Raw genomic sequence first — 57671 nt, forward strand, 5'->3', positions numbered from 1 at the left:
GGGCGTGTCCTTCAATCCCGCGCAGGAAGACGTCTCCCCAGCCCTTCGGCATTCCTTCCAGCGTGCCGTCCCAGTAAAAAGGAATCGAGTTGCCCACGGCCATTACCTTGTCGTTTTCATCGGTCAACAAATATTGAAAAGAAGCAAACCACTCTTCCAGCCGATCGTAGTGCTGGTCGGCCACTTCGTCATGCAGCATGAAGGTAGACCAGCTGGCAGCGAGCACTTCGGCCATCTGATCGTTCAAATCAGGACGTTCTGCTTGTGTATACACCTTGTATGCCATTCTTTCCATCCTCCCAAAAACATCGCTGTCTCTCTGTTCGCCAAAAGGCTCCTCGCTAGAAAGTCAGGAAATCCTTTCCACGACTCTTTCATTCTATCAAAACTTGTTTGAAGCACAAACTTTTTCGCCGAATCGCCCTTTTCCGAAAAAAACTTCTGATTGCTGCGTCACAAAAATTGCCCCCGCCTCGTTATATGGTCAAATCGCAGCGAGGAGCTGATCTCCATGAAAGAAATGACTGTAGTCGTAGTCGGTGGCGGCTATGCCGGAATCAATGCCGTTAAAGCAATCCAGGACACATGCAAAGGACGCCCTGCACGCATCGTCCTGATCGACAAGGAGCCTTACCATCTGCGCAAAGTTTTGCTGTTCAAGCCAGCTGTCTCCCAAACCGATATCGCCATCCCGTTGAAAACCATCTTCCCCGCAGGCGTTGAATTTTTGCAAGGTACGGTCGTTTCTGTCCAGGGAAGCGCCAAGATGATCCATTATGTAGATAAAGGCGGAAAAGAACTGTCGCTTGCGTATGACGTGCTCGTCCTCGCGGTAGGCAGCGTCGCCCGCCGAGCAGAGCCGGAGCAGGGCGGAATCGCCTTGTCTGATGTGGCAGCCGCCGAGACGATTCGCAACACATGGCAGCAAAATATGCGGCTGGCCGTTTTGGAAAAGCGCCCCGAAGAAAGACAGCGGCTTTTGACAATCGCTGTCGCAGGAGCGGGCATCAGCGGCATCGAGACAGCTTCGGAGCTTGCTTTTTCCATGCGGCAGGAAGCGCAACACCTCGGCATCGCTCCCCATGAAGTCACTGTCTACTTGCTCAATGCGCAAAATCGCCTCTTCACGGAAGGACCTGTGAAAATGGCGCGCAAGCTGGAACAAGCTTTGCTGGACGGCGGAGTCACGGTTTTGCACGGGACAAAAGCCATTCGCGAGCAGGACGGCAAGCTGAGTCTGTCCACGGGCCGCACGCTTGCTGTCGGTCTGTGCATCTGGGCGCTCGGTCTGCTGCCGAACCCGGCGCTGCGCCAGATGGGGTTGCCGCTCACTACACACGGCCAGCTTGTCGTGGATGAATCGTATCGGGTCGCTGGCGCTCCTTTCGTCTACAGCATTGGCGATTGCGCCCGCATCGTCGACCCGGCAAGCGGCCAGGCGGACCGGATGACGTGCAAGGAAGCGAGCAGGCAAGCCTCCCGGTTGAGCAAAATTATCCTCGCTGATCTGGATGGAACGCAGTCTCCCGTTCATAAAAGTTGCATGGACTTCTACTGCGTCGGATTGGGGCCGGAGCGGGCGATCGTCTGGACGCGCCAATGGGGCGTGGACATCATTTTGACAGGGAAATTGGGCTGGAAGCTGCGTCAGTTCACGTGGAATATTGCCAGCATGATAAAATAAGGAAAAAACGATGCTGACACTAGACGCCAGAGGAAGTGAACATGCGATGGAGGCCCTTTATCAGCAATACAAAGGATTGCTGTTTCGTCTCGCCTACCAGCTCACAGGCTCGGCCACAGATGCGGAAGATATCGTGCAGGATGTCTTTTTGAAAGCGTACGATGTCGAGCTGGAACAAATCGCAGAGCCAAAAGCCTACCTGTGCAAAATGACGACAAACCGCTGCCTCGATCTGTTGAAATCGGCACGCCACAGGCGGGAGCTGTACACGGGGCCATGGCTGCCCGAACCGATCCCTACTCCCGGAGCGGACAGCTACGAATCGGTCATCACCAAAGATTTGTTGTCGTACGCCATGCTCGTGCTGCTCGAACGCTTGTCTCCGGTCGAGCGTGCGGTCTTCGTCCTGCGCGAAGCTTTTGCCTTCGACTACGACGAGATTGCCCAGCTTGTCGGAAAAAGCCAGGCCAATTGCCGGAAAATCATCAGCCGCTGCAAAGCCAAGCTCGGTTTGGATGCAGACGAACAGCTTCACGCGCACGAAAAAGAAATCGGCGAAGAATGGATCGGCCGTTTTCTGCATGCGCTGGAACACGGCAATGTCAACGCTTTGCTCACGCTCTTGTCCGCAGACGCTGAACTGCTCTCGGATGGCGGTGGAAAAGTATTCGCTGCCATACGTCCGGTCGTGTCTGGCAAACGTGTCGCGGAGTTCTTGCTTGGCTTGATGCGCTTCGCCGCACAAGGCTCTCCGTACGAAGTAGGGCTTGCTTCGCTGAACGGCCAAACGGCACTCGTCATCCGGCAAAATGACGCAGTAGATACAGTCGTTTTCCTGCACAGCAAGGCAGAAAAAATTCACCGCCTGTACTTCGTTCGCAACCCGGATAAACTGAAAGCTGTCCTGTAAAGGCAAAGCAATGCCCCCTTCGCTCTCGGTACGAAGGGGGCATGTTCACGCTCATGACTTTGTTCACTTACAGGCGAAAGCGCTGGACGATCTCTTCCATCGAATGCGTCAATTCCGCATTGCGTTCGGAGATGGTCGCGATTTTCTGGTTGTTGTGCGCGATAATTTGCGCCTGCTCGGTGATCGCTTCGACGCTGTATGCGCTTTGTCCCATGGAGCTTGTCACTTGCTCCACGATCGCCACTACACTGGCAATCGACGAGTTCAATTCTTCGAACGAAGCGCTGAAATCCGTCAGCAATGTGTTGAAATGATGTGCGTCGCTGTTGTATTGCTCTGACATGTGAATCAGCTTGCCGTAATCCGGGCGGACTTTGCTGTCGATAAACTCCAGCACGCTGGAAGAGTTTTCTGCGAGATTGTTCACGGATTCGCGCACGATGGCGATAATTCGCTGAATATCGATGACGACCGCAGACGACTGTGTCGCCAGCTTGCGTATTTCATCAGCCACGACGGAGAAGCCTCTTCCGCTTTCCCCGGCACGCGCCGCTTCAATCGCGGCGTTCAAGGCGAGCAAATTCGTCTGCTCGGAAATATGCAAAATCGCTTCTGCCAACAAATTGATTTGTCCCATCGATTCGGTCGACTGCACAATCGCCTGCTCCGTTTGCTGCTTCACGCTTTGATACAACTCGGCTGCCGATACTTGCGCCGCAACGGCATTTTCCTTCAACACATCGGCTCGCTGGCTTACGTCCTGAGAGGTAGCCGCTGCTTCGGTCGTGCGCAAAGTGACTGCGTGAACGACATGCTGAATATCAGTAAGAGTAGCGTTCATTTCTTCCGTCGAAGCCATTGTCTCTTGCATATGCGACAGCAAGACAGCAGTCGCCTCCGCCGTTCCGCTCGATTGCTCGCTGACGGCCACTGTGGATTGCTGCACGCTTTGCGCATTTTCCGCTACCACATGAGAGACGGTCGCAAGCTTGCTCGCCACTTCCCGCAATTGCTCGCGCATGACCAAAATCGACTTCGCCATCAGGCTGATCTCATCCTCCGTCACCTGCTCCTTCGCCACGATCTGCTCGCGCAAGTCGAACTCGGCTGTTTGCGCAATCATCTTGCGCATGTGATCGAGCGGTCCGGTAATCAAGCGGCTGAGCACAAACGACAAGATCAGCGCTCCTGCCACCGCTGCCGCCATTTTCAATAGCGCAGACCGGAGACTGTTGGCGAGCACTTCGTTGCGCTCCGTATTGTTGTAGACGATTTCCACTACACGGGAACGGCTCAGGTCGTTGGCGCTCTCATCCAGCTTGTATGGGATATAGCGGTATGTTTGGTCGTCCTCTCCCGTACTCTCGTGAAATTCCTTGATCGTCTGCGTGGAGAACGCCGCTTCAAAAGTTGGCGCAAACCGCTGCGCGATGCGCAAAGCTTTGCCGTCTTCCCCTTTTTTGCCGAGCGCGTAGCCATCGTGCGAGTAAACGGTGATTTCTTTCACAATGCTGTATTTGCCTGCGATCTCCTTCGAGACATCGAGAAAGTTGAACGTCTGGAACAAGTCGCTGTCCTGCAAATTCATGCTCGCTTCCAGCAAATATTTGTGATCGCCGGTTGGGAGATAGGCGAACTTTTTGATCTGCCCACTGTTGACGGACACTTCCATTCCGTCGGCGGAAAACTTGCTTCCGTCGATTCGTTTTTTCAACACCTCCGCGAAAGCTCCCGATTGGCTAAAATCGAGCCCCACGTCAGAGGCGACACTGGACTGCACTACTTTGATGTTTCGATCAATGACGAAAAAGTCCATTCCGTACTGCTCGCGCAAAGCCGCATAGTCCCACGCCGAAAGCGCCGAGTTGGCCTGATAGTTTTTCGCCAGCTTTTCCAGTGCGCCCTTCATCCGCTCCTCCATGTCTTGCTCGAACACGCCGTACACGAGATCGACGTTTTTGACGGCATGAATGATCCGATCCTCGACTAGCTGATACTGCACCGCTTTTTCCGAAAGGATCGTAGCCTTGAGCTGCGAATAGTCGATCAGCGACAGCACAATCGCGACCAACATCGTAAACAGCGAGATCATAACGCTGAGTTTCATTTGAAAAGACACAAAATTTCGTTTCATAAGTATGCTCCAATAGTCTCCGTATTTTTTAACAAAACTCAACATAATTTACCATATCTTAACTTGTCAATATTTCTTCCTGATGACTTTATTTTGCAAAAACTATGTCTTCTTACCTTTTTGCGCTTTTTATGTCCATCCGAACATATGACAATCGAACTAAGGTTAACATCGTGCCAATAGTGTCAATGAACACCGTATGAACTTATGCCCTAAACCACTGCATCAAATCGTTCCTTGTGTTAAAATCACCTGGAATCAATATCCATCACAGGATATCCATTCTATTTTTATAAGGAGGGCACGTACACATGCGTCCACCAAGCAACAACGAAATCATCATTCCTGAAAATCCCGTGTCACAATTTTTGTTCACCAGCACCCGCTCGGCATGGATCTGGCTGATCATCCGCGTGTATGTCGGCTACACTTGGCTGACAGCAGGCTGGAAAAAAATCCATACCGACTCCTGGACGGGAGACAAAGCTGGAGCTGCCATCGAGGGCTTCGTCAAAGGCTCGCTCGCGAAAGCAGCGGAAGGAAAAGACGTCACCTCCTGGTACGGCTGGTTTTTGGAAAGCGCCGTGTTGCCAAATGCCAAGCTGTTCGCTTTTATGGTCGCTTACGGCGAGGTACTGGTCGGTCTCGGACTCATTCTCGGCCTGCTTACCGGAATTGCCGCTTTCTTCGGCGGATTGATGAACGTCAGCTTCCTGTTCGCAGGGACAGTCAGCACCAACCCGATGCTGTTTGTTTTTGCCACATGGCTCGTTCTCGCTTGGAAAGTCGCTGGTTGGTACGGTCTGGACCGTTGGGCTTTGTCGTACCTGGGCACGCCTTGGACACGATCGAAGTCGCGTAACGTGGGCATGCACTAGCCTCCCGTTCCATTCATCATCCTGCATACGGCAGGCAAAAGACGCTGGCTGCACCGGAATCTTCTGGTGTCGGCCAGCGTTTTTTTATTCAGGATCAAATCGCTTGCAACAGCAGCCGCTTTCCGCCTTGCTGCTGATTCAAGGACAAATTGTATGAATTATTCCCGGTTTTAAAAACAGAATATTCATGAATATTTATACAGAATGTTTAATGACAGATACAGGAAACTGAATTATCCTTCTACATATGAATTTTTAAAAATATTCAAACAACTAGGAGGTACTGATGAAAAAATGGTTGCGAGTTGCCTGTAGCACCGCGTTACTAGCAAGCCTCATGATCGGCTGTACGACGAAGCCCGCTGAAAATGCCCAGCCTGCCGCAAGCCAGCAGCCCGCTGGCGAGACCGGAAAACCTGCCTCGGGAGAACCGATGGTCTTGCACTGGAGCATCACGGGCGAACCTCCGACGATGGACCCCGGCATTGCTACTGACGCCTCCAGCATGGACATGATCAATCTCGCTTTTGAAGGACTGACTATCGTCGATCGGCAAGGTCAGATGATCAACGGAACAGCAGAGAGCTTCACCAACTCCCCTGACTTTACCCACTTCACTTTTACCTTGCGCAAGGATGCCAAATGGAGCAACGGCGATCCGGTTACCGCCCACGATTTTGAATACGCTATCAAGCGCAATCTCGATCCGAAAACCGCCTCCGGCTACGCTTACCAACTGTTCTACATCAAAGGCGGCGAAGAGTTTTTCAACGGCACAGGCAAAGCAGAAGACGTCGGCGTCAAAGCCAAGGACGATTACACACTCGACTTCACCCTGCGCTCCCCTACGCCATTTTTCCGTGAATTGACCTCATTCACTACTTATTATCCTTTGCATAAAAAGACGCTGGAGAGCAATCCGAAATGGGCAAGCGACGCCTCTACCATCGTCGGAAACGGCCCGTTCGTCATCGACCAGTGGGAGCATAAAGCGAAGCTGGCCTTTTCCAAAAGCCCTACTTACTGGGATCAGGCCAACGTCAAGCTGGATCGGATTGAAATCGTCGTAATCGAAGACAACAACACCGCTCTCTCGATGTTTGAAAACGGCGATCTCGATTGGGGCGGCTATCCTTCCTTCGGCCTTTCCCCTGATGCAATCGGGCAAATCAAGGAACAGGGCAAGCTGGTCGTCGCCGATAATCCGGGGACAAAGGCAGTCATTTTCAATACGCAAAAACCGCCTTTTACCAACAAAAAAATTCGCCAGGCTTTCTCTTACTCCATCGAACGCCAACAGTTAATCGACAATATTTTGCAAACCGGGGTACCTCCTGCATACGGTTGGGTGCCGACCTCGATGGGCTTGAACCCGGACGGCTACTTCAAGGAAGACATAGACAAAGCCAGGCAGCTGCTCGCGGAAGGCATGAAGGAGCTGGGGTTGAGCGAGTTCCCGAAAGTGACGTACTACTACGACACGGGAGAAACCGACAAGAAGATCGCCCAGGCGTTGCAGGACGAGTGGAAGAAAACGCTCGGCGTGAACATCGAAATTCGCACAGCCGAGTGGAAAGTGTTCAACGACGACGTCCAGAACGGGAAATACGACTTCGGCATCTGGCTATGGGGCGCCGATTTCAACGACCCGATCAACTTCCTGGAAATGTACAAGGACAAAGAAGGCGGCAACAACGTCGTGCGCTTCGACAACAAAGAGTACCGCGACTTGTTGAACAAAAGCTACTATGAAACCGATGCCGCGAAGCGCAAACAGCTGATGTTTGACGCGGAAAAAATTCTCATGGAGGAAATGCCGCTCGCACCTCTGCACTTCCGCGGCAACGCCTACGTGAAAAACGACAAAGTCAAAGATTTCGTGATCTTCCCGCTCGGAGGCTCGTACTTCAAGTACGCGTATGTAGAAAAGTAGCTCGCTTCGCTTGTCCGAAGTGGCCGAATCGCTCGAATCGCCCCAAAAGAAAGAGGAGCTTTGCCTGTTTGATCGGCAAGGCTCCTTTACTTTTTGCTGAAAGCGTTCCTAGCCCCAGCCCCGTCTCGTCGGGAAGTCGGACAGCCAGGAAGTCAGGCTATCTCCTATCCCCTCAGTGACCGCAGCAAGCTGGCTGTCTCGTGCGGATGGCTGAGCGGAAAATGGTGGGCCAAATCATGGCGGTGTACCGCGATCTGCCTCTCCCCAAGCGCTATCTCCTGCTCGCTTGTCAAGCGATAGGCGCTGTCTTGATTCCCCCATACAAGGTGAACGGGAAAAGCGGCAGCCTGACCCCACTCCATTTGCTGAAAATCGTGCATGAAATAACGCAAAACCTCTGCGTGCGTCTTGCTGATGCGCGGTGATTGCAGAAGGCTTTTTGTCTTGTCCAGATAGCCAGCCGGCACCTCGGCCACAGAGCGAAACATCCCTTGTTCAATCATCGTGCTCTCCAGACGGGGGCGAGTCAGCTGCTTTTGCAAAAAGCGCTGGAGCAAGCTCTCGCTCTTCCCGATTTGCACAAGCAGCGGGTTCTGCTTCGGGGCGTGCAGCGGCGGTTGCAGCAAATACACTCCGGCGATCTTGTCCGGCACTCGCTTGGCCGCTTCCCATGCCAGGAAAGCACCAAACGAATGCCCTGCCAAATGGACGGGAGCAGGCAGCTCTCGGAGCGCGCTGGCGACAGCCTCGATGAAGCCGCCCAGCTTTTGCTCCCGGTGATGATAGGGCGATCTGCCAAAGCCCGGCAAGTCCCACAGCCATACCTTCTCCTCGCCAAGCTGCTCAGCCAGCGGGAACAAATCGCCAAGCTCGCTGAACAAGCCGTGCAACAGTACCCATGGCGCTCCCTCCACGCCTGGCTTCTGATAGGCAGCCAAGCCTGCGACTTTCGCCCGCTGAAAAGCATCGGGAGCGGCATCGCCCCGGGCAGACAAGCGATAATCGAGATCAGCCACAACGCTTGGCAGATGGCTGTCCGCTTGATATTCGCCCACGCCCCTCGTTTGCTTCATTTGCTGAAAAGGCGCGAGCGGAAACTGTTTTTTCACGATAAAGTCCATCGAGTTGGCCGGAACGCCGAGCAAGCGGCTGCCTCCGTTGCGCACGATCGTTTTCAAAACGGACAGCGGGAACGGGACGGACGGCGGCTTCATTCGCAGTTCTTTTGCCATGAGTTGCACCAGTTCCGGGAAAGACGGCGTCGCCCCGCGCTCGTTCAAGGCGTAGTACGTCTGGTGCGCGATGCCTTTTGCCTCGACAATTCCGACGATCACTTCGGCCAGATCGTCCACGGCAAGCAGCGGAAGCCACCATTCTTTTCCGCCGGGCAATACGGGAAATTTCCCCTGCCGCATGGAGTTGACCACAAGTCCCAGGCCATCCGTCTGCTCGGTGCTTCCCGTATGCCGCGGCCCGATGATTGTGCTCGGATTGACGACAACCAGCGGCATTCCTGCTTGATGAGCCTGCTGCCGCACGTACAGGTCAGCCAAAAACTTGTATTTTTCATAGCCTCCCGCGTGATCGAACAGCTTGTTCTCGGCGAACACATCCGTGGCAAGCGTCGCGCTCGCATCGTCAAAAGGGCTCATGTAGCCGACAAGGTGAATGAGCTTTTGCAGCCTTTTGCGCTGGTGCAGCTCGCCCGCCAGCTTCAACAGATGATCGGCTCCTTGCAAAATGACTTTTCTGGCCGCTTCCTCGCCGAGTGCGATATCCATCGGCACCCCGGCATGAATGATCGTGTCTGCGGCAAGCACCCGCTGGTAGTCAAGCTCTGACAGCCCCAGCCTCTCCTCGCGCAAATCCCCCCGTACTGCGCTGCTGTTCGCCTGCTCTTCGGCTGTCATTGCAGCCAGTTGCCTCTCCCACTTTTCCAGGGAGCGCACGAGCGCCAACACCGTATGTCCTGCGCGTGCCAAGCGCCTTGTTACCTCCCGGCCGATAAACCCTGTCGCTCCTGTTAGCAATACAACTGCCATAAAATGAACCTCCCTTTAATAGGACTAATTGGTACTAATCAGTTGCAAAAAAAGCCTACACTTGAATCAAGTGTAGAAAAGTAGCGCCTGCGTTTATAAAAGCTTCTGTATTGCCGTAAGACTCGGCAAGCTGCATGGCTCCTTCCAAAATCGTGATGAGAAGCGCCGCTGTCTCGGGAACCGGAATCTCTGCCTTGAACTCTTTTCGCTCAACTCCTTCTCTTAGCACATTTTCCGCTACTCCTTGCAGCTCGCGCATAAACGCGTGGATGCGAACCCGAACCTGCGGGATTTGCGCGGACAGAAGGGACAGGATCGGACAGCCTCCCACACAGTCTCGCCCGTTCAGCTCGTCAGCCAGTGCGGCAAAAATTTGCTCGATCCGCCTCGCAGCGGTCAAGTCCCTGGCCTGGGCAATCTCATCAAGCACCGTCCGCAACAATTGGACGCGGTAGTCCAACACAGCGACAACAAGCTCCTCCTTGCTCTTGAAATGGTAGTAAATATTTGACTTGGAGACTTTGCTCTGCGCCACGACGTCATCCATGCTCGTATTCATCAGCCCTTTTTGCAAAAACAGAGCGGATGCGCTGGCAATCACATGGTCGCGATTCGAGATTTTTTTCATGATTAGAACTATATAGTCCTAATCAAATAATGTCAAGCGACAAGCTGCTCGGCACATGCAGTTGGCAACAAAAAAAACGTGCCCGCGGGAGCCACTTAAAAACATGGCGTCGCCTGGACACGCTTCGCTGGTTGCAATCCGCTTACTTGCCTGGAGCCGGAGCTGGAGCAGGGCCAGCCCCTTCTGTAACAGGAGCATTTTTCAGCTTTTCTCTCGCTTGCTCGATTTCCGTTTGTGTCAGCGGCGCTCCTGTCGAGAAGCCGTCAATGATTTTGCCCAATACGTTAGGCGCAAAATCATCTTGCGCATACAACTCGATCGTATACCCGTCCTTCTCCCAAATGACAATCCCGTTCGCCATGTACACTTTCGTTCCGTTCAGCACTTGCGTTTTGACTTCCTCTGTCGTTCCGATCCCGTTTTCCCCGCCTTTCGAGATCAGGAAGTTCACTGTTTTATCGCCATGCGCATATTGGACTTCCGCCATGCTGTCACCGTGAACGACCGTGTTGACGTACTCGTAATCGGCTACCCAGGATGGCGCGGGAAAGTTCGAACCGAGTACAGCGCGGGCTTCCTGCACCGTCAGATTGGGACGCGGCTGCAAAGTCACGGCACGGGCGCCGTCTGCTCCGGCTTGGACGGCTGCATTTTCGCTTGCAGGTGCAGCAGGCTCTTTGTCATATTGCACAATTTGCAAATTCCCCACTTGAAACCGCGCCAAAATAGAGGACAGCATTTCTTGGGCAAACGAGGTAGTCGAGAAAGCTCCCGTCAGGCAGACAATGGCAGCGACACTGGCCGCAACCGTTTTCCAACTGCTCTTTTTCATCACGATCTCATCCTTTTCCACAGGCTTTGCCTGGATTTTTCCGGCTTTCAGCTTGTTTGCAAGCCGGTTGTAGATTCTGTCCTTCGCTGCCTGGTCATCCAGCTCCACATGAGCGAGATAGTCGGCCAGCTCGCGAAATTCGTCTGTATCCGGCTTATTCCTCATGCCGAAAACCTCCTTTTTCCAGCTCTTTTTGCAGCTTCTTCAAGCATCTGTACAGCACAACCCCGATATTCGAACCGCTGACGCCAAGCAGCTCTGCGATTTCTGCGTTTTTCAAGCCTGCCGCATACTTCATGCCGATGATGTTGCGTTCTTTGTCGCTCAGCTTTGCCAGCGCCCGGAACAAAGCGGCATGGCGGTCATCGCGGATCACGATGTCTTCCGGAGACGACTTGGGCAAGGCCAAATTCAAAATCGAACTGAGCGAGAAGGCGGCCCTTTTTTTCTGTGAGCGGAAGTAATCCGTCACCGCATTTCTGGCAATGGCGAACAGCCATACTTCAAAACTCGCTTTTTCCGGCGAAAAGCGGTTGTATTTGGCAATCACCGCTTCGAATACGTGGCTGCATACTTCCTCTGCCGCATAGTGATTGTCGATCCGGTAGCAAATGTACTTGTAGACGCGTTTGTAGTACGCATCGTAAATCGCGGCGAACTTTTCCGCTGCCATGCACTCATCGTGGCTCTCGTTCAGCTGATTTTGGTGGATGCCCGTTTTGGTGCTCATTTGAACAATCTCCAACTACTTCCCCTCCCTTCCCTCCCGACTCAGACATGGTACAGGAACAAATTGCGCAATTTGTTGTGGTTGTCCGTGAGTCTCACGCTAGTTAATACGGAAAAAAACAGATTGTATTAACAAATCGGTCGAGAAAAGTACCCAACTCTTTTTCGAGCACAACGAAAAAAGCCGACATCGTTCGTGAACGATATCAGCCTGTTGCTGCTTTTTAGCGAACCCTATGTGTCCATCTGCACATGATCCCACTCGTCTTCCATGTGACGCACGAGCCAGTTTAGTGCCCTGTGTCTTTCCATGACGACTCCCGGCTCCAAACCTCCCGCCACGGTCCGGTTGTTGATGCGCGCATCGACGCACGCCCAATCGTAGCGATAGATCAAATCCGCCTGATCCAAAATCTCCGCCTTGCTTCGCACGACGGCGTTGTCGTAGAAAGTTTGATAGTTTCCCGCGCTGCGCAATACATCGATGGCATAGCTGACATCGCAAATCTCGCTCGGAAACTCCAATTCTTTTTTATAGCCGAGCGCCCACAACAGCACCCAGTAGCATTCGTACATCCACGCCATCTGCACCATGTCGTTCTGGCTTGGATTCGGGTCGTCGAGGAGCTTTCTTTCGTTTTCCGTAAAGAAGTCTGCCGCGCCGTACTGCTCGATAATTCCTTCGATGAACTCGCGCTCTTCGGCAATCTCCCCGTTCTCCGCGATTCCGGCGGCGTAGACGGCAATCAGGCACAAAGCAATGGCCCGCTGCACGATCTCTTCCTTGGTCCTGATGACAGCATCCTCATCCCCGACGATGACAGGCAAATGGTTAATATACGGGACGCCTTGCTCCTGCAAAAGCTGGATGTTGCGCGCTTTGCGCTCTTCCCCGGACTGGGATGGACGCACGTGCCGATCGATAAACTCGGTGCTCACCGTCACCAAATAGTCGTCCACCTCTGATTCGCCCTCGGTGTTCAAAAGCAGGCGGCCCTCTTTATCGAGCATGTGGCCTGTCGGGAGGAAAACGATGCCGGATACTTCCTTGGCAATCGCCAGGACAGCAGCGAACGTTTCCTGGTCGATTTCCTTGCTGGCTACGATGCCTACGGCCACGTTGAGCGCGGTAATCTGGATCAGCAGCTTTTCCTTGACCTTTTCATGCGCCGTCTCAATCTGGGCAAAAAATCCGTACATCCCTTTTTTCATCTGCAAAAAGCGCTCCGGATCGGCTTCCTCGCGCATGAAGTTGAAGGCCAGTGTGCTTTTGCCAAACCATTTCTTGTCTGTGACAGTCACGCTTTGTCCGTCCGCAGCAGCTTGTACTTCTTTGTCTGGAAAAGTCTCCTTGATCGCATCGACTATTTTTTGATAGTCAGCTATGGAGACGTATAGTGTACATTGATTCATCGTTGCTCCCCGCTTTCGTTTCTATCTTTTGTCTAGACGAAATTTTGCCACCAATAGTCAATTATGGTATTCTACCCCTGTTCCGTGCAAGTTTACATCTACCTATTTTGATGAAGAATCTACCATATTCCGTTTGGAAGGTGATCCGATGAAAAACATTTTGTTGGAGGAATTTTCTCCACTTTGCGACATTCAAGCCTTTGTCGAAGAAGATGAATCTGGCGTTTATTTTTATTTGTGGGACTACCCCGGCCAGGAACACGCGAGTATTCGCTCCTGCTGGGTGCGCAATTACGGGCCAGCTCCCGAGACACTCGATTTTTCCGCCATGGAAGACGGAAACGCTCCCATGCTGCCGCGCGACTGCTGCGCCCATCCGCAAGGCGCGGAAAAGCTCGACCCAGATGAGCTGTCAATCGTCTGGCTGACAGAAGGAGACGCCGCAGCTTTGCTTTATCAAGACGAGGTGCTGTGCGTCATTCCCGGCTGGGCGGGGCAGCAGGCAGACGGCTCCAGCTATCCGGCTTATGCGCGAGACTGTATCGCAGAATCTCCTTTCTGCTTTCCGCTGGGCACACCAGACACAAACGCTTTGTTTGCGCGAATCGAAGCTGCCCGGCAATTTTGGGCGAGCTGGGACGAAAATCCTTGGCCAGACTTGCAGCATCAGTATCTCGACGCGATCACGGCAACGCTTGGCCCGGTCAAAAACTATTACGGCATCGACGGCGGTCACTGGCCGCCGAAAGCATTGGTCACGGTGGAAAAGGGCGAAATCACCTATGCCGTCACCTTGGGCGTCTCCATCGTGCCGCAGCCAAAGGTCGAGCTATATACCGAATCACCGGAACAACTGCGCCGCTTCGAGCTGGCTTTTGCCTGCGAAACCAAATGGCTGGCTGAAAATGAAAAGCAACTTTTGGCCTACATCAGCGGACAAACAACGCTGCCCTGGTCGTACATGACTTTTCTCGCCCAAGGGCACACCATCCCTTGTCAGGAGATCAGCGAGGTAGACGCCCGCTTCACATCCATGCTGCTCGCCAAGCCCCAAAGCGCCCCGGCGCTGGCCTTCCCGACGGTTTACGGCGATCCGGTCAACCTGCTCTGGATGATTCCCATCACGAGTGCCGAACAACGCTTCGCGGAGGAAAACGGGTCGGAAGCATTGATCCGTCTGGCTGCTGGGACGGAAGCGGAATGGATTTTCAATGGGATGGAAAAGTGGATGCGTTGAGTGAATGCGTAGAAAAAGTTCGGATTCGCCATGCCGAAAAGAGTTGCCTAGCATGATAAAAAGCTTCGCTGCATTTTGTGCGCGAAGCTTTTTCGTGCTTGTTTTGCTTATGTGTTTCTCCTGTTTCCTCCCTCCGCTACAGCTACGATCAACACCATCTTTACAAACTAATCCTTCTCTCCGGCTTCCAATACAACAACGCCGCTTTAAACTGATGCACATACGCAGGCTTGCCATCTACCCAGACCAAATATTGGCGCAAAATCGCCTCCGCTTTCTCCCGATCATAGGACGGCTCCATAATCGCGCTCAAATTTTGGCTGACAAACTGCTCCTCCGACTCGTACACGTACGTTTTTTGCAAAGGAAGAATGTTGCAGTTCACGTCAATGCCCAGCTCATACAGCAAATTGGTCAGATGAATATAGTCTCTGCGCGAAAACTTGATTTTGTACCCGAGCTGCTGATGAATATCCCAGTAGTGCGGCTTTTCCGGCCCGCTAGTCATCCCGATCACCGCCAACCGCCTGGCTGAATTGTTCATATTAACCATCGCCTGATCAATCGCCTGCATCCGATAATAGCAGTTCACACCAAACACGACATCATGGACGGGCGGCTCGTACTCTTCCCACTTGGCATGGACAAAGCTCATGTTGGATAGCCCTTTCGCACGCGCCCCCTGCTCCAGATAGCCCAGCACACTCGCCGAACTGTCTACGCAAGTGAGCGACCGCGCTTTGCTCGCCGCCGCAAACGTGTAATTTCCCCATCCCGGCCCAATCTCCAGCACTTCATCGTCTTCCTGAATAAAGGAAAGCAGCTCCCTGCCAATCTCCCGCACATAGTCATCCGGCTCCGCTTCCGCCGTTTTGCGCTGCAAAAATTGATCCCAAAAGCTTTCTTCCAGTTGGTCGTCAGTCATGCGCTCGGGCAGCTTGCCTTCCCAGTTTTTCATCCCTTCCATCCAGGCTTCCCTGGACTTCATCCCTAGCCTTACTCCGTAGTACATGTTCTCCCCCTTGCTTATCGCGACTCTGGCAGCGTGGCCGTCAACTTCAGACCGCTGCTGCCCTGCCCGATCTCGACTTTTACTCCGTACACCTGCTCCATATTCGCAGAGGTAAACACTTCCTCCGGCCGCCCGGAAGCATAAATTTGCCCTTGCTGCAGCAAAAACACGCGATCTGAATATCTGGCCGCCAGCTCCAGATCGTGCATGATCAACACGACCAGCACTTGCTGCTGGAGGGCAAGCTGCCGAACCAGCTCCAGCACCTCCAGTTGATGGCGAATATCGAGAGCGGACGTCGGCTCATCCAGCAGCAGTATTTCCGGCTCTTGGGCAAGCGCTCGCGCAATCAGTACCTTTTGCCGCTCGCCTCCGCTCAGCTCGTCCATATAACGCTGCGCCATTTCCGCAAGTTGCAGCCGCTCCATGATTGCTCCCGCTACTTCCAGATCGTGAGCCGTCACGTTCCACTGCATGTACGGTTTCCTGCCCAGAAGCACCGTCTCCAACACCGTTAACGGATAGCCGAAAGCCGTGTGCTGCGGCACGTACCCCAGCGTTTTCGCCAACTCGTTAGCCGAATAGGAGCGAATGTCTCTGTCTTTGATCCAGATCCGCGCTCGTTCCACCGTGATAATCGACGCCATGCTTTTGAGCAAGGTTGTTTTCCCGGCACCGTTTGGCCCGATGATGCTTGCGACCTCGCCTTTTTGCAAGTTCATCTGAATTTGCTTCAGGATCATCTTCGTTCCGTACTTGATCGATAAATCCTTGACCTGCATGTACACCCGACCGTCCTCCTTATGCCCAGTAGTCCTTGCGCTTTTTCAACAGCAAATAGACGAAAAACGGGGCGCCAAACAACGCGGTGATGATGCCTACCGGAATCTCGATCGGAGATAATACCATGCGGGCTGCCGTATCTGACAAGAGCAGCAGCAAAGCGCCCATCAGGCAAGAGCACGGCAGTAAAAATCGATAATCCGTCCCGATGATGATTCTGCTGATATGCGGTGCCACCAGCCCGATGAACCCGATAATCCCGGTGAAGGCAATCGTGACGGAGGCCATCAAGGTAACGAGCAAAAGGCACACCCAGCGGACTTGTTTGACATTGACGCCGAGCGTTCGCGCCACATCTTCGCCAGCGCATAGCGAGTTCAGGTCCCAGGCGTATTTCAGCAAAAGGACAAGCGAGATGATCACGAGCGGCAGCAAAATGTGCAGCACTTGCCATTTCGCTCCCCAAAATCCTCCCATGAGCCAGACAACCAAGTCTTTCAACGCTTCGTTGTTGGAAAAAAACTTCAAACCGGAAACGCCCGCCGAAAACAGTTGCCCAATGGCCACCCCCGCCAAAAGCAGTACGGTCGTCGAGCTGTTTTTGAGCTTGGCGATGCCGTAGACCGCGCCCACAGCGAGACAGCCAAACACAAACGCATTAAGAGCGATCATCCACTGTCCGCTCGAAACGAGGTTGATGCCAAACACACTCGTCCCGGCCACGATCGCCAATGCTGCTCCAAAAGCCGCTCCGCTCGATACGCCGAGCGTAAAAGGGTCTGCCAGCGGATTGCGCAAAATCGCCTGCATAATCGCACCGGCACATGCCAGCGAAACTCCTGTAATGATCGACATGACCATGCGCGGCAGCCGAATCTCGTATACGATGTAGGCGGTCATCTCATCGGAAGCGCGTCCGGACAAAATAGCCAAAAGCTCAGGCAACGCAACTTCTACAGCCCCTGACTGACTGCGTAAAGCGTCAGCAACACCAGTAGGAGGAAAAGGCTTGTCAAAACGAGCAGCTTGCTTTTCACGCTCCCGTGATAGATGGCCTGGATCGGTCGCTGCACTGGCTTGCTCAGCGGTTGTCCTTGGCTGTCATTGAACATCTTTGAACGAATAGTGCCAAATGCCTTGGTATGGCACGCCTAACCATTTTTCAAAATACTCTTTGGCATACTGCTCGGGATCGATATCCTGGAATTTATCCGGGTACAAATATTTGGCTAGTTGGAGATTGCCGATATACCGCTTGTCCGATCCGACAAAGTTGGTGTAGAAAAAGTAAATGTCTTTGCTTTGCCCCGCCTTGAGCCGCGAAACAGATGTCGTGCTCATAATATGGCGCAGCGCTTCCTCAAACGGCTTCGTATCCTTCACATTGTAGCCACCCAGCCAGGTGCCGTGCAGGGTAATGACCTCCGGGTTGCGCTTGAGCACATATTCCTCGTCGACCATGATCGTAGTCGACGCCTCCGCCGGATTCCATTGCAAGTCGGCAGCGTCTTTCCCGCCAGCCAGAATCGTCGCGTAGCCTTCCCCTACTCCTGGCTTCCCGTCCAACGACTGGCTGGGGAAAATCCGGTAGCCCCCGTTCGTATTGAGAAATCCGGCTGACAAGGCAAGCACCTGTTTTTTGTCTTCCTCCTTGATGCCTGCCACCCGGTCCGCTAACAGCTTTTCAATCGAATGCTTCCAGGCGAGAAATTCGTCTGCCTTGTCCGATTTATCAAAAATTTTACCGAGCAGCTTCAGCTCCTCATCCATCTGTTCCGGCAAATAGTTGTTCATTCGCACGACTTTGATTCCGGCTGGCTCCAGCTTTTCCTCCAGCGTCTTGTCGGGGCGATTCGTATAGGCAAAGACGATTTGCGGCTTCAAGCTGATGATTTGCTCCAGATTGATCTGCTTCGTTTCCCCCACATCCGGCTTGCTGTCAAATCCGAGGTACGGGTTATTTTTGACCGTCGTGTCGCCTGTAGCCAGCACGTACTGCTCGGCTCCCAGCAGCTTGATCGCTTCTGCCGTGTTGCGATTGAGCACGACCACCCGCTCTACTGGCAGCTTTACCGTGATCGCAGTCCCTGCGGAATCTTGAAAAGCAAGCTCCTGCTTTTCCTGCGGCACCGCCTGTTCAGTTTTCTGTTCCGCAGGCGTTGACGATGACGGTGAAGCAGCAGAGCAGCCAGTCACGACCAAAAAAATCGTGAGCAGGCCAAACAGCCATGCTTTGCCGATCCAGCTTTTCCGGTTCTTTTGCAGCATCGTTTCCACTCCCTATCTTTTTGTGATCAATAGAAAAGCCCCGTCCCGCCGGACGAGGCAAACGTGTAGAAGTAATCAGTCGACATCATGAATAAATAGACACAAGCTGTCGCAGCTTCTTCCTACACCTCACCTTTTCCGCGAAGGATTACGGGTGTGACAAACTAGGTAGGTCTCCTGGCTTTTGGCTCATCGCGCTCTTTCGTCTTCCCCGATGGTTATGCTCCATACCGAGTGACATGTTGGAAAGAGAACTCACCAATTACAGTGGCGGGACCGCTCGGGATTTTCACCCGATTCCCTGTTACCCCTTGCTCTCGCAAAGGCACCTAGCTGCATGCTATTCTTGGCTGATTATACCATTATTTTCATAGGGAGGGGGGACCGTAAAAACAAATCGGCCGCTTCCTTCCCTTTTTGCCTTCGCCCGAAAAAAATCCGCCGTTCTCAGGTGGTCGTATGGTTGTCGTATGCGATTATGGCCCGGTGCTTTCAGCAGTTTTAGGCAGTCGGCTCCACTTCATCCGCCACAGGCGTGCCAAACTGCTCTCCCCATTTGATCAAGTATTCAATCACGGGACGCAGTGCTTCTCCCCGCTCTGTCAGCTCGTACTCCACCTTTGGCGGAACGACCGGGTACACATGCCGCAGCACAATCCCCGACTCTTCCAGCTCCCGCAGCTGTTCCGCGAGCATTTTGTGATTCACGCCCATGATGTTTTTTTTCAGTTCACCGTACCGCTTTTTCCCGTTCAGCAGCTGGCAAATAATCGTCGTTTTCCATCTTCCTGCAAGAATGGAAACAGACAGCTCGATCGGACACTGAAACTGTTTGCCGTTTATTTGATAAATCACCTGTTGGTTTCCCATGGTTCTCACTTCCCTTTTGGTAAGTATTCAACGAAAAAGTGCGTACTTACTTTTTTACAGTGTATTCGGTAAGATCACTTTTGTAAAACACGATTTCAAGGAGGCCCTCATGGAAAAATTCGTTCAGGTTGGTCCCATAAACGTCGCATATGCAGTAGAAGGAAGCGGGCCAGCCGTGCTGTTGATCCACGGTACAGGAGGCAGTTACGAAGGCACGTGGGGCAATCTCGGCAAGGCGCTGGCACCTGACTTTACCGTCATCACCCCCAATTACAGCGGCTCGGGCAAAACGCAAGATGCCCACGAGCGGCTGGAGCTGGACGATCTGGTCGAGCAAAATGCGCAGGCAGTTATGCAGGAAGGCTTTACGCACTTTCATGTCGTAGGCTACTCGCTCGGCGCTGTCGTAGCAACGGCCATCGCCGCCAAATACCCGGAGCGAGTCCAATCGGTGACAGCGATCGCAGGCTGGGTAGAAAGCGATCTCGCTGTCGCCTATCAGTTCGATCTGTGGCAAAAGCTGTTCCGTCAGGATCGGGAGCTGTTCGCCCAATTCGCCATCCACACTGGCTTCAGCCCGGCGTTTTACAGCTCGTTTCAAACGTTGGAGCAGTTGCATGAGTTTACCGCCAATTTGGCTGCGACACTTGCCGAAGGTACTGGCAAACAGGCTGAACTTGACACTCGCATCAACCTGCGGCCTTTGCTTGGCAAAGTCACTGCCCCAGCACTGGCCATCGGCTTGACTTACGATCGCATGGTGCCTGTGGAGCAGACAAGGGAAATGGCCGCCCTCCTGCCTGACGCGCGCTACCACGAGATCGCTTCGGGACACCTGGTACTGTGGGAGCAGGAGGCAGAGCTGATCGAAACCGTCCTGTCCTTTGTCCGTTCTACCCGATGACTTCCCCAAAATAACTTACCTTATCTGGAGGATAACATGATCCAAAAAGAACAGATTTTGCAAGCATACGAAACCAGACACGCCACTAAAGAATTTGCCGCAGACAAAACGATTGCACAAGAAGACTTCGCTTTCATTATGGAAACGGCTCGCCTTTCTCCCAGCTCATTCGGTTTTGAGCCTTGGAACTTTCTCGTCGTGCAAAACCGCGCTCTGCGCGACAAGCTGTCTGTCGTTTCCTGGGGGGCGCAAAAGCAACTGGCTACAGCGAGTCATTTTGTCATCATCCTGGCGCGTACCAAGCAAGAGATGGCGGCTGATTCCGACTACGTAGTGAACCAGATGAAAAACGTGCAGCTTTTGCCGGAAAACGTCATCACCGCGAAAAGCGCCATGTACGACAAATTTTTGAAGCAAGATTTTGAGCTGTTTGCAGACGAGCGCGTCATGTTCGAATGGGCAGCCAGACAAACGTACATCGCCCTTGGCAACATGATGACCTCAGCCGCCATGATCGGCATCGATTCCTGCCCGATCGAAGGCTTCGACAAAAAACAGGCAGAGGAACTCCTGCAAGCTGAAGGACTGCTGGACAAGGAACGCTTCGGCGTAGCCTGCATGGTTGCCTTTGGCTACCGCAAAAACGAGCCGCGCCCGAAAACAAGACAGCCGCGCGAACACCTCATTCGCTACGTCGAGTAACGACATCGCTACTGCCACTATTGCCGCCCCGAACAAGAATGGATGTTCGGGGCGGCCCTTTTTCCATTATAGTTGTTTCTAGACGGAAATGACGCCGTCCGCGCCGTTTTCCGTCATGCGAAATGCTTTTCTGGCGATGCACACCGCATCAATATACACCTTCAACATCGGCGGCACGCCGTAATTCCACATCGGAGCAACAATAATATAGCCGTCAGCGGAAATAAACTGCTCGGTGATTGATCGCCGAATACCACATTTTTCTCAAAAGCAAACCATCCAATTGCTCAGCCATTCACCCATCCATGTTCAATAGATTGGTATTCTTTCGGCCGAAGCTGCTTCCATTCGCGTGGTATGATAAGTTTGTTTCTTGTCAATATCATTGTTAACGAATATGTCCAAGGTTGTGATTATCATGTGGAAACCTGATCGGTCCAGCACGCAAACACTCTATCACCAAATCGCCGATGAGATCGAGCGCAGGATTTCTTATGGAGAATATCCTCCCGGAAGCTTGCTCCCCTCTGAAAGAAAGCTGGCAGAGCAGTTGGGGGTCAATCGAAGTACCGTCATTTTGGCTTACGAAGAGCTGCGTGCACTCGGCATCATCGAAAGCAGGACAGGCAGCGGCACGCGCGTCTGCAAAAACAAATGGGAAGCGACCCCCAAACACACTCCAAACTGGCATCGGTACGTGGAGGGCGGTCAGTTTCTCCCGAATTTGTTTTACTTGCGCCGCATTCGCGAGGCCCTGCAAAAAGACGGCATGATCGACTTTGCCAGCGGTGAGCTGTCCGCGCAATTGTCTCCGGGTCAGGAAATCAGCACCTTGATGAAAGAAAACCCCTTTACGGAATATTTAGGGTACGACAATCCCCAAGGCTTCACGCCACTGCGCGAAGAACTCGTTTCCTATTTGTCGCGGTATCGGCAGATCAACACGACAGACTCGTCCATTCTCATCACATCGGGTTCCCAGCAGTCGCTTTATTTGATCACTCAATGTTTGCTCGCTCCCGGGGATGCCGTCGCCATAGAAGATCCATCGTATTGCTACTCTTTGCCGATGTTTCAGTCGGCCGGCCTGCGCCTGTTCCGGCTCCCGGTCAGTCCGGAGGGCATCGATCCCGAAGATATTCGCTCCTTGTATAAAAAAAACCGGATCAAAATGATTTTTCTCAATCCGACTTTTCAAAACCCGACAGGCATTTGCCTCAATCCGGCCCGCCGTACCCAACTGCTGAACGTGGCCAGCGAGCTGGGGCTTCCGATCGTGGAGGACGATCCATTCAGTCTCACGTCCTACGATGGCGATCCGCCTGCCCCGCTCAAATCGCACGACCAGCTCGGCTCCGTCCTGTACATCGGTTCCTTTTCCAAAATCGCGGCCTCCGGCTTGCGCGTCGGCTGGATGGTGGCCCCCCACTCCGTCGTGGAACGACTGGCAGACGCGCGACAGCAGATGGACTTCGGCCTGAGCGTCGTTCCGCAAAAAATTGCCGCCCAATTTTTGCACTCCGACTTCTTCCTGCCCCACCTGGAGCAACTGCGGATGCGCCTGCTCTATCGCCGCGATTTGCTGGTGGAAGCCTTGCAAAAGGAACTGCCCGATCTGGTGACGTTCACGCTTCCGCAGGGCGGACTGCATTTGTGGTGCAAAATTGTGCCCGAGATCAACGACAACCAGCTGTTTGAAGAAGCTCTGCGGCGCGGCGTGGTTGTCGCCCCCGGAAGTGTGTACGGATCTGACTCCGGTTATATTCGCTTCACCTTTGCCCGCCCGAAAGAAGCAGAAATCACGCGTGGCGTAGCCAAATTCGCCTCGGCTCTGCGTGCGGTTTTAAGCTGATTCGCGCCACAATGTCCAGAAAAAGAAAACCTCCTGTCGCGAGTTTCTCAGGCTGTCGACTTTCTCGACGGCCTTTCTTTATGGCCTCAGCAATTCAGGGGAAAAACTTTAAAAGAAACCATTGCTATGTACAGCATTGTGCTACTTTCAATTCGTCACTTTTTCTTATCCATAAAGACCCATCTTCTTTGATCATATAATCTATTTTATTACTCTTTAGAGCTTCTATCTGTTCTGAAGATGCTCCATCAGAAAATTTATAGTAATCGGTTCCAGTCCACACATATAAAAATCCAAATACTAGCACCACAACTATTGCTGTTGCAACCAAAGGCACCATTAATTTATTCTTCATAAATATCACCTTCTTTCAAAAAGGAGAATCAGGAATGATTATTCCTGGTTCTCTTTTTTCTTACTAAATAGGGGGAAGATCTTGATCTGCATAATCCTCTTCTTTACCTGTAAATTTATCTAGTGTCCAGGTACTCTCTTTTTTAGGGTTCGGTTTATTAATTTTTTTAAGCTTTCCGCTTTTGTATAACTCATCAATCGCAATTTTAATGTCTGAACGACTGCTATCACTGTCTATCCCCTCTTGTGCTGCTTTGTATCGTCCTTCTGCATTATTGTGCATATCCATTTTATATGTTAGAGATTTTTTGTTTTGATAGGAAGCACCATCTTCGTGCGCATTCGTCCACTTTTCTGCCCAACTATCATTCACTGCCCATACTATCCACATATTCCATAACGCATGTCGAAAAGCATCTGATTCTTCATCAGTACCATTTCTACCGAAAGCTAATTCTGTATAATTCCATGCCCCTTTCCCAGCCATAAGAGTCACCATCAGAGCTTGAAGCCAGATTCATCCGGCATTTATCTCGTTCCGATTGACCAAAATGAAAAAGTGGAAGCCGATTTCTTCCGTAGCAACAGGCAAGTAGCTTTTGACAATGCCCCAGAGGAATTTCAAGCTGTTCTCCTAGCGCTGCTGCTGATAAGATAACAAAACGAGGCAGGGCTTTATCGACAAAAAGAGAAACTCGCCAAAGGAGTTTCTCTTTTTGTCTTGCCCTATTTTTGCAGCAGCTTGATGTCCTCCACGATCTCGTCGTAAGGCGGATCGGTCATGCCGTCATAGCGTGCCACCACTTTGCCGTTCTGATCGACCAGGTAGAGCAGCGTGTCGTGAATGACTTGTTCAGATGCAGCGTCTTTGGCAATCGTAGCCCGGAACGAGCGCAGCAAAAACGTTTTGATTTCATCAAACTCGTAGCCGGTCAATGCATGCCAGTTGGAAAAATCAGCAGCGAATTTGCCCAAATAAGCCTTCAGTGCCTCCGGGCTGTCTTGCTCTGGATCGACCGAAAAGGAGACCAGTTCGACGTCCACTCCCGCCTCCTTCGCTTTCTTTTGCAACTGCGCCATGTTGGCTGTCATCGTCGGGCAAACCGTCGCGCAGTACGTAAAAATAAAGTTGGCGACCCACACCTTGTTTTCTACATCGGCTGAGGAAAAAGGTTTTCCGTCCTGGTCAGTAAACGCGAAAGGTTGCACGGGTATGTTCAGCTTGCTTGCCTTTTCACTGCCGCAGGCGGTCGCCAATACGATTGTGATGACTAAAGTGATGAACCAGACTGCTCTTTTCATCGCATATTCCTCCCGCTCTATTCCTTCTTCGCAGCCAACCATTTTGCCAGTTGGGAGATTTCTTCGGTCTTCAGGCTCTTTTCATAGCCTGGCATCCCTCTTGCACCCGCTTTGATGATGTCTCCAATCTGTTCCTCGGTCAGCCTGGAACCTGCTTGCTGCAAGCTCGGGCCGACCCTGCCGGACAAATCGTTGCCATGGCAGCTCATGCAGTTCTTTTTATATAGCTGCATCGCGCTTGTATCTTCAGCGGAAGCCGTCACTTCCGCCTGTTCTTCGGCCGCTGGGCTGCCGCACCCGGAAACTGCGGCGAGCAGAAAAAATACGATCAGATAGGAAGCTACTCTCATAAGAATCCCTGCCCTTCATCTGGTCTACCAAAATGGACGGCCTGGCGTATCGACGACCATGCACACGAAGACAACCAGCAAATAGTTTACGGACAAGATAAAATTCGTTTTCGACCATTTCTCATTATTTGCTGTCACAACGCCACTGATGGTATGTCCCATCCAGATCATGCCGAACAGCAAAGAAACCGCGAAAAACACAACCCCTGCATACCCTAGCAGGTACATCGCCGTGACCGTCGGGAGCAGAAACAGTACGTACGGAATCATTTGCAGCTTGGTTCGGGCGATTCCTTTGACGACAGGAAGCAGCGGAAAGCCAGCCGCTTTATACTCGTCCAACCGTCGAATCGACAGCGACCAGAAATGCGCGGGCTGCCAAAAATACAGCAAGGCAAACAACAACCATGCCCCGGCATCAAGCTCGTTCGAAGCGGCACAATACCCCATCACCGGGGGCATTGCGCCGGACACCCCGCCAATCGACGTGCTCCATGTCGACTTTCTTTTCAGCCACATCGTATAGACGCACCCGTACATGAACATCCCGAACAGTCCGAGCCAACCGACCAGCTCGTTTCCTTTCCAGAACAAAACCAGCTCGCCGCAAACACCGAGCACCAGGGCGTACAGCAGCACGCCCCCGGTTTTCAGTCGACCAGCCGCGAGCGGGCGGTCTTTTGTCCGCTGCATTTTGCGATCCAGCTCGTAATCCCAAACATTGTTCCATACGCAGGACGCCGCCATCGTCAGCGCCGTCCCGATCAACAGCCACAAAAGAAGCAGCCAATCCGCCTCCCACTTGCTAGCCACCCAGTAACCGCCAAATGCTGCGATCAAATTCAACTGTAGGATGCGGGGTTTGGTCAGCTGTATCCAGTCTGCGAGCATCCGGGCCCCTCCTTTGTTTCTTGCTCATATCGCTACCATGTTGTACATCATGATCCAGATGGAGCCGACCACGATCAACAGGACGATAAAAATCCCGAGCAAAAGCGACATCAGATTGTACCTCGGTTTTTCCTCGTCCTTCAAGTGCATGAAGAACACCAGCTGGACGATAAACTGCAACAGCGCCGCCGCCAAAAAGACGATTGTGCTGCCCAGCCCTTCCAGCCAATTGTTTACGAGGACGACAATCGGGATAATCGTCAACACGATCGAGCAAATAAACCCGGTGACGTAAGATTTCAAGGAACCGTGTGCCGTTTGGTTGCTCACTTTACTTCACCCCCAGCAAATACACGATGGTGAAGACGAAAATCCAGACGATATCGAGAAAATGCCAGAACAGGCTGACGATGTTGACTTTGCGCTTGGTCACGGGCGTGATGCCGTGCTTGGCGATTTGGATGATCAAAATAATCATCCAGCCCAGGCCGAGAGCAACGTGCAAGCCGTGCGTCCCGACCAATGTGTAAAAGGCCGTCAGAAAAGCGCTCGTGCTGATCGTTGCGCCTTCGTGCACCATGTGCATAAACTCGTTGACCTCCAGGAACAAAAACGACGCTCCCAGAAAAATCGTCACCCACAGCCAGTTCATCAGAGCAAGTCGATTGCCCTTGTGCATCGCCAAAAGGGCAAGGCCGCTCGTAAAGCTGCTCGTCAACAAAATAAACGTACTGGCGTAAATGCCGTTCATCTGAAAAATGTCTTTCGGCCCTGGCCCGCCGTCCGTGTTGCCTTGCAGGACGATGTAAGTCGCAAACAAGGTCGCAAACAAAATGACGTCCGTCATGAGGTAAATCCAAAAAGCAAAGGTGCGCATTTCCTCCTGATCAGGATGTTCATGGCCGTGGCCGTGATGCTCGGCGTTGCTATGCGTCTGAGCCATTACTTGCTCCCCCTCCTTGCCGCAGCCTCAACCCGCTGCACTTCCTCCACCGGGACGTAATAGTCCGGCTTGTAGTTGAACGAATGGACGATCATGCACGCGAGCACTCCCACAAATCCCGGTACCGCCAGCCAAAGCCAGTCAAATACCAGCCCGAATCCGCTGAAAAACCAAAACATCGACATGATGATCGGAATACCGGAATTTTTCGGCATGTGAATCGGTTCCAGCTCGACTGCCGGAGCACTCCAGCCTCTCTGCTTCTTCTCCCACCAGTCGTCCTGATGAGTCACCTGCGGCAAAGTAGCGAAGTTGTAGAACGGAGCGGGAGACGGAATCGACCATTCCAGCGTCCGCGCATTCCACGGATCTTGGGTTCCTTCCCGATCCATTTTTTTCAGGCTGTGCGCAATATCCCAAACTTGCACGATGAAGGCTACGCCCATCAGGACGGCCCCGATCGTGGAAACGAGATTCATTTCAAACCAGCCTTTGTCCCAACCGTACGTATATACCCGGCGAGTCATCCCCATCAGACCGAGCGCGTATTGCGGCATGAAGCACAGGTAAAAACCGATATTCCACAGCCAGAAAGCCAGTCGGCCAAGACGTTCGTTCAGCTTGAAGCCAAACAGCTTCGGCCACCAGTAGTACAATCCGGCGAAAAATCCAAATACGACTCCGGCGATAATGACCTGATGGAAGTGGGCTATCAGGAAATAGCTGTTGTGATACTGGAAATCGGCAGGCGCGACAGACAAGAGCACCCCGGTCATCCCGCCGATGACGAAGTTCGGAATAATCCCGATCATCCACAGCATCGGTGTTTCAAAAGTGACTTTTCCGCGGAACATCGTAAACAGCCAGTTGAACACCTTCACACCTGTCGGAATGGCAATCACCATCGTGGACAGGGCAAAGAACGCGTTGACATCTGCCCCGGAGCCCATCGTAAAAAAGTGATGCGCCCAGGTGAGGAACGACACGACGCTAATAATCATCATGGCGAACACCATGGATTTATACCCGAACAGCTTTTTCTTCGAGAACGTGGCGGCGATCTCGGAGAAGATGCCGAATGCAGGCAGCACGAGAATGTATACTTCCGGGTGGCCCCACATCCAGATCAGGTTGATGTACATCATCGGGTTGCCGCCGCCATCCAGCGTGAAAATATGTCCGCCCAAATAGCGGTCGATGAACAGAAGCGCCAAAGTCACGGTCAAGATCGGAAAAGCAAACACGATGGCGATACAGCTCGACAGCACCGACCACGAGAACATCGGCATTTTCATCAACGTCATGCCGGGCGTGCGCATTTTCAAGATCGTGACGATGAAGTTGATCCCTGTCATCAAGCTGCCGATCCCGGAAATCTGGATGCCCCAAATGTAGAAGTCTTGCCCGTAGCCAGGGTTGAATGTTTTATCCGAGTACGGCGGATAGGCCAGCCACCCGGCATCCGGCGAGCCGCCGATGACAAACGACAAGTTGAACAGCATCGCTCCCGAGAAAAACAGCCAGAAGCTGAGCGAGTTCAGAAACGGGAAGGCTACGTCACGCGCCCCCAGTTGCAGCGGTACGATCACATTGAACAGCCCGAACATAAGCGGCATCGCCATAAACAAAATCATGATGACGCCATGCGTGGTAAAAATCTGGTTGTAGTGCTCGGCGGGCAAAAATTGCAGCTCTGGCATGGCGAGCTGCGCGCGCATCAGCAGCGCGTCGACCCCGCCGCGAAACAGCATGAGCACGGAAGCCAAAATGTACATGATGCCAATCCGTTTGTGGTCGACAGTCGTCAGCCATTCGCGCCAGAGCCAGCCCCATTTTTTATAGTAAGTCAGCACAGAAACGATCGCGATCAGCGTCAAAGCGATACTGACATCCGCACCGTAGATGAGCGGATCGCCTGTCACAAAAAACTCCGAAGCAAATTCTTTCACTTTATCCCACACGTCTTCCTCTCTCCTTCCTTCTGGCTATTCCTCGATGCGCACTTCCTTGCGTGCCTTCACGGACAAACCGTGGTTGTGCGAAGCAGCGTATTTCGTCACTGTCATCTCAAACAATCCTTCAGGGAAAGAGGAGAAATAGCGGACATCCGAGGTGCCTTGATCTGCCAGCTTTTTATAGCCATCCAGAGTCAATGCTGCCGATGTTCCTTTCACTTCGCTCACCCATTGATCAAAAGCTTCCTGCGATGTCGCCTTGGCCGTGAAGTACATGTCCGCGAAGCCCTTCCCCGTGTAGTTGGCGCCGGACCCCATGTACTCGCCCTGCTCGTCTGCTTGCAGGTGCAAAACCATCGCCATTCCCGACATCGCATAAATCTGGCCGCCAAGCTGGGGAATCCAGAAGGAGTTCATCGGAGCATCCGAGGTAATCTCGAAGCGGATCGGCACATCTTCCGGGAACTGCACGTAGTTCACTGTCGCAATCCCCTGCTCGGGATATTGGAACAACCACTTCCAATCCAGATTCGTCACCTGAATCGTGATCGGTTCGACTTTTGACTCCAGCGGTTTGGACGGTTCGAGCGAATACGTATAGCGAACCGTAATAATAGCGATCAACGTAATGATGACAACAGGAATCCCCCACCAGGTCGTCTCCAGCGCCGTGCTGTGCTCCCACTCCGGGGTGTACTTCGCCTTTCTTCCTTTCCTGTCACGGTATCGCCACACAATGACAAAAGTCAGAATCAAAACCGGAACAATCACGATCAAGCATAAAAGCGTAGACAAAATCATCAGGTCCTTTTGCTGTTCACCGATCGGCCCCTTCGGATTGAGCACGAGATATTTATCTGCGCACCCGGTCGTCATGAACAGCAGCAGGAACATGTACAAAACGGACAGACAGCGTGCTGTCTTGGACGTTTTCATGTCCTCATCTCCTATCACCATGCTCGGTACTGGTTGAAACAAGTCCTACTGTAAGGGCGATCCAATCGAGTGTCACCAGCCAATGAGCAAGTCCTTGAACCAGCCATGTTCAAGATTTGGTTGCATTTACGACAAGGTTTGGTCACAGAAAAAGACAGCCCGTAGCAAAGGCTGCCTTTTTTTGCAGATCACATTTACTTGAGTACACGTACAGTCAAAAACGCTGGGTCTTCCGAGCCTTGGACAGGCAGACCTGCCTCCCGGTTTCTTTGCGCGTAAGCCACATTTTCCTTGGAAATGACTTCACCCGGAATAAAAATCGGGATTCCTGGCGGGTACACCATGACAAACTCGGCGATAACTCTCCCCTCCGCTTCTGCGACGGGCACGATTTCGGTCGGCGCGTAAAAAGCGTCACGCGGCGTGACAGCAAGCTGCGGAATTTGTGGCAGGGACATGTGCTCCTCTGCCAGCGCCTTCGCCTGCTCTCGAAAATGCAGCGACAATTCTTCCAGCGCATACACGAGAATTTGCAAATCCGCTTTGCTGTCGCTCGGTGTGACAATACAAAGAATGTTGTGCAAATCGGACAGCTCCACTTCAATATGGAAGCGCTCCCTCAGCCATTTTTCCACCTCATGCCCGGTCAGCCCCAGCCCTTTTACGGAAATGACCAGCTTCGTCGGATCGTAGGCGACCACCCCGTTTTGTCCAATGATCTCGCTACCCATGCAAGTCAAATACTCGATCCGATTGATTTCCTGACGCGCCTGATTGGCAAGCCGGATTGCCTGATCCAACAGCGTTTTGCCTGCGGTCACCAGCCGTTTGCGCGCTACATCGAGCGAGGCGAGCAGCAAATAAGACGTGGACGTCGTCGAAAGCATGCTGGAAATCGCCTGTACGCGCGATAGCGAAATCCGGTTTCCCTGGATATTCAGCACCGAGCTTTGCGTCATGGAGCCGCCAAGCTTGTGCATGCTGCTCGCCGCCATATCTGCGCCTGCCTGCATCGCGGACAGCGGCAATTTCGGGTGAAAATGCACATGCGAGCCATGGGCTTCATCGACCAGTACAGGCACTCCTCGCGCGTGCGCTACCTTCACAATTTTTTTCAGGTCGCCTGCCGTACCAAAATAGGTCGGGTGAATAACCAAAACAGCCTTGGCGTCCGGGTGCTGCTCCAAAGCTTCTTCGACGGATTTTGGAGTGATGCCATGCGCGATCCCGTAGACCAGGTCCATTTCCGGATGCAGAAAAATCGGATGCGCCCCCGAGAAAATAATTCCGCTCATGATCGACTTGTGCACATTGCGCGGCACAATGATTTTTTCGCCCGGATGGCAAACCGACATGATCATCGTCATGATCGCTGTACTGGTTCCTTGCACGGAGAAGATCGTGTGCTCGGCGCCAAAAGCCTCGGCAGCCAAGTCCTGGGCCTCTTGAATAATCCCGGCAGGCTGGTGCAGATCATCCAGCGGCCGGATGTTGATCAAGTCGATAGACAAGGCATTTTTGCCGATGAACCAGCGAAATTCCGGGTCCATTCCTTTGCCTTTTTTATGGCCGGGTATATGAAATTGAATCGGATTTTTTCGGGCGTGCTTGACCAGTCCAGTAAACAACGGTGTTTGGTCTTGATTTGACATGGCTCCTCCTTCGCTTGTCCAGCCTTTTCTCAAGTGTCAGCCTGTAGTGTGGCAAGCTGATTATAGGACAAGCCGCTGTCTTTCTTCTGATCCAATCGCGCTGTTTCTTACCCATCCAATTTGTCTCCATGCCAAAAAGCCGTCCAACGCAAAAAGCCACCTGTATTCTGGTGGCTTTTTGCCGCTTTTATGCCAAAATCGGTTCACGGGGCGGATCGGTTTTGGTTGCCCGCGCGAGATTGGTCATCATGCAGCCCTACTTTTTCAACAACCCGCCATGATAGAGCAATTCATAGACAATCTCATCCTGGCGGTAAATAAATTCCTTCCCCTGAAAAAGAGTCACATTCCCCTCATTCGTATCGACGTAGCGCAAATCGTCCTGCGTATGCTCGAACGCCCCCAAAAAGCGGCCCTCCGCGTACATCTTCGACAAGCTCGCCTTAATGACCAGTCCCGCAGCATGCGCGTCGATTCGCTCCGGCTTGGTAATGTAGCCAAAATAATTCATCGCCCACACCGGACTTTTTTGGAAGTACACGACCTCTTGCCCGATAAAATCGCTCTCGCCCAAATAGCTGTCGTGATAGGCCCAATCCCCGCTTGCATATTGAATGTCCTTGGACCCCAGCCGATACGGCAACAGGCGCTTGGCTCCTCCAACGTATGTGTGCTGCTTGGCTTGCACGACAAACGCTTCCAGGTCGGCAACAGAAAAAAGCTCACGCATTCCCCAACACCTCTTTTTCGGTTCGTTTCCTCTTACATTTCAAGAAACGCGAGCAATTTCCTGTAAAAATTTTCTTTCAATTCCAAAAAAACAAGCCACCGCATCGGATGGCTTGCTGCTCTTCCTGCCCCTGAAAATTTTGCCCGGTTGGAGATTGCCCGGTTCGCAGGGAGGGGAAAAGCGCTTCGGCGTTCTGCTAACGCAGCAGTCCCACTTTAATCCCTTTGTTCAGGATGTTCTCATAATCGATAAACGCGTACAGATCGTCTCCGATGTACGGGCTGATCTGCTGCAATTCTTCCAGCGTCAGCTCCTCGATTGCCTTCTGGTTGTCTTCGCAGTAAATCACGATCGAGCCGACGATGCTGTGGGCGTCGCGGAAGGCAACCCCTTTGCTGACCAAGTAGTCGGCAACCTCCGTCGCGTTGAGAAAGCCCGCTTTTACTGCCTTTTTCATCTGCTCGTGATTGACCTTCATCGTCGCAATCATGTTGGACATAATCGCCAGGCACGAGAGAACGGTATCCAAAGCGTTGAAAAACGCCTCCTTGTCTTCCTGCATGTCCTTGTTGTAGGCAAGCGGCAGCCCTTTCATCGTCGTCAATAGCGAGGTCAACGAGCCATACACGCGTCCTGTCTTCCCTCTGATCAGCTCGGCGGCGTCCGGGTTTTTCTTTTGCGGCATGATGCTGCTTCCCGTCGAGTACGCGTCGTCGATTTGCACGAAGCGGAACTCCTGGCTGCTCCACAAAATCAGCTCCTCGCTCAGACGGCTGAGGTGCATCATCAGGATGGAAAAGCCCGACATCAACTCCAGCAAATAGTCGCGATCGCTCACCCCGTCGAGGAAATTGTCGACTGGCTTTGCGAAGCCGAGCGCTTTTGCCGTCATCTCCCTGTCGATCCGATGCGTCGTGCCTGCGAGAGCGCCGCAGCCGAGCGGGCTTTCGTTCATGATTTCGATTGCGTTGGCGATTCGCAGTTTGTCGCGGCGCAGCATCTGGTAGTACGCCATCAGATGGTGCTGGAACGTCACGACCTGGGCGCGCTGCAAGTGGGTATAGCCCGGCATGATCACGTTGTTTTCGCGCGCCTTCGCTTCCAGGCTGGCTTGCAGCTCCTCGATGCTTTGCATGACCTCGTGCGCCTTGTTTTTCGCATAAAGCCGAATGTCTACCGCCACCTGGTCATTTCTGCTTCGCGCCGTGTGCAGCTTTTTCGCTGTGGCGCCAATCCGCTCGGTCAGCTTCGCTTCGACAAAGCTGTGAATATCCTCGTAATTGCCGCCGATCTCCAATGTGCCCGCTTCGATCTCTTCCAAAATGGCGAGCAGCCCTTTGACGATCTCCTCGCCTTCTTGCCGGGTGAGCAGCCCGCTATGCGCCAGCATGTTGACGTGGGCCACGCTTCCTTTGATGTCCTCTGCATACAGTCGCTGATCGACATGCAGCGAGCTGTTGAAGTCTTCCATCAGCTTGTTTTCTTCTTTTCTAAAACGGCCACCCCAAAGCTTCATAGCTACGTTCTCCTTTACGATCGATAAAAATGTTTGCCGCTCGCTTGCGCCTACTCCTCGGCAAGCTCTGCGACGTTTCCTTTTTTGCGCATGTACCAGACACCGTTGTACACCGCAAAGTAGTAGAAGATGAAGCCTGTCACTGCGGCGACGATCGACATGAACGGCTCAGGCAGGATGCCGATTCCGCCAAAGTTGCCGAGGTAGGACAGCCCGATGAGCACGAGGATGTAGGCGATCAAATACAGTCCGCCGATGATTTCCTCCGCTTTGTACTTGCGGATGAAATGAACGATCAAGTAGCAAGCCAATCCAATCAGCAAGCCCGTAATCCCCAGCTGCACCTTGCTCCATTTCGTCCAGTAAATGAGCAGAGTGGCAAATACGAACGCCAAAGGCGCAATGACACTCATGCCCGGAAGACCTTTGTCTTTGGTCAAGCCCACCTTGCGAAACACCATGACGGTTACGCACGCAGAGGCGTACTTGTAAATGCCGATCGCGCCGACGATCGCGACAATCGCCGTCCAGCTTTTCAGCGGGAACAAAAACAACAAGCCGATGACAAAGTTAAAAGCGAGCGCGCGAGTCGGTACGCCAAAGCGCTTGTTGATCACCCCGAAATAACCGGGCAAAAAGCCGCTTTTCGCCATCCCGAATACATGTCTGGAAGTTCCCGCTGTGTAAGCGAGCGCAGAGCCTGTCGGAGACACCATCGCGTCTGCTGTAATGATCCAGGAGAGCCAGACCATGTTGGCAATCATCGCGAGATTGGCAAAAGGAGAATCAAACTTGATGCCGCTCCAGCCGTTCGCAATCATCTCCGGCGGCACAGCCCCGATGAAGACGACTTGCAGCAGCACGTACATGATCGCCGCCAAGACGAGCGACGCAATCAAAGCCAGCGGAATGTTTTTGCGCGGATTGACCACTTCGCCGCTCATCATGATGACGTTTCCAAATCCGGTGTAAGCAAAGAAAATTCCGCTTGTGAGCACCGCGCTCAGACCCGCACTGTAGCCATTCGGCGCAAAGCCCTGGCTCGTGAAGTTTTCCGGGTGAAAGCCTGTCATGAAAAAGGCGATAATCGTCAGCACCGGCACAACAAATTTGATGACCGTAATAATCGTGTTCGTCACAGCAAACAGCTTCACGCCGAAATAATTGAATACAACGAAAAAGACCATGAGTACCGTAGCAGCCAACATCCCTGTCGTCGTCAACTGTTCGTTGCCCACGTCGTAAAGTCCGGGCCAAAACTGATTCGCGTACTGAATCACGCCAGCCGATTCTACTGGAGCGGTAGCGCAATAGCCAAGCCAGATCGAGTAGCTGGTCACAGTCGCCAGCATGCTTCCGTGCGAGTACAGCGGATAGCGTCCAAGTCCCCCGGACTCGGGTCTGACCCGCCCAAGCTCTGCGTATACGAGAGCGATAAACGTAATAACAATGGCACCGATTAACCAAGAAATAATAGCGGCAGGACCTGCCAGCTTCGCTGTTGCCCAAGGGCCGAACAGCCAGCTGGAACCGATGATTCCCCCGAGAGAAAGTGCCGTAAGAGACCAAAAGCCCATTTTCTTTTTCAGGTATTGTTCTTGATCCATGAATTTCCCTCTCTCTTCACGTCGTCGTTGTGCTCATAGCTTGCCCGCAAAAAATGGATACTCCTTTCTCTTCGGCCTGTTGATCCGCAAAGCTGTCTTCCCTCGCCAGACTGGATATGTTCAAATGAGTGCGATTGTCCAGCGACTTTTATTTAAGGGTAATAAAAGGGTAATTACCTAAAATGCATTATATTTGAATCATTCTCATTTTTCAACGCATTTTCGCCAAAAAAAATAACCATTCAACCTGCGAATGGTTATTTCAAACGATATCTTTTGCTTGGCCTGCCCCGGGCGGAAGAAGCTTCTTCCCCGACGCATTCCGCCAAATCTGCCTCGCACAGACTGACCATGAAGCGGCGCGCATTGCGCTCGTCCCAATAAAGATGCGTCGCCAAGTCCTTGATCGTAAAGTCGTTCCAGTTCATTCTTTTCATCAACGCCGTGACTTTGTAGTAGTTTTTCGCACTGAGCTTGACTTCCTTCAGCTTCTCGATCAGTTGCTTGTCGTCGCTTCGAAAGGAAAAGCTCAGCTCTTCTTCGTCGCCCGCCGACTGGACAATCGTGCCGTCCTCGCGGATGATCACAATCCCGTGCTCGGCCCGGTCTTTGGATAACTGGAGGGCGCGCTCGGCGTTTATTTCCGCTGTATGCACGGTGACACCGTAGCCGATCCCGACACTTGCGGCATGCTCAACCTCTTTCGCCAGTTGCTGGAGCGTCTCCTGAAGCTCCCTGATTTCCCGCTCGATTGCCCCGCGCGAGCTGATAATCACGTAGCGGCCGTTGCCTTTTTCCAGCAAAGAGCCGTCCAGCTTTTCACAGTACCGCAGCAGCGTCTCTTTTACCTTCATCTCGAAGTATTGCAGATGATAGGAACTTTTCGCCTTCTCGCTGATTTTGGCGAATTGCTCGATTTCCACCAGTTGCACGCCAATCTGCGTGTCCTTGTAGTAAAACGTTCGGATTTTTTCCGCGAGGATGCGCAGAGCCTGACGAATTTCCATGTCTGTACTTTCGATCCGATAAGCGGGCACTCCGGCTTCGGTCAACGCAAAATAGACGGCTTCAAAGCACGTCAAAGCCCCTTTCGTTTTCCCAGCCCGGTACAAGTCCAGATGAAAGTCGATCAGCTCTTGCGTACTCGAATGAACGTCAAAGGTCTTCACATACATGTCCTGCGGCGCAATCTCGATCTGTTCCAGCGCCTGCTCCAGGTGGGATGTCGTAATCTCGTCGATGCTCACCTTGCTCAAAAATTCGTGCTGATAGTACCCCATATGCAAAAGACTTTTGTAAATGCCTGATTCCGTATGCTGGATGTAGACCAGCTTTTCGTCCGTGCTTAACGTATTTTTCGCCACCATGTACGAGATTTGGCCAGAGAACAGCCAGGCGTCGACTTGCTGGTCGTATTCGCGGACGATTGTTTTCGTTTCCTGAAAGTCGCTGTATGAATAGCCGATAAATTTCATCGTCTGCTCGTATTCGTTCCCGAGCTGGATAATTCGTTCAACAGATGTATGAGGACCGACAACCCCAACTGTATACATGATTCCCTCCTGTTCCAGAAGACTCCTTATCTACCATTCTATCTGTTCCGGGAGGGAATTGACAGCCGCTACAGCTTGAATACGCGCACGGATGATTGCAGCTCTTCCGCCATCTGGGAGAGAGCGGCGGCAGAGGAGGCGATTTCTTCCATCGATGCCAGCTGTTCTTCGGCCGCAGCCGTAATATTTTGCGTGCCAAGCGCCACTGACTGCGCTACATTCGTAATTTGTGAAATCGTTTGGACGACCTGCTCGGTGCCCGCTGACATATGACCGGAAGCTGCGGAGACTTCCGCGATCCGGGCTGCCACTTCCGTCACGGACTGCTGTATTTCTCCGAAGGTTTGCCCGGCCATCTGAACGACGTTCATTCCTTCCCGCACTTCCTTCGTGCCTGTGTCCATCGTCGCCACAGCCTTCGCCGTCTCTGCCTGAATCGTCTGGATCAGGCAGGCAATCTGTTCGGCAGAAGCGGATGATTGCTCCGCCAGTTTGCGGACTTCCGCCGCGACGACAGCGAAGCCGCGCCCGCCTTCTCCGGCCCGGGATGCTTCAATCGCCGCGTTCAACGCCAGCAAATTGGTCCGCTCCGCAATGCTCGTAATCGCTTCTGTAATATGGCCGATTTCCGATGAGCGCTCGCCCAATCCTCTGACGACTTGCGCCAGCTCGGTCATGGTGGAGTGAATAGCGTCCATTTGCCGCGTGGTCGTATGGACAGCCTGATTGCCTGCCGAAGCCATGTTGGAAGCTTGATTGGAGATGACAGCTACTGCGTTTGCCTTGGTCGCAATCTGCTCGGAGTCGCCGGACATCTCCTCCACGACCCGGAAGCTTGCTTCCACACTTTGCACCTGCTGATCCGAGCCATTCGCCACTTCTTGAATGGAAATCGCAATATGTTCGGTCGCTTGGCTCGTCTGCTCTGCACTGGCTGTCAATTGCTCCGCGGAAGCCGCCACTTGCTGGGCGGTCACGTTCACCTGGGAAACGATTTCGCGCAGCTTTGCCAGCATGTTGTTGAAGTCACGGGTCAGCTCTGCGATTTCGTCCGTGCTTTTTACCGGGAGAGCTTCCATGCGCAAATCGCCTTCTGCAACAGCATTTACTTGCTGGGCCAGCCTGTTCAGGCGAGAGCGGATACTGCGAGTAATCGCAGCAGCCCATACCACCGCTACCGTAACGGAGACGGCAATCAGCAGCAATGTGACTTTTCTTCCCTCGTCATAGATCGCTGCCGCTTGTTCGCTCTCATTGTTTGCCCCGTCATGATTGATTTTGATCAGGGCATCGAGGTCATTTTTCATGGCCTGAAACAGGGCAGACACTTCGCCAATTACGTCCTTTATGTCGGCGCTGTTGTTCTGTCTGGATGCGTCCATCAGCTTGTCGTGCAGTTGTTCATACGACTCCCATTTGCTCTTGAAGGAACTGAAAATTTTCTGGTCCTCGACGTCGTCCTCCTCCAGGGTGCTTTCGTAAGACGCTATATCCTCCCTGACTTCCTGCAAGGTCAGCGCAAGCTCCTTTTCCAGCGGCTCTTTCTGTTCCTTGCTTTGATAAAAGACATGCGAGAATACGAGCGCATGGACATGCTCGGTCAAGTAGTTCAGATGGTTGATGTCTTCTACGGCCGGCAACCAGCTCGTATTGATTTCCACCGCCTTCTCGTTCAAATTTTTCATTTGATAGATGCCAAGCCACCCAATCGCCGCCATCAGCAACAACGTCACTGCGAATGCTGTGTACAGCTTTTTTCCGACTGTGAGTTTCATACGATTCTTCTCCTACTCTTAACGATTCCTGTTTGTACTATGTACCCTTTACAAAATACGTTAAAACTCATTGAAAGCATAAAATGTCGATTAATCAGATCAACAAATAAATGATTGGATCTGTGCCATAGAAAAAGGAGCCCGGTTGGTTGAATGCCAACGGACTCCACAATTGTCGGTTACGCCCTCTGCTTGACGGTAACCGGGTATGTTATGCTTTTGTCGCCATTTTCGATCATAATGGTGATCACCGTTTCATCTGGAACATCCGGACTGACTTCCAGCAAGCCATTTTCGCTAATTTTGGCATATTCCGTATCATCCAACGAATACTTTGTGCCCATGCTCGATTTGGTGATGTCGCTGCTGCTCCGATCCGTATACTTCCCTTTGACCTTCAATTGCAGCGTCTCTCCCGCATAGACAACAGCTTTTGCCGGAGACACAGCGATGCTGTCCAGAGAATACACACTGACCGTCATTTTCACCGTGCTTTGCCCGTTTTGGATGGTGATCGTCGCTTTCGAACCACTCTCCGCCTCCGGCAACACCGTGATCAGACCGTCCTCATCCACCTCAATCAACTCAGGCTTGTTTGACGAGTAAGTCGTGCCGTCTTCGGAAGCAGTCAAATCCACTTTTCGGCCGCTCGTCAAAGCTCCTGTCACCTGCACTTGATACGTCGCTCCCTGCTCAAGCTTCACTGTACGTTGAGCCACAGCGAGAGAGCGCAGCTTTGTTTCCGCCAGCATGTACGTCCCTGGCGCGCTGGTCAGAAAAAGCAACTGCTCCCCATCATGCTTGACGTATCCTTCGCCTTTGCCTGTTGCACCAGCCTTCCAGTTTTTTCGAGCGGCATCATACGCATAAGGAGTGAACTTTTTCGAGGAATAGGCGTACGGTATTCCGATCAATGCCTCTCCTTTGGCAAAGCTCTTGATTTCTTTTTCCCCGGCAAAAACCCGGAAATCGTATGCATCGCTTGTCTTGGAAAACGTAGCAGGGATCGTTGCCTCGTCGTTTTCTTCGACCACCACCGCTATCGCCTCAGCGTTGTAGCGGGCAAAAAAGGCTGGCGGCAGCTTCACGCTTGCTCCCGATTGCGCCATAACGGTAACGGCAAACTGTTGATTTGCCAAAGTCTCGACCAGCTCTTCCGACAGCAGCACAGTCGGTTCTTGGGACACGGAAGCAGCACGGCTGGAACGCAGCTGATCGCCATTGTCCTCTACATCCGCCGCTTCTTCGTCCACCACTTGAATGAGCAAGTGCCGTTCGAGATCAAACAGGTCGGACTTGCTGCCAAGCTCCTGACTCCAGTCCTGCACCAGAGCAGCAACCTCGTTCAGCTGTTCGCTCGTATCCGCTACTTCTGTATGCTGGGCTACCTGGAGGATGCTTTTGTGTTTGAGCAGCTTGTCCATAGCTTCACGGAAAGGCTGAGCCACTTCTTCCCTGACCTGATCATCTTCCAGCTCGACGATCACGTCCCGAATCACCGTGCCTACGAGCTTTGCCCCTGCTGCAAACACTTCCGAATCATCCAGTTTGCTTTGAGCAAGACCTTCGTTCACTCCCTTTTCTAAAAAGAGGGACAGCGCTTCTCTCAATTGCTTGTCGGAAACTACTCCTTCTTTCCATTTGGCAACGAGCGGAGACAAAACTTCTGTTGAAGTGCTTGCTACGAGTTGAAGCTTCTCGGTATCGCCGAGCTTGCTGCCCATAACTTTATCTGCCAAGTGCGCGAGCGATTTATCCACCTGCTCGGCAATTCTTTTTGCGTCAACTGATTCCTTGATTACCTCTTTCGCCTGTTCATTCAAATGGTTCTGCGATTCCGGAATCGTTTCGGAATGTCCTGGATAGGTCGGTGGGTTCGGCGTCACAGGCGGAGCGCTATCCCTTGTCACACTCAGCTGGTATGTCTTGGTCGAGCCGTTCCGCGCCGTCACGATAAACGTAATATCGTTTTGGCCTGGATTCAGGCTCACCTCTTTGCTTATATCGTTCACTTCAGCCGCCCCGTTAATGGTCAAGGTTGCCGTCTGATCCAAAGTTGCCGCCCGAAACCGCAAGCTGCTCACTTCGTTGGGCACTCGCAGCGTGTATTGCGCCACACTTGGCTGAAAAGCAGGTGTCATCGTACCTTCTTGCAGCCATAGACCTTTCAGTTCGTGAGAGACGACAGATACGGTCCGCGTCACGGGCAAAGCTTCAATTCCGTTGTCGTCCTGAACGTTATACACCAGATCGTAGTCTCCCGGTTCACTCGTAACCACCTGACCAGTCACTTGCACCTTGTTCGTAATGTCATTGTTGTTTGCGTCTCTCGCTGAGTAGCCTGGTTCTTGAAAGCTTTGACCGAACGGCACATACATTGTGTTGCCGCCAACCAGCGAAATAATCGGCTTCGTGATTTGTTCCACGGAAAACTCCGCTTTCGCTCCAGCCGTCAACGAAGCAGGAAGGCCACTGGTTGTTCCATCGTCTAGTAAGCTGTATTGAAAAGACGCTGTCCCCTGGAAGGTAGGGTCCAATGAAAATTCTACCTCTTGGTCGACAAGTCTGACCGTCCCGCCTACTGCTTGATCAACATCTGCCACTGTCAATGTTTGTCCGTGCTCATTGGCTGGCCCTGCCTGATCATTTGCCGTCAACAGCGAAAACGGAATCATCACTTTAGGCGTTCCTTTTGTCACCGTCGCGAGCTGATCGTTCTGGGCGGTCGGTGCATCGTTCACTTCCTGCACCGTAATGACCGCCGCCGCCGCTCCGCTTAGCCCTGCACCATTGGCATCTTTGGCTGCTTTGACCTTGAAGCCGAACAGATCGCCAGCTGGCGTATTCGCATCCGCATTAGGCACGAATTTCAGCCCTGTAGCACCATCTGCTTTTTGCAAAAAGTTGCCATTCGTTAACTCAGTCACTCCATCGTTCAAGTAAAGCTTGCCGCCCTGAATTTCGCTGACCTGAAAATGGGTCACGCTGCTGGCGTCCGCCGGGTCAGGAGTAATCACCAGTCCACTTGAAGTTGCGGTATCTTCCAGGGTAGTAGCTGGGGTCACTTGCGGTTGTTTGGCTGCATATTCGAGCACGAGACGCGGGTAATTGCCGTCTATGATTTCATTTGACCCAAATCCGAAAGCCCCTGTCTGTGTATTGCTCAAAAGCGCAAATGTCACATTCTGGCTTTGCGCCTCTAGCTGGAGGCGAAGAAAATTGGTTACGTCAAATTCCAGCCAATCGCCTTCTTGCAGATTTTGCCCAAATGAATCAATGACCGGATCATTGGGATTCAGCGGAAAATCGTCGTCCCATGCTCCGTAGGTGGAGCCGTACAGGGTGAAGCTCGGAACCGTTTGAGCGTCCCCGTTCACATTGGTCACGTACAATTTGAGCTTGGCCTTGATAAATGACGTATCAAGCTGAGTCAATGGGAATTGCACGGCTGCTTTTTGCATGCCAAAATTTTCGTCTAATCCTACATAGTTGGAGCTGTCCTCAAAATAGCTCCCATCTTCGACTTCCCCGCCGGAGTACCAATAACCATCCACTGTAGAATTGATTTCTTCCAGTGGTCCCTGAGCGTGGGATTGCGCTGCAAATCCAAACAGGCTCTGTATGGCAAGCAATCCGATTGCTGCTGTCTTGATCATTTTGGCTTTTTTGTGTGTTAGGCTCATGTTTTCCTCACCTTTTGTACGTCTTGTCATCAATAGCTGTCTGTTTACGGATTATGCCGCCCAATGTTCTGGTAATAACCGGCAGGATAGATGTCCCATTCCCCTTCGAGGCTGAAGCTTTGCGAGCCTGTATAGATTCCCGACTTGCGAACAATCGTGCCCGTTTGCGCCAGGATCGGGGAGCGGTTATTCGGATCGGGATTCCCCAAAACATCCACGATTTGACCATCTTTTTTCAGCACGAACGCCGTGACATATCCTTGGTAACTCATATGAACTTCTTCGTTGTAATAAGTAGCTGGAGTGATATCAAGGAAGTCATAGAAAATCGGGTCGATAATAATATAGGCCATTTTCGGAAACAGCGGCATGATTGGCTTTGTCTCCACTGCTTTTGTCTGCGTACTTGTCATGTACCTGTGAATTTCCAGCTCGTACCCTGTGACCTTTTGACCGTTGTTGTCTCCCTGGAAAAACAGCTGTAGCGCATTACGGCCATCTGTTCCGTATACATAATCCGAGAAGAACAGTTGCGGCTGTCCTTGCTGCTGAATATCTACCTTGATTAGCGCAACCTGGTCGCTTTGATTGGCAACCCACAGCCCGCTTCCAGGCACGCTTGCAGGGATCAGCTGGAGCTTGATGCCCATCACGGTGCCGCCTGTGCCGTTATTGAGGATTTGCAGGGAGTTGGCCGGAGCGCCCGGAAAATATTTGTTCAAGTCCAGTTGCACGTTTATGACCCCTGATTTAGTCCTGATCGTGACCTGCCCGCCTGCGACGAACTCATAGGCGTGAGCTGTAAAAGTAACGTCTTGTGTGCCGCCCTTGCCGTCATTGGCCGTGACCGTAATCGTGACCACTCCTTTGCCGATCGGAGCAAGACTGAGCATGTTGCCGTTAATGGTCGGCTGCACGATATTTTGCGCCGTTGCCGTTGCCTGGTACTGCAAGGCATCGTTATCCGGGTCAGCAAAAATAGTAGACAGATCGATCTGCGGATAAGGCTGGCTTCCTGGCAGCAGCGTCTGGTTGCTGATCGTGCCTACTGCCGTCGGCGGCTGGTTGTTACTTTGCGCCGCTTGCTTGAGTACGGTAAGGACAAACGGTTTGGTGTTCGAGCGGCTGCCGTTCGTGATGGTTGCCGTCAATGTGACGGTAGCGTCTTGCTCGATAGCTTGCGGGCGCGTAACCGTGCCGTCCTGCGCAATCACAGCCGGGTCGTCCGAACTCCATGAGATCAGCGAGCCATTTGCCCCTGTCGTTGCCAAAACCACATTTTGCGTAACATGATCGGCGTCATCCCCGCTGGCATAACCGATGGTCAGCGCCTGGCGATCAGCTTCAAGCGGGTCTTCTGTCACGGTTACGGAGACAACGGTAGCAGCTGTTCCCCCTCTTCCGTCATCCGCCACGATGGAAAAGCTGTCCGTTCCTGTAAAAGCAGTTTGTGGCGTATACGTCCATGCTCCGCTCGGCAGAACGACAACAGTCCCGTGTGCAGGAGTTGTGGAGCCGAGCAAATACGTGATGGTGTCGCCATCCAGATCGGTCGCAGCAACAGTTCCGCTTGCTAACGTATTTTTGAACGTTTGCGCCGTATAGCTGCTGTTGATGACAGGCGGGTTATTCGCCGCGGGAACGTTCGTAACCGTCTGGGTTGACGTGTAAGTTGCCGGCACCCCGCTTCTCGTTCCTGTGCTGGCGATAGGTGTCACTTCAAACGTCACATGCTTCCCTACATCATCCTGCTGCAACACATACGTTTTTTTGTTCGCGCCGGAAATTTGCACCTTATCGGAACCGTCCGACAGCAAACCGCGGTACCATTTGAACAAGGACAAGCGCTCCGGGTTGTTTTCCGCATCGGTGTACACATAGCTGCCCGTCAATGTCTCGCCTGCTTGGAACGTACCGGAAATCGTTACTTGGCTGGCAACAGGCGCCTGGTTTGCAGGCGGTGTAGGTGGAGTCGGCGGTGTTGGCGTAGCAGGTTCATTCGCGTACGCCACTGTCGGTATGTTGACTTCGCTTTTCACATTTACCGAACTGTCGGCCAGCACGAGCTTGTCTATCGTGCCCGATCCTTCCACACTGGCGCTTGCATTCGCTTCAATTACTTCGATTTTGCTCTCTTTGGTGGTTTCGATCCGTGTTCCTTCAGCGTCTTTGTCTACAACCACCTTTGACACAACAGAGTCGACTACCACCCAGGAAGGAGATGTAATTTGCAGCGTACTGTTAGTAGCTGCTTTGCCTTCGATCACGACAGGGAACTGTGTGGACTGGGCAGATACCTCTACCTCTGGCAGCTCAACCTCATCTTCGAGAACAAGCCGTGCGCCATTCTCATCGGTGATCACCAGTCGGTCGGCTGAGACATTATTTACATGCAAACTGTTGGAAGCAACGTCCTTCACCTTGATCTCCCCTGAGACGTGAACGTTGTCCAAAGTGACAGAACCGCCGTTGTCGATGACGAGATCGCCGTCCAGCTTCGTGTTTCTCAGTAAAACAGTAGTCTCCTTGCCTTTTATCTCGATTGTTCCACTCGTTTTATATACTCCCGATTCCGGGCCAAATTCTCCATCTTTGGAAATCGCCGCCGGAACTTGCTGCTTGCTGACGACATCGATTTGATAAGTCTCCGTCTTCCCAGCGATCGTTGCCGTAATTTCCGCAGTTCCCGCCTTCTTCGCCCACACTTTTCCTAGCGAAGTAACAGAAGCAACTCGCGGATTTTCACTTGCCCAGGTAACTTTATCATAAGCGACAATCGCACCTTCGCTGTCTTTCGCTACTGCCAGCAATTTCGCTTCCCGATCATTGCTGTCGCGCAACTGCAATTCAGAATTTCCCCAAGTGTTCAAAATCTCGATCGATTCTACCTCGGAATCTTTCGGCGCCAAAACAATAGAACGCTCTGTCGGTTCTGAATCTTCATAGCCGATGCGGATCGTTATTTTTTGCTCTGTGTCGGTTGATTGAAAAGGTTTAAAGGGAATAAAAAAGGTTCGCGTAGATTCTTCCCATTTTGCTGGGAGGAGGGATAAGGAGTGTGTCTCAGAATCTTGCGTGTAAGAGAGGGTAAACTGTCTGGTCTTAGGATTTCTTTCCGGGCTCGAATAAAATGGAACGGTGATAAGGCCATTGGTCACTTTTATTTCGGAGAAGTTAACATTTTCCGCTGTAGAAGAAGTGGTTGTTTCGCTTTCAAAAGCGAATGAGGGTGAAACGGGACAAGAAAAGGAATAAACAAGCAGGCATAACAGGATCATTCGCATGACCCAATGATTCAGTCTCATCGTGGTTCCCCATTTCATGTTCGGCGTATTTGTCTAGCTGATCATGGTTTCCTTCGAATAAAGAGCAAAGCGCTGTCTTCCACCCCTCCTTTTCTCAAAAAATAGTATAAACGATGAGCTAGGTCTTTGGCATCATTTTTCCTTTCATTTCCCCAACCTTTTCCGCAGTCCGCCCACCACGAGCAGCAGCACAGGCAAAAACAAGCCGTACGTCAATGAGTACGGCATCCAAATCTCCGAAACAAAGTTGTCAAAATACGGCCGATTGGGCATCGTGGCAAGCGCGACGATGACCATGATCATCGCCAGAGGCAGCGTCAGTCTGCGATAGTCGGTCAATCGCAGCGTCTGGGCAATCCCGCAAGCCGTGGCATAATAACAAACCGTTATTTTGATAAACAGCGTGATGAACCAAATGACAGCCATCAAAACCTCGATGCGTTCAAAAAAGTTGCCGACGCTAATTTTTTGCGCCAGCGTGTAGCTTGGATAGGCAAGCAGTACGGTAATGTTGGGACCGAGCACCAGCACCGCGACGGTTGTAATGATTGTCAGGAAAAAATTAGCAATCAAAATGCCCATAATATACGCCTTCGCTGCGTGCCGCGGCTGTTTCACAAGCGGAAACAGAAAGATCAGGACGACCGATTCCAGCAAATAGCCCATATAGCGGAAGTTGCCGCCAAAAACGGGCGCCATCCCATGGGCAAGGACAGGCTTGAGGTTATCGACCTTGATTTGCGGGGCGATGAACGCAATCAGCGTGAAAAACAGCAGCAGAAAATACGGAAACAACAGCTCGGAGACACGCGCAAGCGGCTCCATCCCGCAGCGGGTTCCCATGACAATAATCGCCGCAAACAGAACGAGAATGATTTCGATCGGCGTCTCCTGCATGATCTGTGTGGTGACAAAATCGCCGATTTCCATCAGCATCAGTGACGCATCGATAAAAAAATAGGAAAGGAACAAAAAAGCGACCGCTTTTCCTGCCCACTTGCCCAAGATGTCTTCGCTGTATTGAAGTATCGTCCGATTCGGATGCCGCAAGCTCAATGCCGCATACAAACTGGTCAAAAGAAAGCCCTCTCCCCAACCGATCAAAGCCGAAATCCACGCGTCCTGCCGGGCGGATGTGGCGGTGAGCGAGGGAACGTACAAGACTGCATCGCCAATGACGAACAGGGTTACCAAAATAAAAAACTGCCTCGCACTGATCAGACTGTTGCCAAGCACCCTTGTTTCCCTCCCTTCTCTTGCGCACCGCTTATGTTCACCGTTACTCCACCATGCTTAAAATCAAGTCGCTGAACGGCCGATAGACGAATGTAATCCAGTCCAGCGGGTTCGGAATGTTTGCCTCCACCGCTTCGGCAATGCAAAGCCCTGTCCCGAGCAGCAGCAAGCAGCCAAAAACAAAAAGCTCCTTTTTCAAACCGTTCCTTTTCAGAAAAGGAGCTTCGATCGCTACGATCACCAGACTAATCAGCAAAATCAACAGGATCATCCACATCGGAACAAGTCGCACCTACTTCTTGCCAGGAATATCCTTACCTTTTCCACAACAGGAAATAGTTATGCTCTAATCCTTTTTGATAAAGGGGATAAAAGAATTGCCGACTTTGCCCGTTCGCCGAAGCTTCACATCTACGTTGATTTTCACCTTCAGGTCGGCAAAAGCCTCGTTCCAGTTGTGCTTGACCTTTTCCCAGCCCTTTGGATCGTTCTGGTAAATGACTTGCCCAAATCCGAACGCATCGGAGTGAAATTGCTTCTGCGCTTTTGTAATCACATTCTGGATTTTTTCCTTGATTCGCTTTTCTACCTCTCGCTCCAATTTGTAGATCGTTTGCGACTTTGCCAGGTCAATCGCGCACGCTACTTCTCCTACATTTCCTTCCGCTTCGATTTTCACCTCGACTTGCGGTTTGCCGTTTACGACACGGCCATCAAGCGTCGATTTGCTGTGAATGATTTCAATGATGAGCTTGCTGTTTTTGTCGCACGGTATGGCTTCAACTGTGCTGTCCAGCCTGTCTGTAATATAGCTGAAGCCGATGCTTTCCTTTTCATTAAACCATCCTTGCAGCTTGTCTTCTTTGAAAACGCCGATATCCTCATACTTGAGCAGGGTAGAGACGCTTTCCTGCTGCGGGTTGTTTCCGTTGCTTCCTGTCTGAACCTTGCCTTTTACAGTAACCCCTACCAACACTGGCTCCGACCCTTCGCTCAGCAGCTGTGTAATAAATTCGTCCAGTTGGATCGAGATCACGGAGCCCCATGCTTTTTCGCCTGTTTCCAGGCTTTTGTACAGCTTGGTGGCAGGGATTTTCTCCAGCGGATCAAGCATGCTCAAAATGTGCAGGGCCGAAGTATCTTTCGCCAAAATGACGTAAAAATCCGGGCGAACTTCGTGATCGCGAAACAACAGGTCGAGCACCTCTTTTGTCCCTTCCCTCGCTACCTGCTCCCCCAACACCAATACTTGAATATGCGAAAAGTACAGCCGGCGCGGAGTCATGGTCGTCAAGCGGCGTATCCCCTCAAAAATGTCCGCAGATCGCATGCTGTACGTGGCTACTGCCGACTGAGTGCCTCCTGCCCCGTCCTTGGAGGCGGCAACTCCACCCGGATTGACGATTTGCGTAGACAACAAATACTCTCCGTCCACCTTGTCGATGCCCACCGCCATGACAATCGCCAAGTCGTTCAATTCCCTGCGGTTCCAACACCCTGTAGTCAACAGCAGCAGAACAGCGGCCAGAACGAACACCGCCTTTCGTTTCATGCTATTCCCACCTCGGCAATCAATTTAATGAACAGACTCTCTCGGAGGATTGGGCTTGTTGTCATGCTCTCTGATACTGTTTTTCGGCCGTAAAAAGTAGGGACGCGTGTGCATCATCCAGATCGGCAGGCGCAGCAGCGTATCTCTCTGGTCGGCCAAATTCAACGGAGCGAGCGGCGACATGTACGGAACCCCGAACGAGCGCAAGGTGCACAAATGCAGGCAAAGCGCGATCAAACCGACAAATACGCCAATCAGGCCAAAGCTGGCAGCAAGTGCAATCAAGCCGAAACGCAGCATGCGAATCGGAATGGACATGGAAAACGACGGAAACACAAAGCTCGTAATCGCCGTGATGGAGACGACGATGACGGTCGCAGGAGATACGAGTCCGGCCTGTACCGCCGCTTCGCCCAAAACGAGCGCCCCGACGATTGAGATGGCAGAACCTACGGCACGCGGCATGCGCACTCCAGCCTCACGCAGCAGTTCAAAAGTCAGCTCCATCAGCATCGCCTCGACAGCAGCCGGAAACGGTACACCCTCCCGCTGGGCCGCAATACTCATCAGCAAGTTCGTCTGGAGCATTTCCTGGTGAAACGTCGTAATCGCTACGTAGATGGAAGGACCGAGCAGCGCGATAAAAAAGGAAAGCAGCCGCAACATGCGAAGCAGGCCAAAATCCGAACGCTGATAGTAATCCTCCGGCGACTGAAAAAACTGGACGAAAATCGCCGGAACCAGCAGTACAATCGGCGTTCCGTCTACCAGGATCGCGACTCGCCCCTCCAGCAGCCCCGCTGCTACCGAGTCCGGCCGTTCGGTATTGTAAATCGTCGGAAACGGCGTAAAGGCCGCGTCCTGGATCAGCTCTTCTATGTTTCCGCTCTCCAAAATGCCATCGATATCGATCCTGTTTAACCGCCGCTGCACTTCCGCAATGACGTTTTCGTCCGCAACCCCCTTTATGTACATCACGCTCACTTTGGTCTGGGTCATTTTCCCGATCTGTTTCGTTTCCAGCCACAGATGACGGTTGTTGATCCTTCTTCGCACCAGCGCGGTGTTCGTCCGCAAACTTTCCGAGAAAGCCTCCCGGGAACCACGCACTACGGTCTGTACAGAAGTCTCCTGGACACCGCGATCCTCCCACTGCTTCGTATTGACGATAAAGCCCTGCGTACACCCCTCCACGAGCAGAACCGTATCCCCTGTCAATACAGCATTGAAAAGCTCGTCCAAATCATCCAGCAGCTCCACTCCACCCATCGTCAGCATGAAATCCTTGATCAACGACAGCGGCTCGTCTGCCAAAGCCTCGTCGGATGGAATCTCCCTTTTGTGCGCATGAACCATGAGCGACTCCATGAAGTTGCTGATCAGGCTTTTATCGACCAATCCTTCTGTGTACAGAATGCCTACCTCGATTTGCCCAATCGCTTCCATCCGTACAGTTCTGGTCACGAGGTCGGTGCTGTTCCCCAGCTCCCTTTTCACCACTTCCATGTTCTCTTCCAGCGAGCTGCTGAACGACACTTGTTGCTTGGCGTTATGACTCATTCTCCAATCACTCTTTTTCCAAATCAGGATAGCTTTACTATCCCTCAGCGAACATGGCTCTATGCCCATGAAAAAAAGCCCCCTGCACGTACAGGCGACTTCTTCGTTCTCTGGCATGTATATCATCGGGCGAACCTTTTGCTGCCCCGGTTACAGCTCGCTCTCTCGCAGCTTGACCACAGCCTGTGTCCGATTGCGAACTTGCAGCTTGGCGTAAATCTGGTGAACGTACACCTTGACTGTCCCGATCGTCAGGTGCAGCCTGCCCGCAATCTCAGCGTTGGACAACCCTTCTCCGATCAGAGACAGCACTTCTGCCTCCCGCTCGGTCAATTTGTCCAGTTCAGGCGACACGCGAATTTGAATGTCCAGCGCCGGAAACTCTTTTTCCATCGTCTTGAGCAGACTTGCCATATAGTCAAGTTCTTGCCTGGAGCACGCCTTGCTTTTGTAGAGGGCGTACAGCATTTTGGCGACCTCTGGCCCCTCGTCCAAAAAGATGCGCACGTAGCCTTCCGGTGCCGCCAACATCACCGCTGTGCGAATACATTCGGCTGCCTCGTGATGCCGCTTTTGGCTGTGATAAGCTTGGCTGAGCAAAATCAGCGTCTCGATCCGGCTCCCCAGCCGATCCTTCACCTCTGTCTCATGCTTTAGCCGGGTCAGCAGCTCACACGCTTCATTTTCCCTTTTGGCAGACAAGTACACACGAGCCAAAGTCAACCGTTCAAACTCGTGCCGGGAATGAATCAAGTCTTTGCTCATTTTTTCAAATTGGCTCGCCCATTGCTCTGCTTCTTCCCGCTGATTTTCGTCCAGCAACAGCCGCACACGAAACGCGTCCAGGAAAGCAATCCAATGAGGCGGGGCTTTTCGCTGGCGACACAGCTCCGCTATTTCCGCAAGCGGCAGCCACATCTCCGCCCCTCGCTTCTCCGCCTTTCGCCAACGGGTCAAAACCAGATAAGCCGGGACCAGTACGCCAAAATTCATCGTATTGCTTCCCAACTGCAATGCTCTTTGCACAAAGTACGTCAATTGCTCGAACTCGTTTTTCTCATAATACAGCTCTGCCATTACAATCGAGCCGTATGCGAGAATCCCCAGGCCGCTGTGCTTCCAAATCGTTCTGATGGCAGGGTAAAACTCGCTTACCTTGGACAAATAGCCGCTTAACGCCACGCGACTGCGAAGCACAAAAGCCTCGTCTCCATTCAGCTCAATCCCGACGATAAAATAGCGGCTGAATTTTGGCTTCATTTTGACCGATTCTTCCAAGTACGAAAGGGAGAGGGCAATATTGCGCAGGATCAACTGCACGTATCCGCGAAGCACCCAGATTTCTACCCGACATTCCTCAAGCCCCTCATTTTTGCCGTGCAGACCATCCTCAGCGAGATGCAACAACGCTTCTGCCTGCTCAAGCTCGTCCGATAATGCGTGCATCCAGGCAAAAGCAATGCACAGTTCGGGATGACTCTTGAGCCACACTGTATCAAAACGCCTCATCCAGCGGCGCAATGTCACATTTTCGTGCTGCTTCAACATCCAGGGAGCATGCTCGACGATCAGCCTGGTTGCACGCGACCAATCACTGCCCTTGAGCGCGTGGTCGATTGCTTCTGTCATCCATCCGTGGCCCTCAAACCATCGACTGGCAGCCACATGAAGCGTTGGCAGCTGTTCACTGTATGTTTTGCGCAAATGCGTGTGCAAAAGATCCGCAAATAAATGATGGTAGCGGTACCACTCGTTGACTCCATCCAGCGGTACGACAAAAGAGTTCGTACGTGCAAGCATCTCCAAAATGGCGTGGGCATCCGGCTCACTCGCTACGGCTGCGCACAGTTCCCCGGACAGGCGCGGCAATATGGAAGTTTTCAGCAAAAATTGCTGTACCGATTCCGGCAATCGCTTCAATACTTCTTCGGTCAAGTAGTCTTCCACGTATTTGTCATTGCCGGAAAAGCTGTGCATGGTAACCGTGGAGCCACCCTTCCCCTGCATGGACAAAGCAGCCAACTGCAACCCGGCAATCCAGCCCTCTGTCCGTTTGCTGAGTACGTGAATGTCCTCGTATGACAAATCTAGCCCGAGCAGTTCGTTAAAAAGCTGACGACATTCCTCTTCATTGAACCGGAGATGCTCCGCGCCCAATTGTCCCAGCTGTTTGCGTACGCGCAAGCGATGGAGAGACAGCGGCGGCTCCTCACGGCTGATGAGAATGACGTGTAAAAAAGGCGAGGCGTGCTGGAGCAATGTTTGCAAACCTTCGTGAATCGAGCGCTCCTTGATCAGATGATAGTCATCCAGCACCAAATAATAGTCGGTAGGCATTGCAGCGATTTCTTCAAGCAGCATGGAGAGCAGATTGTCTGCTGACGCCGCATAGGTCAAATCGAGCATCGCAGAAGCTTCACGACCAGCTTCCCGTTGTGCCATGCTCAATGCTTTTGCGAAGTAGCGCCAAAAACGGGCCGGATCGTTATCCGCCTCATCCAGCGACAGCCATCCCGCCGGCTTGCCGATACTCGTAATCCACTGACTAACGGCTGTTGTTTTCCCGAACCCGGCCGGAGCGCAAATAAGGATCACTCTGGCTGTCCTGACTTCATCGATTTCTTCCACCAATTGATGCCGATGCAACAGGTCCGAACCATATGTAGGAACATGTAATTTCGTTGCGATAAGTGAACTGTACTTTCCTTGATCCATGTGCATCTCCCTGCCTAAAAAGAAAATGACCCCACAAAAGAGCAGCCTTTTTGTCTCGATCCAATATGTGCACAAAGTTATTATGTGGAATCCTTCCGAACAATGCAAGTAAACTGCCTTATAAGAAAAGAACGTTATGTGGACGCAAAAAAGCCCTCCAGCTAGAGGGCCCGTGCACGGCTTGCTTTTTACTTGATTAAATCGTATCTCCCGTAAACCAAAAATACCCTCCGGTCGCGATCGCCAAGACTACTATGATAGCGAAATACCATTTCGTGAATCGAAGGTTTACCCAGGTGCCTTCCCACCACATCGTGAGGTAGGCGACAACCCCCAGCACTAAAACAGCGACAAAAGCAGTCATAGGCGTACTCATCATAATCACCCTGTATATGGTTTTTCTTACATCAGCTCGCTTCCTAATATAATCGTCGCAACTATCGTGTGTCACCTATCTTTAGGTAGGTTTCTTGCAGAAAAGCAAAATTTGACAGAGTAAATTTTGAAGTGTTTAAATGTTATATGTTTACATTTTTGTTGGAGGTGCACAAGTTTGGAGAATCATTCATTGCCGGAAGCAGATTCATCGGTGGCTCCCCCAATTCCACCACCAGACAGACCGATTCTGGAAGGACCGCAAGTAATGGGGTCCATTACGCAGACTTACGGAGCGTCGATTTTTTTCCTGCGTTGGGGAGCGCATGTGATAGATTACATTTTGCTCATTTTTTTCGTCTTAGGGATGGTCGCGCTGGCTGGGCGTTCGTCTGACGATCCGGCCATTATCGGGTTGCTTGTTTTCGTACTCGGAATTTTATCTTACTACGTTCTTCTGGAAGGTTTTACTGGCTATACCATCGGGAAATTCGCCCTGCGAATCAAAGTGGTGAATCAGGAAGGTCAACCGCCAGGGCTGTGGAAATCGGTCATTCGTTCCTTGATCCGCATCGTCGAAACCAACCCGATGCTCATCGGCGGATTGCCTGCCGGGATCAGCGTACTGGTGTCGAAAAAGAAGCAACGGTTCGGCGATATGGCAGCGAACACTTTTGTCGTGAAAGTAAAAGATTTGAAAAACGAGAGCAAGCAGCTGACCACCAGCTTTGCCATCGGCTTCTCCTTGTTGGCGCTCGTTATCATTGCTTGCGGTATTTATGGCGTTTCCTTTTATGCCAAGCAAGACCCGTTAACAGGTTCGTTTGAGAACAAAGCTTTTTTTAACAAGGCTCTTTTCGCAAATTTTGTTGCTATTGCTGTTGTGGAAACGTGTGTTCTATAATGAAAATCAGGAAGTCTATAGGATTTCCATTTACCGTGAATGCACGCTTCGCTTGGTACTATAAATATCAAGCAACTCACGGCTTTTCTAAAAGCAACAATTTCTTAGAAAAGAGCGTTTAACAAAGACAAAACCATGCAAATCATTGCTCCGACTTCCTGGAGCGAGAATGCTAGTCTTCACCCAGACGCATCCATTGCCCTTTCCAACAACTTCGCGGACAAGCATCTGCTTATTCTCGCGGACTCTAAAGAAGAATTGAACGGTTCATTTGATTATCCCCAATACGTCGATTTCGTGGAATCAAACTTGTTCAGTGAATTGACAGATGCAATCGTGAGCAAGCATGTTCAGCTCACGATTGACGGACGTCTTTCCACTCAATTCACGATGCATGGGAAAGTCAATGGTCAAAGTATCTCCTATCTTGTAACCGTCACAGAGTCTCCGACGCACTTTTATCAGATTATGTGCCTGACGCAAACGAGAAAATTTGACAGACTGCATGGCGAGTTCAAGCAAATAACCGCCAGCTTTCACGAAATGCCAGAATCGCCGGAAAAAAGTGCTCGGCTTCGCCGGGCGTGCCTGCAAAGTCGCGCCTCCTTTTTCCATGCCAAAGCTCATAAAAAGTGGCTGCCCACAAGGACAGCCACTTTCTTTTATCTTGCTGTTTTTTCTGCATGGAGAAATTGTGTGAGCAGCTCATTAAACCGTTCGGCATGCTCCCAAAACATCATGTGCCCGCCCAATACTTCCACTGCGGACTCGGGGGCATGCTTTTCCATGAACCGTTTTGCAGTCTCGGCCCAATGCTCAGCCACAATCGTCAGCGTCGGCACCGACTCGCTCGCAACCTTTGCCTCTACCCGGTAGTCAGAGAACATCCCGGACGCGAACAAGTTCGCCGCGATATAAGGAGGCGTTTTGAGCGATTGCTCGATGATCCAGGAAAGCTCATTTTCCGCAAGCTCTCTTTGCACCATGACCCCTGTCGCGTAGCCCGAGATAAACTCCCGCTGCTTCTCGGCATCCCGCGTGTAGTAGTTGTAGGCGGCGGCGATTTCATCGAGCGGCCCTTCCACCCAATCTTGCTCGTGATTGGTGGAGAGCGGCTTCGGCGACAAGTCGACGAACACGAAAGATTTTACGTTTCGCGTGCCGTGCTGCCGAACGTATTCCCACATCGTCAAGCAGCCAAATGACCAGCCGACCAGCGTCACATCCACAAGCCCCAGCGCCTCGATGACTTTTGCCAAGTCAGTACCGTGCGTGGCATAGTCGTTGCCGTGCATCGTCACGGACGATCTGCCATGGCTTCTCGGATCAATCGCGATCACCCTGTTAGTCTTTTGAAAATGCTCGATCTGCTTGTGAAACACTTCGGTTGTAAACGTCCAGCCCGGGATCAGGACGATCGGATCACCTTGTCCCACGTCCTGCACAAAAATCTCGACCCCTGGCTCCACCTTCACATATTTTCCACCTTGCAACATGGTCGCAGCCGCCTCCCATCGTGAGTGAATACTCAGACTTTTTATCCGTTATTCTCTTCACTTACGGAAAAACCCTTCTTTTCAAAGATCAGGCGAGCACATCCGACTTGCGTAATCGCCGGAGGACAACTGTACTGATTCCCACTCCGAACAATGCGTTCATCAGCAGAAAAACCACGTTGCTGCCAAAATCAAGTCCCTCCTGGCTCAATACCCCCATCCCCACTGTTAACAGCGAATGCGGGAAAAACAATCCGAGCTTCAGCACATACATTCCCAGCCCGAAAAAAACGGCACACAAACCGATGCCGACTGGCGTTGCAAAGCTTTTGATCCGCATCGAGAGCGCCAATTGAAAAACCGCGATCGTCATCGCCGCGATCCATCCGCGCAACAACCAGCCGGGCAATTCTGCGGGAAGCAACGCGGAAAGCCCTGCCAAAAGCCCGCCGCATACATACAGCAAGCAAAAGAACGCTTGGACTAGGAGAAGAAGAGTTGCTACGACTCCCAGTTTGGCTGCAAACAGGGCCGCAAGCGATACAGGTGCGGTCAGCACCAGATGCCAGTTTTTGTTTTGATGCTCCAGTCGGCATTGATACGAGCAGCCGATCGCAATGAGAATAGGAAAGAAAAACTCTCCGTAGAACAAGCCAACCTGCGACCACAAGCTGTACCATTCCTTTTGCAGCGTCCCTTGGTTCATGACGTAATTGGCCCAGCCGATGATGACGCTGACCAAAGGCAGGAGCATGAACACCACCCAAATATGGGAGCGGCGCATTTTCAACCACTCCGCCTGAAAGCATTGCTTGATCATCACTTCTCCCCCTACCCTTCCAGTCTGGATGCATGGCGTCTTCCCATGAGAAAAAGCAGCGCGGCAACCGCCAGCAAAACAGCCGCGGCAGACGAGATCGGGCCTGCCTCCCGGACGACGAATTGCATCTTTTCGCTCGCATACTGCTGTGTAACGGGACTAAGCCCCGTATAGTACGCCCAGACGAATACGCGTCTTGCCGCTTCCGGAAACAAATCGCCTACCATTCCGAGAAAACCGCCGAGCATCCCCAGGCAAAGCGCAAACGCCTGATTTTTCACCACCGTAGAAATCCACTGCTGCAAGGCAAGGACGACCAGCGTCGTGACCAGCGTGCCGAAAAGAAACCGTGCCAACAGCACAAGCGGAACAGACGTCAAGTACCCGGATTGGACGCCAAACACCGCAATCGCCAGCAGCTGGCACAGGCAAACGCCCAGCATGATCAATCCGGCGCAAGCGTACTTCGCCGCATACAGCTTCCCTGGCTGCACGGCCATAGAGCGAAGCAGCCTCCACGTATTCCCTTTATGCTCCATGTCGCAAATCCGGGAAACGACAATAGCCGAAAGCAATGGCAAAAACAGTCCGTTCATCGTGGACAGCATGGCGACGATCACTTCCCAGCCCGCGCTGTCACGATTGCGCTCAAAAGACATGCTGACGGCGATCAACGCCCAGACAAGCTCCACCGTCAGAAACAAAAGCGCCATCGGCAACACATATTTGCGACGCAGCTTGTAAAACTCAAGCGACAGCGCCTTCCTCACAGACTCTCGCCTCCCCCTGTAAGCTTCAGGAACATGTCTTCTAGGCTTCTTTTCTGTTCCTCGATGCGAAGCACATCAATATGTTCAGCCAGCAGAATCCTGTTTGCCTGCGCTACCTGTCCATCGGCAAGCTTTTCAAAAACAAGCGCGCCCTCCTCCACGCCGGGGAAAAAGCCTGCCCGCATCAACACGTCCCTCGCCGCCCTGTTATCTGTCGTTTTGATGATAATGCGCGGCTGGTTTTTTTGGTGCAGCTCGCTCAGCTTGCCCTGGAACAGCATGTGACCATGATTGATAATGCCCACGGAAGTCGCGATCTGGTCGATTTCGGATAAAAGGTGGCTGGAAAGCAAAATCGTCATTCCATATTGTTGCGGAAGCGCTTTGATCAGCTCCCGGATTTCTCCGATTCCCGCAGGGTCCAAACCATTCGTTGGCTCATCCAAAATCAACAGCTTGGGAAACGCCAGCAATGCCATCGCAATTCCTAGCCGCTGTTTCATCCCCAGTGAATACTTTTCAACCTGCTTCTCCTTCTGTTTTTCCAGACGCACGATTTTCAGCGCTTCCTCGATGTTTTTCGCCGGAACAGCGCGCAGCTTCTGCACGACACGCATGTTTTCCAGCCCGGTCAAGTGCCCGTAGTACGAGGGCGATTCAATCAGTGAACCGATTTGGCTGAGAACGAAGCGGCGGTTTGCCTGAAGCTCCTTCCCGAACACCTGTACCTGGCCGCTCGTCGGTCGTACCAGCCCCAACAGCATCTTTAATGTAGTCGATTTCCCTGCTCCGTTCGGTCCAAGAAATCCGTAAATCTCCCCTTCGCGAACGGACAAGTTCACTTCCTTCACGCGCAAGGCATCACCGTATCGCTTCGATA

At 52.2% G+C, this 57671-nt stretch carries 49 protein-coding genes and 1 riboswitch (2 of these 50 running past the window's edge); of the genes, 9 read left to right on the forward strand and 40 right to left on the reverse strand.

Annotated elements, in window-relative coordinates; genetic code table 11:
• Positions 1–286, reverse strand: the 5' end (the start) of a protein-coding gene (locus tag NST23_RS24775; protein WP_281869354.1) for a GNAT family N-acetyltransferase. It extends 455 nt beyond the left edge of the window; only the first 286 of its 741 coding nucleotides appear in the window; it begins with the start codon at positions 284–286; the stop codon falls past the left edge of the window.
• Positions 287–511: 225 nt separating this feature from the next.
• Between NST23_RS24775 and NST23_RS24780 the strand changes: the two genes are divergently transcribed.
• Positions 512–1684, forward strand: coding sequence for an NAD(P)/FAD-dependent oxidoreductase (locus NST23_RS24780; protein WP_340964827.1), 1173 nt, complete (start codon positions 512–514; stop codon positions 1682–1684).
• Positions 1685–1730: 46 nt separating this feature from the next.
• A complete protein-coding gene (locus NST23_RS24785; RefSeq protein WP_242775246.1) occupies positions 1731–2594 on the forward strand; it encodes an RNA polymerase sigma-70 factor in 864 nt (287 codons plus the stop codon).
• 67 nt (positions 2595–2661) lie between these two features.
• Here NST23_RS24785 and NST23_RS24790 read toward each other — a convergent pair whose 3' ends face one another.
• A complete protein-coding gene (locus tag NST23_RS24790; RefSeq protein WP_173599390.1) occupies positions 2662–4728 on the reverse strand; it encodes a methyl-accepting chemotaxis protein in 2067 nt (688 codons plus the stop codon).
• 311 nt (positions 4729–5039) lie between these two features.
• On the opposite strand from NST23_RS24790, the gene NST23_RS24795 reads away from it, so the two are divergent.
• Both NST23_RS24795 and NST23_RS24800 read left to right on the forward strand, forming a co-directional pair.
• Positions 5040–5606, forward strand: a complete 567-nt coding sequence (locus NST23_RS24795) for a DoxX family membrane protein (protein ID WP_122963751.1) — start codon at positions 5040–5042, stop codon at positions 5604–5606.
• Positions 5607–5892: 286 nt separating this feature from the next.
• Positions 5893–7539 (forward strand): peptide ABC transporter substrate-binding protein, encoded by a 1647-nt coding sequence (locus NST23_RS24800; RefSeq protein WP_122963750.1) that lies wholly within the window; start codon positions 5893–5895, stop codon positions 7537–7539.
• 164 nt (positions 7540–7703) lie between these two features.
• On the opposite strand, the gene NST23_RS24805 is transcribed toward NST23_RS24800, so the two are convergent.
• From NST23_RS24805 to NST23_RS24825, 5 genes are all read right to left on the reverse strand, one after another.
• Positions 7704–9581: an alpha/beta fold hydrolase gene (locus NST23_RS24805; RefSeq protein ID WP_340964830.1), complete on the reverse strand. Its 1878-nt coding sequence runs from the start codon at positions 9579–9581 to the stop codon at positions 7704–7706.
• A gap of 55 nt (positions 9582–9636) precedes the next feature.
• Complete coding sequence (locus tag NST23_RS24810) at positions 9637–10209, reverse strand: TetR/AcrR family transcriptional regulator (protein ID WP_309538674.1); 573 nt, start codon at positions 10207–10209, stop codon at positions 9637–9639.
• Between the two features lie 142 nt (positions 10210–10351).
• Positions 10352–11206, reverse strand: a complete 855-nt coding sequence (locus NST23_RS24815) for a hypothetical protein (RefSeq protein ID WP_340964832.1) — start codon at positions 11204–11206, stop codon at positions 10352–10354.
• Positions 11196–11771 (reverse strand): sigma-70 family RNA polymerase sigma factor, encoded by a 576-nt coding sequence (locus NST23_RS24820; protein WP_233454116.1) that lies wholly within the window; start codon positions 11769–11771, stop codon positions 11196–11198. The genes NST23_RS24815 and NST23_RS24820 overlap by 11 nt, the downstream gene beginning before the upstream one ends.
• Before the next feature lie 233 nt (positions 11772–12004).
• Entirely contained in the window at positions 12005–13183 is a 1179-nt protein-coding gene (locus NST23_RS24825) for a DUF4272 domain-containing protein (RefSeq protein WP_173597663.1), read from the reverse strand.
• 148 nt (positions 13184–13331) lie between these two features.
• Between NST23_RS24825 and NST23_RS24830 the strand changes: the two genes are divergently transcribed.
• Positions 13332–14420 carry a suppressor of fused domain protein gene (locus NST23_RS24830; RefSeq protein ID WP_122963744.1) on the forward strand — a complete coding sequence of 363 codons (1089 nt, stop codon included), beginning with the start codon at positions 13332–13334 and terminating at the stop codon, positions 14418–14420.
• 160 nt (positions 14421–14580) lie between these two features.
• On the opposite strand, the gene NST23_RS24835 is transcribed toward NST23_RS24830, so the two are convergent.
• The 5 genes from NST23_RS24835 to NST23_RS24855 form a co-directional block, all read right to left on the reverse strand.
• A complete protein-coding gene (locus NST23_RS24835; RefSeq protein ID WP_122963743.1) occupies positions 14581–15432 on the reverse strand; it encodes a class I SAM-dependent methyltransferase in 852 nt (283 codons plus the stop codon).
• Between the two features lie 14 nt (positions 15433–15446).
• Positions 15447–16214 (reverse strand): ABC transporter ATP-binding protein, encoded by a 768-nt coding sequence (locus NST23_RS24840; RefSeq protein WP_217365289.1) that lies wholly within the window; start codon positions 16212–16214, stop codon positions 15447–15449.
• Positions 16215–16233: 19 nt separating this feature from the next.
• Positions 16234–17160 (reverse strand): FecCD family ABC transporter permease, encoded by a 927-nt coding sequence (locus tag NST23_RS24845; protein ID WP_340964835.1) that lies wholly within the window; start codon positions 17158–17160, stop codon positions 16234–16236.
• A gap of 156 nt (positions 17161–17316) precedes the next feature.
• Entirely contained in the window at positions 17317–18483 is a 1167-nt protein-coding gene (locus tag NST23_RS24850; RefSeq protein ID WP_122963740.1) for an ABC transporter substrate-binding protein, read from the reverse strand.
• Between the two features lie 150 nt (positions 18484–18633).
• Positions 18634–18831, reverse strand: a riboswitch (cobalamin riboswitch).
• Positions 18832–18984: 153 nt separating this feature from the next.
• Positions 18985–19353, reverse strand: coding sequence for a winged helix-turn-helix transcriptional regulator (locus NST23_RS24855; protein ID WP_122963739.1), 369 nt, complete (start codon positions 19351–19353; stop codon positions 18985–18987).
• A 109-nt stretch (positions 19354–19462) separates the two neighbouring features.
• On the opposite strand from NST23_RS24855, the gene NST23_RS24860 reads away from it, so the two are divergent.
• Positions 19463–20257: an alpha/beta fold hydrolase gene (locus NST23_RS24860; RefSeq protein ID WP_340964837.1), complete on the forward strand. Its 795-nt coding sequence runs from the start codon at positions 19463–19465 to the stop codon at positions 20255–20257.
• 39 nt (positions 20258–20296) lie between these two features.
• Positions 20297–20959, forward strand: coding sequence for an NAD(P)H-dependent oxidoreductase (locus NST23_RS24865; protein ID WP_445662505.1), 663 nt, complete (start codon positions 20297–20299; stop codon positions 20957–20959).
• A 78-nt stretch (positions 20960–21037) separates the two neighbouring features.
• On the opposite strand, the gene NST23_RS24870 is transcribed toward NST23_RS24865, so the two are convergent.
• Positions 21038–21211 carry an NAD(P)H-dependent oxidoreductase gene (locus tag NST23_RS24870; protein ID WP_340965215.1) on the reverse strand — a complete coding sequence of 58 codons (174 nt, stop codon included), beginning with the start codon at positions 21209–21211 and terminating at the stop codon, positions 21038–21040.
• A gap of 166 nt (positions 21212–21377) precedes the next feature.
• Between NST23_RS24870 and pdxR the strand changes: the two genes are divergently transcribed.
• Positions 21378–22811, forward strand: coding sequence for a MocR-like pyridoxine biosynthesis transcription factor PdxR (pdxR, locus tag NST23_RS24875; RefSeq protein WP_340964843.1), 1434 nt, complete (start codon positions 21378–21380; stop codon positions 22809–22811).
• A 124-nt stretch (positions 22812–22935) separates the two neighbouring features.
• On the opposite strand, the gene NST23_RS24880 is transcribed toward pdxR, so the two are convergent.
• The 22 genes from NST23_RS24880 to NST23_RS24985 form a co-directional block, all read right to left on the reverse strand.
• Complete coding sequence (locus NST23_RS24880) at positions 22936–23166, reverse strand: hypothetical protein (RefSeq protein ID WP_340964846.1); 231 nt, start codon at positions 23164–23166, stop codon at positions 22936–22938.
• Positions 23167–23229: 63 nt separating this feature from the next.
• Positions 23230–23652 carry a DUF6973 domain-containing protein gene (locus NST23_RS24885; protein WP_233454115.1) on the reverse strand — a complete coding sequence of 141 codons (423 nt, stop codon included), beginning with the start codon at positions 23650–23652 and terminating at the stop codon, positions 23230–23232.
• A 239-nt stretch (positions 23653–23891) separates the two neighbouring features.
• Entirely contained in the window at positions 23892–24467 is a 576-nt protein-coding gene (locus NST23_RS24890) for an SCO family protein (protein WP_340964848.1), read from the reverse strand.
• Between the two features lie 17 nt (positions 24468–24484).
• Positions 24485–24817, reverse strand: a complete 333-nt coding sequence (locus NST23_RS24895) for a c-type cytochrome (RefSeq protein WP_122963733.1) — start codon at positions 24815–24817, stop codon at positions 24485–24487.
• A 24-nt stretch (positions 24818–24841) separates the two neighbouring features.
• Positions 24842–25708, reverse strand: coding sequence for a heme o synthase (cyoE, locus tag NST23_RS24900; protein ID WP_340964850.1), 867 nt, complete (start codon positions 25706–25708; stop codon positions 24842–24844).
• Between the two features lie 24 nt (positions 25709–25732).
• The gene (cyoD, locus tag NST23_RS24905; protein WP_063229517.1) at positions 25733–26038 is read right to left on the reverse strand and encodes a cytochrome o ubiquinol oxidase subunit IV; all 306 of its coding nucleotides are present in this window, start codon (positions 26036–26038) and stop codon (positions 25733–25735) included.
• 1 nt (position 26039) lies between these two features.
• The gene (cyoC, locus tag NST23_RS24910; protein WP_122963731.1) at positions 26040–26651 is read right to left on the reverse strand and encodes a cytochrome o ubiquinol oxidase subunit III; all 612 of its coding nucleotides are present in this window, start codon (positions 26649–26651) and stop codon (positions 26040–26042) included.
• Complete coding sequence (locus tag NST23_RS24915) at positions 26651–28612, reverse strand: cbb3-type cytochrome c oxidase subunit I (RefSeq protein ID WP_173597674.1); 1962 nt, start codon at positions 28610–28612, stop codon at positions 26651–26653. Before NST23_RS24915 ends, cyoC begins: the two co-directional genes overlap by 1 nt.
• A 24-nt stretch (positions 28613–28636) precedes the next feature.
• Complete coding sequence (gene cyoA, locus NST23_RS24920) at positions 28637–29542, reverse strand: ubiquinol oxidase subunit II (protein ID WP_340964852.1); 906 nt, start codon at positions 29540–29542, stop codon at positions 28637–28639.
• 194 nt (positions 29543–29736) lie between these two features.
• Entirely contained in the window at positions 29737–31194 is a 1458-nt protein-coding gene (locus NST23_RS24925; RefSeq protein ID WP_340964853.1) for an aminotransferase class I/II-fold pyridoxal phosphate-dependent enzyme, read from the reverse strand.
• Between the two features lie 256 nt (positions 31195–31450).
• Positions 31451–31924 (reverse strand): DUF5680 domain-containing protein, encoded by a 474-nt coding sequence (locus tag NST23_RS24930; RefSeq protein WP_242774127.1) that lies wholly within the window; start codon positions 31922–31924, stop codon positions 31451–31453.
• 196 nt (positions 31925–32120) lie between these two features.
• Positions 32121–33440 (reverse strand): argininosuccinate lyase, encoded by a 1320-nt coding sequence (gene argH, locus NST23_RS24935; protein WP_340964855.1) that lies wholly within the window; start codon positions 33438–33440, stop codon positions 32121–32123.
• A 50-nt stretch (positions 33441–33490) separates the two neighbouring features.
• Positions 33491–35047: an APC family permease gene (locus NST23_RS24940; RefSeq protein ID WP_173597678.1), complete on the reverse strand. Its 1557-nt coding sequence runs from the start codon at positions 35045–35047 to the stop codon at positions 33491–33493.
• 257 nt (positions 35048–35304) lie between these two features.
• Entirely contained in the window at positions 35305–36600 is a 1296-nt protein-coding gene (locus NST23_RS24945) for a hypothetical protein (protein WP_122963725.1), read from the reverse strand.
• Positions 36601–36668: 68 nt separating this feature from the next.
• Positions 36669–38375, reverse strand: a complete 1707-nt coding sequence (locus NST23_RS24950) for a HAMP domain-containing methyl-accepting chemotaxis protein (RefSeq protein ID WP_173599406.1) — start codon at positions 38373–38375, stop codon at positions 36669–36671.
• 179 nt (positions 38376–38554) lie between these two features.
• On the reverse strand, positions 38555–42058 hold the full coding sequence (locus NST23_RS24955) for an immunoglobulin-like domain-containing protein (protein ID WP_340964857.1): 3504 nt from the start codon (positions 42056–42058) through the stop codon (positions 38555–38557).
• A 44-nt stretch (positions 42059–42102) separates the two neighbouring features.
• Positions 42103–44967: an immunoglobulin-like domain-containing protein gene (locus tag NST23_RS24960; protein WP_340964858.1), complete on the reverse strand. Its 2865-nt coding sequence runs from the start codon at positions 44965–44967 to the stop codon at positions 42103–42105.
• Positions 44968–45507: 540 nt separating this feature from the next.
• Positions 45508–46599 (reverse strand): GerAB/ArcD/ProY family transporter, encoded by a 1092-nt coding sequence (locus NST23_RS24965; RefSeq protein ID WP_122963721.1) that lies wholly within the window; start codon positions 46597–46599, stop codon positions 45508–45510.
• Positions 46600–46642: 43 nt separating this feature from the next.
• The gene (locus NST23_RS24970) at positions 46643–46876 is read right to left on the reverse strand and encodes a hypothetical protein (RefSeq protein WP_122963720.1); all 234 of its coding nucleotides are present in this window, start codon (positions 46874–46876) and stop codon (positions 46643–46645) included.
• A gap of 69 nt (positions 46877–46945) precedes the next feature.
• Positions 46946–48151 carry a Ger(x)C family spore germination protein gene (locus NST23_RS24975; RefSeq protein WP_122963719.1) on the reverse strand — a complete coding sequence of 402 codons (1206 nt, stop codon included), beginning with the start codon at positions 48149–48151 and terminating at the stop codon, positions 46946–46948.
• 24 nt (positions 48152–48175) lie between these two features.
• Entirely contained in the window at positions 48176–49711 is a 1536-nt protein-coding gene (locus NST23_RS24980) for a spore germination protein (RefSeq protein ID WP_340964860.1), read from the reverse strand.
• Positions 49712–49861: 150 nt separating this feature from the next.
• Complete coding sequence (locus NST23_RS24985; RefSeq protein ID WP_274874431.1) at positions 49862–52426, reverse strand: LuxR C-terminal-related transcriptional regulator; 2565 nt, start codon at positions 52424–52426, stop codon at positions 49862–49864.
• 553 nt (positions 52427–52979) lie between these two features.
• Here NST23_RS24985 and NST23_RS24990 point away from each other — a divergent pair.
• Positions 52980–53705 (forward strand): RDD family protein, encoded by a 726-nt coding sequence (locus tag NST23_RS24990; RefSeq protein WP_340964862.1) that lies wholly within the window; start codon positions 52980–52982, stop codon positions 53703–53705.
• Between the two features lie 303 nt (positions 53706–54008).
• Here NST23_RS24990 and NST23_RS24995 read toward each other — a convergent pair whose 3' ends face one another.
• From NST23_RS24995 to NST23_RS25015, 5 genes are all read right to left on the reverse strand, one after another.
• Entirely contained in the window at positions 54009–54332 is a 324-nt protein-coding gene (locus NST23_RS24995; RefSeq protein WP_340964866.1) for a hypothetical protein, read from the reverse strand.
• Between the two features lie 35 nt (positions 54333–54367).
• The gene (locus NST23_RS25000; protein WP_122963714.1) at positions 54368–55201 is read right to left on the reverse strand and encodes an alpha/beta fold hydrolase; all 834 of its coding nucleotides are present in this window, start codon (positions 55199–55201) and stop codon (positions 54368–54370) included.
• A gap of 88 nt (positions 55202–55289) precedes the next feature.
• Complete coding sequence (locus tag NST23_RS25005) at positions 55290–56021, reverse strand: ABC transporter permease (protein WP_287103065.1); 732 nt, start codon at positions 56019–56021, stop codon at positions 55290–55292.
• 11 nt (positions 56022–56032) lie between these two features.
• Entirely contained in the window at positions 56033–56791 is a 759-nt protein-coding gene (locus NST23_RS25010; RefSeq protein WP_122963712.1) for an ABC transporter permease, read from the reverse strand.
• Positions 56788–57671 carry the 3' portion of an ABC transporter ATP-binding protein gene (locus tag NST23_RS25015; RefSeq protein WP_173597689.1) on the reverse strand. The gene runs 28 nt beyond the window's last position, so the window shows 884 of its 912 coding nt (coding positions 29–912); its start codon lies beyond the right edge, outside the window; it ends in the stop codon at positions 56788–56790. The genes NST23_RS25010 and NST23_RS25015 overlap by 4 nt, the downstream gene beginning before the upstream one ends.

It is taken from the genome of Brevibacillus sp. FSL K6-0770 (assembly GCF_038000275.1).
In the GTDB taxonomy this organism is placed as follows: Bacteria; Bacillota; Bacilli; order Brevibacillales; family Brevibacillaceae; genus Brevibacillus; species Brevibacillus parabrevis.

Coding starts and splice junctions, on each gene's coding strand:
- NST23_RS24885 (WP_233454115.1), bottom strand. CDS start 23,652: ATGGCTGGGAAAGGGGCATGGAATTATACAGAATTAGCTTTCGGTAGA.
- NST23_RS24850 (WP_122963740.1), bottom strand. CDS start 18,483: ATGCTGCAAAAGAACCGGAAAAGCTGGATCGGCAAAGCATGGCTGTTT.
- NST23_RS24840 (WP_217365289.1), bottom strand. CDS start 16,214: ATGCAGGTCAAGGATTTATCGATCAAGTACGGAACGAAGATGATCCTG.
- NST23_RS24780 (WP_340964827.1), top strand. CDS start 512: ATGAAAGAAATGACTGTAGTCGTAGTCGGTGGCGGCTATGCCGGAATC.
- NST23_RS24835 (WP_122963743.1), bottom strand. CDS start 15,432: ATGTACTACGGAGTAAGGCTAGGGATGAAGTCCAGGGAAGCCTGGATG.
- NST23_RS24890 (WP_340964848.1), bottom strand. CDS start 24,467: ATGAAAAGAGCAGTCTGGTTCATCACTTTAGTCATCACAATCGTATTG.
- argH (WP_340964855.1), bottom strand. CDS start 33,440: ATGAAGCTTTGGGGTGGCCGTTTTAGAAAAGAAGAAAACAAGCTGATG.
- NST23_RS24895 (WP_122963733.1), bottom strand. CDS start 24,817: ATGAGAGTAGCTTCCTATCTGATCGTATTTTTTCTGCTCGCCGCAGTT.
- NST23_RS24925 (WP_340964853.1), bottom strand. CDS start 31,194: ATGTCAAATCAAGACCAAACACCGTTGTTTACTGGACTGGTCAAGCAC.
- NST23_RS24955 (WP_340964857.1), bottom strand. CDS start 42,058: ATGAGCCTAACACACAAAAAAGCCAAAATGATCAAGACAGCAGCAATC.
- NST23_RS24820 (WP_233454116.1), bottom strand. CDS start 11,771: ATGAGCACCAAAACGGGCATCCACCAAAATCAGCTGAACGAGAGCCAC.
- NST23_RS24785 (WP_242775246.1), top strand. CDS start 1,731: ATGGAGGCCCTTTATCAGCAATACAAAGGATTGCTGTTTCGTCTCGCC.
- NST23_RS24980 (WP_340964860.1), bottom strand. CDS start 49,711: ATGAGTCATAACGCCAAGCAACAAGTGTCGTTCAGCAGCTCGCTGGAA.
- NST23_RS24950 (WP_173599406.1), bottom strand. CDS start 38,375: ATGAAACTCACAGTCGGAAAAAAGCTGTACACAGCATTCGCAGTGACG.
- NST23_RS24940 (WP_173597678.1), bottom strand. CDS start 35,047: ATGGATCAAGAACAATACCTGAAAAAGAAAATGGGCTTTTGGTCTCTT.
- NST23_RS24810 (WP_309538674.1), bottom strand. CDS start 10,209: ATGAAAAAAATCTCGAATCGCGACCATGTGATTGCCAGCGCATCCGCT.
- NST23_RS25000 (WP_122963714.1), bottom strand. CDS start 55,201: ATGTTGCAAGGTGGAAAATATGTGAAGGTGGAGCCAGGGGTCGAGATT.
- NST23_RS25005 (WP_287103065.1), bottom strand. CDS start 56,021: ATGATCAAGCAATGCTTTCAGGCGGAGTGGTTGAAAATGCGCCGCTCC.
- cyoE (WP_340964850.1), bottom strand. CDS start 25,708: ATGCTCGCAGACTGGATACAGCTGACCAAACCCCGCATCCTACAGTTG.
- NST23_RS24805 (WP_340964830.1), bottom strand. CDS start 9,581: ATGGCAGTTGTATTGCTAACAGGAGCGACAGGGTTTATCGGCCGGGAG.
- NST23_RS24800 (WP_122963750.1), top strand. CDS start 5,893: ATGAAAAAATGGTTGCGAGTTGCCTGTAGCACCGCGTTACTAGCAAGC.
- NST23_RS24790 (WP_173599390.1), bottom strand. CDS start 4,728: ATGAAACGAAATTTTGTGTCTTTTCAAATGAAACTCAGCGTTATGATC.
- NST23_RS24985 (WP_274874431.1), bottom strand. CDS start 52,426: ATGGATCAAGGAAAGTACAGTTCACTTATCGCAACGAAATTACATGTT.
- NST23_RS24945 (WP_122963725.1), bottom strand. CDS start 36,600: ATGTATACAGTTGGGGTTGTCGGTCCTCATACATCTGTTGAACGAATT.
- NST23_RS24970 (WP_122963720.1), bottom strand. CDS start 46,876: ATGTGGATGATCCTGTTGATTTTGCTGATTAGTCTGGTGATCGTAGCG.
- NST23_RS24855 (WP_122963739.1), bottom strand. CDS start 19,353: ATGGGAAACCAACAGGTGATTTATCAAATAAACGGCAAACAGTTTCAG.
- NST23_RS24975 (WP_122963719.1), bottom strand. CDS start 48,151: ATGAAACGAAAGGCGGTGTTCGTTCTGGCCGCTGTTCTGCTGCTGTTG.
- NST23_RS24930 (WP_242774127.1), bottom strand. CDS start 31,924: ATGCGTGAGCTTTTTTCTGTTGCCGACCTGGAAGCGTTTGTCGTGCAA.
- NST23_RS24815 (WP_340964832.1), bottom strand. CDS start 11,206: ATGAGGAATAAGCCGGATACAGACGAATTTCGCGAGCTGGCCGACTAT.
- NST23_RS24825 (WP_173597663.1), bottom strand. CDS start 13,183: ATGAATCAATGTACACTATACGTCTCCATAGCTGACTATCAAAAAATA.
- NST23_RS24795 (WP_122963751.1), top strand. CDS start 5,040: ATGCGTCCACCAAGCAACAACGAAATCATCATTCCTGAAAATCCCGTG.
- NST23_RS24995 (WP_340964866.1), bottom strand. CDS start 54,332: ATGAGCTTTGGCATGGAAAAAGGAGGCGCGACTTTGCAGGCACGCCCG.
- NST23_RS24880 (WP_340964846.1), bottom strand. CDS start 23,166: ATGAAGAATAAATTAATGGTGCCTTTGGTTGCAACAGCAATAGTTGTG.
- cyoA (WP_340964852.1), bottom strand. CDS start 29,542: ATGAAAACGTCCAAGACAGCACGCTGTCTGTCCGTTTTGTACATGTTC.
- NST23_RS24830 (WP_122963744.1), top strand. CDS start 13,332: ATGAAAAACATTTTGTTGGAGGAATTTTCTCCACTTTGCGACATTCAA.
- pdxR (WP_340964843.1), top strand. CDS start 21,378: ATGTGGAAACCTGATCGGTCCAGCACGCAAACACTCTATCACCAAATC.
- NST23_RS24860 (WP_340964837.1), top strand. CDS start 19,463: ATGGAAAAATTCGTTCAGGTTGGTCCCATAAACGTCGCATATGCAGTA.
- cyoC (WP_122963731.1), bottom strand. CDS start 26,651: ATGGCTCAGACGCATAGCAACGCCGAGCATCACGGCCACGGCCATGAA.